The sequence below is a fragment of the Albidovulum sp. genome (assembly GCF_008933605.1).
GTDB lineage: Bacteria > Pseudomonadota > Alphaproteobacteria > Rhodobacterales > Rhodobacteraceae > Albidovulum.
In genome coordinates, this window is the sequence record NZ_WBUS01000008.1 from 1 (window position 1) to 49,657 (window position 49,657).

The 49,657-nt window shown below is 66.4% G+C and carries 48 protein-coding genes; 26 read left to right on the forward strand and 22 right to left on the reverse strand.

Annotated features, from left to right (window positions below):
• The first annotated feature begins 265 nt into the window (after positions 1-265).
• Positions 266-520: a helix-turn-helix domain-containing protein gene (locus F9K34_RS02070; RefSeq protein ID WP_291334904.1), complete on the forward strand. Its 255-nt coding sequence runs from the start codon at positions 266-268 to the stop codon at positions 518-520.
• 36 nt (positions 521-556) lie between these two features.
• Here F9K34_RS02070 and F9K34_RS02075 read toward each other — a convergent pair whose 3' ends face one another.
• Positions 557-1,225 (reverse strand): flavin reductase family protein, encoded by a 669-nt coding sequence (locus F9K34_RS02075; RefSeq protein ID WP_291334906.1) that lies wholly within the window; start codon positions 1,223-1,225, stop codon positions 557-559.
• Positions 1,226-1,243: 18 nt separating this feature from the next.
• Positions 1,244-1,942, reverse strand: a complete 699-nt coding sequence (locus F9K34_RS02080) for a GntR family transcriptional regulator (RefSeq protein WP_291334908.1) — start codon at positions 1,940-1,942, stop codon at positions 1,244-1,246.
• A gap of 294 nt (positions 1,943-2,236) precedes the next feature.
• Here F9K34_RS02080 and F9K34_RS02085 point away from each other — a divergent pair, with 294 nt between their 5' ends.
• From F9K34_RS02085 to F9K34_RS02115, 7 genes are all read left to right on the forward strand, one after another.
• Positions 2,237-3,808, forward strand: coding sequence for an ABC transporter substrate-binding protein (locus tag F9K34_RS02085; protein WP_291334910.1), 1,572 nt, complete (start codon positions 2,237-2,239; stop codon positions 3,806-3,808).
• A 61-nt stretch (positions 3,809-3,869) separates the two neighbouring features.
• Positions 3,870-4,841 (forward strand): ABC transporter permease, encoded by a 972-nt coding sequence (locus tag F9K34_RS02090; RefSeq protein ID WP_291334912.1) that lies wholly within the window; start codon positions 3,870-3,872, stop codon positions 4,839-4,841.
• Positions 4,838-5,794: an ABC transporter permease gene (locus F9K34_RS02095; RefSeq protein WP_291334914.1), complete on the forward strand. Its 957-nt coding sequence runs from the start codon at positions 4,838-4,840 to the stop codon at positions 5,792-5,794. The genes F9K34_RS02090 and F9K34_RS02095 overlap by 4 nt, the downstream gene beginning before the upstream one ends.
• A 14-nt stretch (positions 5,795-5,808) precedes the next feature.
• Positions 5,809-7,005: an amidohydrolase family protein gene (locus F9K34_RS02100; RefSeq protein WP_291334916.1), complete on the forward strand. Its 1,197-nt coding sequence runs from the start codon at positions 5,809-5,811 to the stop codon at positions 7,003-7,005.
• Positions 7,002-8,501: an amidohydrolase family protein gene (locus F9K34_RS02105; RefSeq protein ID WP_291334918.1), complete on the forward strand. Its 1,500-nt coding sequence runs from the start codon at positions 7,002-7,004 to the stop codon at positions 8,499-8,501. The genes F9K34_RS02100 and F9K34_RS02105 overlap by 4 nt, the downstream gene beginning before the upstream one ends.
• Positions 8,498-9,514: an ABC transporter ATP-binding protein gene (locus F9K34_RS02110; RefSeq protein ID WP_291334921.1), complete on the forward strand. Its 1,017-nt coding sequence runs from the start codon at positions 8,498-8,500 to the stop codon at positions 9,512-9,514. Before F9K34_RS02105 ends, F9K34_RS02110 begins: the two co-directional genes overlap by 4 nt.
• Positions 9,511-10,467: an ABC transporter ATP-binding protein gene (locus F9K34_RS02115; RefSeq protein WP_291334923.1), complete on the forward strand. Its 957-nt coding sequence runs from the start codon at positions 9,511-9,513 to the stop codon at positions 10,465-10,467. The genes F9K34_RS02110 and F9K34_RS02115 overlap by 4 nt, the downstream gene beginning before the upstream one ends.
• 191 nt (positions 10,468-10,658) lie before the next feature.
• On the opposite strand, the gene F9K34_RS02120 is transcribed toward F9K34_RS02115, so the two are convergent.
• Both F9K34_RS02120 and F9K34_RS02125 read right to left on the reverse strand, forming a co-directional pair.
• On the reverse strand, positions 10,659-11,564 hold the full coding sequence (locus F9K34_RS02120) for a DMT family transporter (RefSeq protein WP_291334925.1): 906 nt from the start codon (positions 11,562-11,564) through the stop codon (positions 10,659-10,661).
• Positions 11,564-12,694 carry an MFS transporter gene (locus F9K34_RS02125; protein WP_291334927.1) on the reverse strand — a complete coding sequence of 377 codons (1,131 nt, stop codon included), beginning with the start codon at positions 12,692-12,694 and terminating at the stop codon, positions 11,564-11,566. The genes F9K34_RS02120 and F9K34_RS02125 overlap by 1 nt, the downstream gene beginning before the upstream one ends.
• Positions 12,695-13,060: 366 nt before the next feature.
• Here F9K34_RS02125 and F9K34_RS02130 point away from each other — a divergent pair, with 366 nt between their 5' ends.
• The 11 genes from F9K34_RS02130 (at position 13,061) to F9K34_RS02180 (ending at position 25,554) form a co-directional block, all read left to right on the forward strand.
• On the forward strand, positions 13,061-14,035 hold the full coding sequence (locus F9K34_RS02130; protein WP_291334929.1) for an NAD(P)H-dependent flavin oxidoreductase: 975 nt from the start codon (positions 13,061-13,063) through the stop codon (positions 14,033-14,035).
• Between the two features lie 152 nt (positions 14,036-14,187).
• Entirely contained in the window at positions 14,188-15,222 is a 1,035-nt protein-coding gene (locus tag F9K34_RS02135) for an ABC transporter substrate-binding protein (RefSeq protein ID WP_291334931.1), read from the forward strand.
• A 140-nt stretch (positions 15,223-15,362) separates the two neighbouring features.
• Positions 15,363-16,463, forward strand: coding sequence for an ABC transporter ATP-binding protein (locus tag F9K34_RS02140; RefSeq protein ID WP_291334933.1), 1,101 nt, complete (start codon positions 15,363-15,365; stop codon positions 16,461-16,463).
• A gap of 2 nt (positions 16,464-16,465) precedes the next feature.
• Complete coding sequence (locus F9K34_RS02145; RefSeq protein ID WP_291334935.1) at positions 16,466-17,383, forward strand: ABC transporter permease; 918 nt, start codon at positions 16,466-16,468, stop codon at positions 17,381-17,383.
• Positions 17,384-17,393: 10 nt separating this feature from the next.
• The gene (locus F9K34_RS02150; protein WP_291334937.1) at positions 17,394-18,212 is read left to right on the forward strand and encodes an ABC transporter permease; all 819 of its coding nucleotides are present in this window, start codon (positions 17,394-17,396) and stop codon (positions 18,210-18,212) included.
• Positions 18,202-19,020 carry an enoyl-CoA hydratase-related protein gene (locus F9K34_RS02155; protein ID WP_291334939.1) on the forward strand — a complete coding sequence of 273 codons (819 nt, stop codon included), beginning with the start codon at positions 18,202-18,204 and terminating at the stop codon, positions 19,018-19,020. Before F9K34_RS02150 ends, F9K34_RS02155 begins: the two co-directional genes overlap by 11 nt.
• A 43-nt stretch (positions 19,021-19,063) precedes the next feature.
• Positions 19,064-19,852, forward strand: a complete 789-nt coding sequence (locus tag F9K34_RS02160) for an enoyl-CoA hydratase/isomerase family protein (protein WP_291334941.1) — start codon at positions 19,064-19,066, stop codon at positions 19,850-19,852.
• 11 nt (positions 19,853-19,863) lie between these two features.
• Positions 19,864-21,024, forward strand: a complete 1,161-nt coding sequence (locus F9K34_RS02165) for an acyl-CoA dehydrogenase family protein (protein WP_291334943.1) — start codon at positions 19,864-19,866, stop codon at positions 21,022-21,024.
• Positions 21,025-21,085: 61 nt separating this feature from the next.
• On the forward strand, positions 21,086-21,742 hold the full coding sequence (locus F9K34_RS02170) for a TetR/AcrR family transcriptional regulator (protein ID WP_291334945.1): 657 nt from the start codon (positions 21,086-21,088) through the stop codon (positions 21,740-21,742).
• Between the two features lie 75 nt (positions 21,743-21,817).
• The gene (locus F9K34_RS02175; RefSeq protein WP_291334947.1) at positions 21,818-23,944 is read left to right on the forward strand and encodes an acetate--CoA ligase family protein; all 2,127 of its coding nucleotides are present in this window, start codon (positions 21,818-21,820) and stop codon (positions 23,942-23,944) included.
• Between the two features lie 20 nt (positions 23,945-23,964).
• Complete coding sequence (locus F9K34_RS02180) at positions 23,965-25,554, forward strand: acetolactate synthase large subunit (RefSeq protein WP_291334948.1); 1,590 nt, start codon at positions 23,965-23,967, stop codon at positions 25,552-25,554.
• 233 nt (positions 25,555-25,787) lie between these two features.
• Here the strand turns inward: F9K34_RS02180 and F9K34_RS02185 are convergent, their stop codons facing one another.
• Both F9K34_RS02185 and F9K34_RS02190 read right to left on the reverse strand, forming a co-directional pair.
• Positions 25,788-27,059 (reverse strand): NAD(P)H-dependent flavin oxidoreductase, encoded by a 1,272-nt coding sequence (locus F9K34_RS02185; protein ID WP_366557764.1) that lies wholly within the window; start codon positions 27,057-27,059, stop codon positions 25,788-25,790.
• 41 nt (positions 27,060-27,100) lie between these two features.
• Positions 27,101-27,724 carry a TetR/AcrR family transcriptional regulator gene (locus tag F9K34_RS02190; protein ID WP_291334951.1) on the reverse strand — a complete coding sequence of 208 codons (624 nt, stop codon included), beginning with the start codon at positions 27,722-27,724 and terminating at the stop codon, positions 27,101-27,103.
• A 92-nt stretch (positions 27,725-27,816) separates the two neighbouring features.
• Between F9K34_RS02190 and F9K34_RS02195 the strand changes: the two genes are divergently transcribed.
• Positions 27,817-28,314, forward strand: coding sequence for a cupin domain-containing protein (locus tag F9K34_RS02195; RefSeq protein WP_291334953.1), 498 nt, complete (start codon positions 27,817-27,819; stop codon positions 28,312-28,314).
• Positions 28,315-28,873: 559 nt separating this feature from the next.
• A complete protein-coding gene (locus tag F9K34_RS02200; protein WP_436405702.1) occupies positions 28,874-29,275 on the forward strand; it encodes a DUF2177 family protein in 402 nt (133 codons plus the stop codon).
• Between the two features lie 3 nt (positions 29,276-29,278).
• Here the strand turns inward: F9K34_RS02200 and F9K34_RS02205 are convergent, their stop codons facing one another.
• Genes F9K34_RS02205 through F9K34_RS02215 form a run of 3 tightly spaced genes read right to left on the reverse strand, consistent with a single transcriptional unit; the run spans position 29,279 to position 31,197 of the window.
• Complete coding sequence (locus tag F9K34_RS02205; RefSeq protein ID WP_291334957.1) at positions 29,279-30,013, reverse strand: SDR family NAD(P)-dependent oxidoreductase; 735 nt, start codon at positions 30,011-30,013, stop codon at positions 29,279-29,281.
• Between the two features lie 3 nt (positions 30,014-30,016).
• A complete protein-coding gene (locus F9K34_RS02210; protein WP_291334959.1) occupies positions 30,017-30,649 on the reverse strand; it encodes a ChrR family anti-sigma-E factor in 633 nt (210 codons plus the stop codon).
• Positions 30,646-31,197, reverse strand: coding sequence for a sigma-70 family RNA polymerase sigma factor (locus F9K34_RS02215; RefSeq protein WP_291334961.1), 552 nt, complete (start codon positions 31,195-31,197; stop codon positions 30,646-30,648). Before F9K34_RS02215 ends, F9K34_RS02210 begins: the two co-directional genes overlap by 4 nt.
• Before the next feature lie 227 nt (positions 31,198-31,424).
• Between F9K34_RS02215 and F9K34_RS02220 the strand changes: the two genes are divergently transcribed.
• The 3 genes from F9K34_RS02220 to F9K34_RS02230 are packed head-to-tail and all read left to right on the forward strand — an operon-like array spanning position 31,425 to position 34,647.
• Positions 31,425-32,708, forward strand: a complete 1,284-nt coding sequence (locus F9K34_RS02220; protein ID WP_291334963.1) for an NAD(P)/FAD-dependent oxidoreductase — start codon at positions 31,425-31,427, stop codon at positions 32,706-32,708.
• Positions 32,705-33,484 carry a DUF1365 domain-containing protein gene (locus F9K34_RS02225; protein WP_291334965.1) on the forward strand — a complete coding sequence of 260 codons (780 nt, stop codon included), beginning with the start codon at positions 32,705-32,707 and terminating at the stop codon, positions 33,482-33,484. The genes F9K34_RS02220 and F9K34_RS02225 overlap by 4 nt, the downstream gene beginning before the upstream one ends.
• On the forward strand, positions 33,481-34,647 hold the full coding sequence (locus tag F9K34_RS02230; RefSeq protein WP_436405701.1) for a class I SAM-dependent methyltransferase: 1,167 nt from the start codon (positions 33,481-33,483) through the stop codon (positions 34,645-34,647). Before F9K34_RS02225 ends, F9K34_RS02230 begins: the two co-directional genes overlap by 4 nt.
• 150 nt (positions 34,648-34,797) lie before the next feature.
• On the opposite strand, the gene F9K34_RS02235 is transcribed toward F9K34_RS02230, so the two are convergent.
• Complete coding sequence (locus tag F9K34_RS02235; protein ID WP_291334969.1) at positions 34,798-35,238, reverse strand: MerR family transcriptional regulator; 441 nt, start codon at positions 35,236-35,238, stop codon at positions 34,798-34,800.
• An 86-nt stretch (positions 35,239-35,324) separates the two neighbouring features.
• Here F9K34_RS02235 and F9K34_RS02240 point away from each other — a divergent pair, with 86 nt between their 5' ends.
• Positions 35,325-37,565, forward strand: coding sequence for a heavy metal translocating P-type ATPase (locus F9K34_RS02240; protein ID WP_291334971.1), 2,241 nt, complete (start codon positions 35,325-35,327; stop codon positions 37,563-37,565).
• A gap of 39 nt (positions 37,566-37,604) precedes the next feature.
• Here the strand turns inward: F9K34_RS02240 and F9K34_RS02245 are convergent, their stop codons facing one another.
• Positions 37,605-37,961 (reverse strand): hypothetical protein, encoded by a 357-nt coding sequence (locus F9K34_RS02245; protein ID WP_291334973.1) that lies wholly within the window; start codon positions 37,959-37,961, stop codon positions 37,605-37,607.
• Here F9K34_RS02245 and F9K34_RS19035 point away from each other — a divergent pair.
• The gene (locus F9K34_RS19035) at positions 37,893-38,084 is read left to right on the forward strand and encodes a signal peptidase II (protein ID WP_366557765.1); all 192 of its coding nucleotides are present in this window, start codon (positions 37,893-37,895) and stop codon (positions 38,082-38,084) included. The genes F9K34_RS02245 and F9K34_RS19035 overlap by 69 nt on opposite strands.
• On the opposite strand, the gene F9K34_RS02250 is transcribed toward F9K34_RS19035, so the two are convergent.
• The 11 genes from F9K34_RS02250 to F9K34_RS02300 form a co-directional block, all read right to left on the reverse strand.
• The gene (locus F9K34_RS02250; protein WP_291334975.1) at positions 38,066-38,872 is read right to left on the reverse strand and encodes a hypothetical protein; all 807 of its coding nucleotides are present in this window, start codon (positions 38,870-38,872) and stop codon (positions 38,066-38,068) included. The genes F9K34_RS19035 and F9K34_RS02250 overlap by 19 nt on opposite strands.
• A complete protein-coding gene (locus tag F9K34_RS02255) occupies positions 38,869-39,222 on the reverse strand; it encodes a hypothetical protein (protein WP_291334977.1) in 354 nt (117 codons plus the stop codon). The genes F9K34_RS02250 and F9K34_RS02255 overlap by 4 nt, the downstream gene beginning before the upstream one ends.
• A gap of 81 nt (positions 39,223-39,303) precedes the next feature.
• Entirely contained in the window at positions 39,304-40,299 is a 996-nt protein-coding gene (locus tag F9K34_RS02260; protein ID WP_291334979.1) for a hypothetical protein, read from the reverse strand.
• Positions 40,296-42,380, reverse strand: coding sequence for a dynamin family protein (locus tag F9K34_RS02265; protein ID WP_291334981.1), 2,085 nt, complete (start codon positions 42,378-42,380; stop codon positions 40,296-40,298). The genes F9K34_RS02260 and F9K34_RS02265 overlap by 4 nt, the downstream gene beginning before the upstream one ends.
• Positions 42,381-42,391: 11 nt before the next feature.
• The gene (locus tag F9K34_RS02270) at positions 42,392-43,390 is read right to left on the reverse strand and encodes a hypothetical protein (protein WP_291334983.1); all 999 of its coding nucleotides are present in this window, start codon (positions 43,388-43,390) and stop codon (positions 42,392-42,394) included.
• Positions 43,391-43,622: 232 nt separating this feature from the next.
• Entirely contained in the window at positions 43,623-44,513 is an 891-nt protein-coding gene (locus F9K34_RS02275) for a PP2C family protein-serine/threonine phosphatase (RefSeq protein ID WP_291334985.1), read from the reverse strand.
• On the reverse strand, positions 44,497-45,351 hold the full coding sequence (locus F9K34_RS02280; RefSeq protein WP_291334987.1) for an FHA domain-containing protein: 855 nt from the start codon (positions 45,349-45,351) through the stop codon (positions 44,497-44,499). Before F9K34_RS02280 ends, F9K34_RS02275 begins: the two co-directional genes overlap by 17 nt.
• A gap of 14 nt (positions 45,352-45,365) precedes the next feature.
• Complete coding sequence (locus F9K34_RS02285) at positions 45,366-46,748, reverse strand: serine/threonine protein kinase (protein WP_291334988.1); 1,383 nt, start codon at positions 46,746-46,748, stop codon at positions 45,366-45,368.
• A 514-nt stretch (positions 46,749-47,262) separates the two neighbouring features.
• Positions 47,263-47,916 (reverse strand): iron-sulfur cluster repair di-iron protein, encoded by a 654-nt coding sequence (ric, locus tag F9K34_RS02290; RefSeq protein WP_291334989.1) that lies wholly within the window; start codon positions 47,914-47,916, stop codon positions 47,263-47,265.
• Positions 47,913-48,491 carry a UbiX family flavin prenyltransferase gene (locus F9K34_RS02295; protein WP_291334990.1) on the reverse strand — a complete coding sequence of 193 codons (579 nt, stop codon included), beginning with the start codon at positions 48,489-48,491 and terminating at the stop codon, positions 47,913-47,915. Before F9K34_RS02295 ends, ric begins: the two co-directional genes overlap by 4 nt.
• A partial coding sequence (locus tag F9K34_RS02300) for a UbiD family decarboxylase (RefSeq protein ID WP_291334992.1) occupies positions 48,488-49,657 on the reverse strand: 1,170 nt, incomplete at its 5' end. The genes F9K34_RS02300 and F9K34_RS02295, both read right to left, overlap by 4 nt.

Genomic DNA, 49,657 nt, shown 5'->3' on the forward strand with positions numbered 1-49,657 from the left:
TCCTCGTGGCGCGGGGCGAGCGGCCGGGCGCGGGCCTTGTTGCCACGGGCGCCGGAGCGGGGTGACGGGGCGCCGGCCCGCCCCCGCCATCTAGGTGATGTCCGGGCAGCCGACACGCCCTTGGCGACGCATGTGTCTTCGTCCTGCCGGCGCAGCCGGCAACCGGGGATCAGGACGTCAGGCCGGGTCTGCACCCCGACTGCGACAGGAGCCCGCGAGAAGCAATGCGGCCGTCAGGGCGGAGCCTGCCGCCAGGCTCCACCAGATGCCCAGGGCGGGGTTCCGGCCCGCGACCGGCTGCACACCCCTCGCTTACGTACCGCCGCTGAGGCCCGAGGAGGCAAAGCAGATGCCCGAGACGGCTGACCTGCCCATCGATCTCGTTGCCGAGAAAGTCGGATACCGGGAACCTGCCGCCTTGCGGCGCATCTTCAAGTGCGCGACGGGCATATCGCCGCTGCAACGCACAAGGGCGCGCGGGTTCGAGAGCATCGCGGCGATCCTCGCCCTCGCAAGATAGTGCCGTGCCGTTCCGGGTCGGAACGTCGATGAACGATCAGACCGCCGCCTTAGTGCGCGGTTCCCGCGCCTGCCAGTCGGACAGCGACATGGTCGGAAGATCGAAGGTCTGGTTCGAGCGGCAGTATCCGTGCCCCCCCATGCGGCCGAGCGCGTCGAGCGCATCGGGATCGACATGGAAGCGTTCGTTCACCAGTCCCGGCCGCGCGTGCATGGCGAGAACCTCGCCCAGAACGATCTCCCGCGACCTGCCGATGTTCAGCGTGACATAGCGGCGGCATTCGAACCGCACCGGCGCCTCGGCGATCTGCGGACAGGAGACGAATTCCCCCGGCAGCATCGTCAATCCCGCCATCTCGAACTCGTTGACCTCCGGGCCGAACGGCACGGCCGTCACGTTCATGGCGTGAAGATTGGAGTATCCGACGATATTCACCGTGAACTCCTCGGTGACGCGGATGTTGTGGCCGGTGTCCTTGAAGCGCATGTCGGAGTGATTTTCCACGCCGATGGCGAGGATTGCGGGGTCCGCCGACAGGCAGTTGAAGAAACTGTAGGGCGCGGCATTGGGCACGCCGTTCTCGTCCACGGTCGTGACCCAGGCGATCGGCCGCGGGACGACGGCGCCGATCAGCAACTTGTAGCGGTCGCGCGGCGCGAGCTGGGCGAATTCGAATCTCTGGCTGCGCGTATCGGTATCGGCCATCTGTGCCTCTTTGGAAAATCAGGTCTTGGCGACCTTGGGCCTGTAGCGTGACAGGATGTCGGCCACATTTTCGGACCGGTCGCTTTCCGGTTTAAGCAAGGCACGATCCTGCACCCCATGAAGGTGGTGGTGCATTCGGGCTATCGCCCGATCGGCATCGCCGTCGCTGATCGCGTCGATGATCTCGGCATGTTCCTGCACACCGCATTCGGCTGAATGCACCTGCGCAAACCGCGCCATGATGAGCGAGCAGCGAGAAACGATCTCGTTCACATAGGTGGCAAGGACGCGCGATCCGGTCAGTTCGGCGAGGAGGATGTGAAACTCGCCCGCGAGCCGGATCGACCTGGCGACGTCGTTGCCGAGCGCCTTCGACTCCTCGGCCAGGTGCGCCTTGAGCGTCTTGACCACGGGCCGGGGATCCAGGCGGCCGAGCCGCTGCATCACCTCGCGTTCGAGGCATTGGCGCATGTCGAAGATGTCGTAGGCCTCCTCGATTGTCGGCTCGGCCACGGAGGCGCCGCGATTGGGCTGGATTTCGACCAGGCCCTCGGCGTCGAGTCTCACCAGCGCATTGCGCACGATCGTCCGGCTGACGCCGAAGGCTTCGCCGATCGAGTCCTCGGGCAACTTCACGCCGGGCTTCAGGGCTTGCTCGATGATGGCCTGCCGCAGGGAGTCATATACCGGAAAGCTGCGGTTGGAGGATTTGTACATGATCCCAGCGGTTCCACTGTTCCTGTCTCGTGCCGGCGGAGATGCCGTTCGTGGTGCGCTCAACATAGCGACGTTCATCCGGAATGTATCGTATACATAAAGTGTATGCAATAGAGAACGTTTTTGTAGACAAGGTCGCCGTGCTGCCGTAGCGTCCTGAGAGGAGGGCATCGGCTGATTCTCGCGAGAGTGTCTCTGCGCAGGGCATATTTGCAGGGAGATTCGGAGGAACCGAAATGCCATGTGTGGATACGAAAACGCATATTAACGTATCCAATATACGGGAGGAAAGAGATGGAATCTGCACTTCGGAAACGCGCGTTGCTGGCTGGCGCACTGGCGGTAACGCTCGTCGGCACAGGGGCGGCGGCGGAAACCCTGCGCTGGGGCGCGCAGCGCGATATCGTGTCGCTGGACCCCTATTCCTACGGGGACAGCTACACGATCAGTTTCCTCAATCACGTCTATGAGGGCCTGGTCCGCTACAATCGCGACCTTTCGATCGAGCCCGCGCTGGCCGCCTCCTGGGAGGTCGTCTCGCCGACCGTCTGGCGGTTCAAGCTGCGCGAGGGCGTGACCTTCCACAACGGCAATGCCTTCACTGCGGAAGACGTCCTGGCGTCGCTGACCCGGGTGAGCGATCCCTCCTCGCCGCTCAAGGGCAACCTGCCCTCCTACAAGAGCGCGACCGTCATCGATGACCACACGATCGAGATCGAACTGGTCGGCGCCTATTCGCTGCTGCTCAACGACCTCACCAACATCCATATCTTCGACAAGGACTGGCTGGTCGAGAACAACGCCGAAAAGCCCACCGATGTCAGCGCCGGGGTGGAAGGCTACGCCACCTTCAATGCCAACGGCACCGGCCCGTTCAAGCTCGAATCCCGCACGCCCGAAGCGCAGACCATCCTGGTCGCGAACGAGAACTGGTGGGACAAGCCGCAACACAACCTGACCCGCATCGAATTCCAGCCGATCTCGTCGGCGGCGACCCGCGTCGCGGCGCTGCTGTCGGGCGAGGTGGATTTCGTCGACAGCGCCCCGGTGCAGGATATCGACCGGCTTCTGGCGGCGGAAAACGTCAAGGTGCTTGAGCGCACCGACCTGCGGACCGTCATGCTCGGCTTCAACCGGCGCGAAACGCTCGTTGCCGGCGGTCCGAACCCGATGAATGACCTGCGTGTCCGTCAAGCCATGCAGATGGCCGTCGACATGGACCTGATCCACGAAAAGGTGATGCGCGGCAGGTCGCGCAACGCCGGTGTGCTCGTGGCGCCGCCGATTCCGGGCTACTCGGCCGATCTCGACACCGTTGTTCCGGCCGACCCCGAGAAGGCAAAGGCGCTGCTGGCAGAGGCCGGCTACCCCGACGGGTTCGAGTTCGACTTTGTCTGTACGAACGAGAGCTATGTGAACGAAGAGCAGTTCTGCCAGGCGATCGCATCGATGTGGTCGCGCATCGGGCTGAAGCCGCGCCTGGATATCGGGCCGACCGCAAAGCAGACACCGAAGCGCTCGAACGGCCAGGCCGATATCTACACGATCGGCTGGGCAAACGAGCCGATGCTCGACTCCTATTCCATCCTCATCCAGATGCTGCACAGCAAGGGTGGAAATGCCGGCGTCTTCAACTGGGGCGGCTGGAGCTATCCGGAGATTGACCGGCTCACCGATGCGGCCGCCGTCGAGCTGGACCGCGAAAAGCGGCTGTCGATGCAGACCGAGGCGCTGAAGATCGCCAAGGACGAAATCGTGATGCTGCCGCTGCACCAGCAGCCCATGGCCTGGGCCGTCGGGGCCGGCTTCAAGGATTTCCCCCAGTTCCCGGACAACAAGCCGCGGCTCTGGTACGTCACGAAATAACCCTCCCTGAAGAACTGGGGCAGCGCCATCGCGCTGCCCGTCTTTCCATCCGGGGGCCCTGATGCTCGCATTTCTGATCAAACGCGCCGCAAACGCCATCTTCGTGATGCTGTCCGTCAGCTTCATCGCCTTCATGATCTTTCGCTTCGTCGGCGATCCGGTCGAACTGATGCTGAACGAACAGGCGACCCAGTCGCAGCGTGACGAACTGCGTTCCCGTCTTGGCCTTGACCAGTCATTCATCGCGCAGTTTGCGACCTTCGTCGGCAATGCGGCCAAGGGTGATTTCGGCATTTCGTTCCGCAATCAGCAGGATGTGATGGCGATGATCGCGGAGCGCTTCCCGGCGACGTTCGAACTTGTGCTCGTCGCCACGTTCATCTCCCTCGTGGTGGGCATCCCGATGGGCGTCATCACCGCAATACGAAGACAGACCTGGTACGCCGAGACGATGCAGTTCGTGTCGATCATCGGCATATCGCTGCCAAGCTTCGTCGTCGGCATCGGCCTGATCCTTGTCTTTTCGGTCCTCCTGGGCTGGTTCCCCGCCTTCGGGCGCGGTGAGACCGTGCAGATCGGCTGGTGGTCCACCGGGCTTCTCACCCATACGGGAAGGATGTCGATCATCCTACCGGCGCTGTCGCTGTCGCTCTTCCAGATCACCCTGGTGATGCGTCTCGTCCGGGCCGAAATGCTTGAGGTGCTGCGTTCCGACTTCATCAAGTTCGCGCGTGCCCGCGGCATTCCGGCCCGCGCGATCCATTTCCGTCACGCGCTGCGCAACTGCCTGATGCCGGTCGTCACCCTGACCGCGATGCAGATCGGCGGCCTCATCGCCTTCGCGCTCGTGACCGAGACGGTGTTCCAGTGGCCCGGCATGGGGCTCCTGTTCATCCAGGCCGTGACCTTCGTCGATGTGCCGATCATGGCGGCCTATCTCTGCATCGTGGCGCTGATCTTCGTGGTGCTGAACGCGATTGTCGATGTCACCTACGCGATCATCGATCCCCGCCTTCGTGGAGCCGACAAATGACCGATATCCATGCCAGCGTCACAGCCCGACGCGACAAGCCCAAGGGCCGTCTGGAGCGGCTGCGCGACAGCGACCTCTGGTGGAGTTTCAGCCGCTCCAGATCGGCTGTCGGCGCCGCCATCGCGCTCGGCCTGGTGATCCTGACCGCGCTCTTCGCGCCGCTGCTTTCGCCGCAGAACCCGTATGACCTCGCCGCGCTTGAACTGTGGAATGCCGAACTGCCTCCGGTCTGGATGGAGGGCGGGCAGATGCCCTACGTGCTCGGGACCGACGTGCAGGGCCGCGACATCCTCTCGGGCATCCTCTACGGCACGCGCGTTTCGGTCTTCATCGGCATCGCCTCGGTCCTCGTCTCACTGGGAGTCGGCGTCCTCGCCGGCCTCACCGCCGGATTCTTCGGCGGCTGGGTGGACAATGTCCTGATGCGCGTGGGCGACGTTCTGCTGTCGATTCCGATCATCCTCGTGGCGATCCTCGTCAGCTCGGTCGCGCAGGCTCTCCTGCCTCCTCACCTGCGCGAGGCCGGGATCTCGGTCGTTCTCGTCCTCGCGATCGCGATGTATTCGTGGGTGCAATATGCCCGCGTCGTCCGGGCCCAGACCATGGTGGAGCGCCGGAAGGAATACGTTCAGGCGTCACGCCTTGTCGGAACGCCCGCGCGGCGGCTGATGCTCAAGCACATCCTGCCCAACACGCTCACCCCGGTTTTCGTCACCGCGACGCTGAACTTCGGCCTCGCCATCCTGATCGAGGCAACGCTGTCGTTCCTCGGCGTCGGCATGCCGCCAAACCAGCCCTCGCTCGGAACGCTGATCCGGGTCGGCAACCAGTACCTCTTCTCAGGTTCGTGGTGGATCGTGCTCTTCCCCTCCATCCAGCTCTGCATCCTCGTCGTCGCGGTCAACATGTTGGGTGACTGGCTGCGCGACGCACTCAACCCGAAACTCCGCTGAGGACCGACGACCCGATGAGCAATCTCCTGATCAAGAACGCGCGTATCCTGGATGGCGATGCCGCCGACATCCTGATCCGAAACGGCGCGATCGCCAAGATCGCGCCCGGGATCGCCGCGCCGGATGTCGCGACGGAAGATGCGGGCGGGTCGATCGCCATTCCCGGCCTCGTCGACGCGCATACCCATCTCGACAAGTCGCTGCTGGGCTGGCCCTGGTACAAGAACGACGTCGGCGGGGCGAGCCTCACGGCGATGATCGAGAACGAGCGCAACATGAAGACGCGGCTCGGCCTCGATCCGCATGTGCAGTCGATGCGGCACGCCCTCAAGAGCGTGGCCTTCGGCGCGACGCTGATCCGCAGCCACGTCGACATCGACACCGAGGGCCGGCTCAGGGCGTTGGAGGGCGTTCTGGAGACGGCGGAACGGCTCGCCGACGTGGTCGAGATCGAGACGGTGGCCTTCCCCCAGTCCGGCCTGATGATCCGCGAGGGCACGGTCGAACTCATGGATCAGGCGCTGGCGATGGGGGCCGACCTCGTCGGCGGGCTCGATCCCTGCGGCGTCGACCGCGACCCCAAGGGGCATCTCGACGCGATCTTCGGCCTGGCCGAGAAGCACGGCAAGGGCATCGACATCCACCTGCACGAACGCGGCGAGCTGGGCATGTTCTCGATGGAGATGATCCTCGACCGGGCTGAGGCCCTTGGGATGAAGGGGCTGGTGACGATCTCGCACGCCTTCTGCCTCGGCATGCCGGATCATCTGAGGGTTGAGGCCATGCTTGCGCGGCTCGCGGCACTTGACGTGCGGATCATGACGACGGCACCGACGTCCTCGCCCGCGCCGATGGTCAAGCAGCTTGACGCGCATGGCATCAAGATCGGCGCCGGCAATGACGGGATCCAGGACACCTGGGGACCCTATGGCAACGGCGACATGCTGGAACGGGCGAAGTTCGTCGGCCTGCGCAACAACCTGCGGATGGACGTGGAGGTGAAGCGCGCCCTCGACATCTGCACGGGTGGCGGGGCCGAGGCGATGGCGAAACCCCGTCGTGCGCTTGAGGTCGGCGCGCCCGGCGATCTGGTGCTGGTCGACGGCGAGACGGTCGTGCAGGCGGTCGTCACCCACGCCCCGCGGCGGCTCGTCGTGAAGGGCGGCCACGTCACGGCCCGCGACGGCCGCACGCTGGTCGGGGCGCCTTGACCGCCTTCGCCGACATCCCCCTGGGCAGTCGCCCCAGGGGCCGGTGGGCGCTGACCGCCCAGTGGGTGATTGCCGACACGCCGGCCGGCCGGCGGCTGGTCCGGAACGGTGAGGTCGTGGTCGACGGCGATACGGTCCTCTACGTCGGCCCGGGATTCGAAGGCGAGGTCGCGGCGCGTCACGACCTCGGCGCCGCCCTGATCGCCCCTGGCTTCGTGGATCTGGATGCGCTGTCCGACCTCGATACGACGCTTCTTGCCCACGACAACTGGCCGGCCGCGAGGAAGGGCCGGGTGTGGCCCCGCTCTTACGTGGAGCGGGGGCCCTACGAAATGTATTCGCCCGAGGAGCTGGCGTTCCAGAAGCGCTTCGCCTTCGCGCAACTCCTGCTGAACGGCATCACCTCTGCCGCACCGATCGCCTCGCTCTTCTATCGCGAGTGGGGCGAGACCGTCGCGGAGTTCGATGCCGCCGCCGATGCGGCACAAGACCTCGGCCTGCGGGTCTGGCTCGGCCCGGCCTACCGCTCGGGTGGCATGGTGGTCGAACCTGACGGCCGCATGGTCGCCGATTTCGACGAGGCGCGCGGCTTGCGCGGCCTCGCCCAGGCGATCGCCTTTGCGCGGAAGTGGCAGGGGAACAGCCTGATCAGTCCGATGCTGGCGCCCGACCGTGTCGAGACCTGCACCGAGGCGCTTCTGGCCCGGACGATGGCCGCCGCCGGGGACCTCGGCTGCCCGGTCCGCCTGCACATGGCGCAGGGAATGATGGAACTGGACACCGTGCGGGCGCTGCACGGCAAGACCGCGCCGGAATGGCTCGACGACCTCGGCCTGCTGAATGATCGCCTGCTGGCGCCACATGCGACCGTAGCGACGGCCGAAGACCTGCGCCGCTACGCCGACAACGGCGTCACCGTCGTGCATTGCCCGCTGGTCAGCATCCGCCACGGCGGCGCGCTCCGGTCGTTCCGCAAGCTGCGGGACCGGGGCATCCGCGTGGCGATGGGCACGGATACCGCGCCCCCCGACATGGTGCTGAACCTGGCGGTGGGAATCATGATGTGCCGGATGGCCGAGGGCGACATTGCCGCCTGCACCTCGTCCGAGTACTTCGATGCCGCGACGATCTCCGGGGCGGCTGCGCTCGGGCGTTCCGACATCGGCGTGCTGCGCGCAGGCGGAAAGGCAGACATCGCGGTCTTCGACCTGGCGGACGCGGCGATGGCGCCGACAATCGACCCGGTGCAGACCCTGATCCTCGGCGCAAGCGGGCGTGTCACACGTGCCACGATTGTCGACGGACGCCTTTCGATGCGCGACGGAGAGGTCGCCGGGATCGACATGTCGGCGGCCCGCGCGCGTGCGCAGGTCCAATTCGACGGACTCCTCGCGAAATACCCGGAACGTACCGCGGGTCATCCCGATGTGGCCGATATCTTCCCGCCCACCTACCCCCTCTTCGACGTAACCCCCACGCGAAGGAGTCGCGAATGATGATGCAACCCGCACCCGCGCCCGCGGCGGTGGCCAAGCCGGCGGCGCCGGCGCTCGAAGTGTCGCGCCTTACCGTCGAGTTTCCGACCCGGCGCGGCGTGCTCACCGCCATAGACGATGTCTCGCTGCGGATCGAGCCGGGCGAAATCCTCGGCGTCGTCGGAGAATCCGGTGCCGGCAAGTCGATCACCGGCCTCGCGGTCCTCGGCCTCCTGGAAGCGCCCGGCCGCATCGCCGGCGGCGAGATCCGGGTGGGCGGACGGCGCATCGACACGCTGGGCGAGGTCGAGCTGACCAAGGTGCGCGGCCGCGAGATGGGTGCGATCTTCCAGGACCCGATGACCGCGCTCAATCCCCTCTTCACGATCGGCGCCCAGCTTGTCGAGACGATCCGTCTGCACAGCTGCCTGTCAAGGGAGGGCGCGCGGGAGCGGGCGTTGCAACTCCTGCGCGAGGTCGGCATTCCCGCCGCCTCCGAACGCCTCGATCAGTATCCGCACCAGTTTTCCGGCGGCATGCGGCAGCGCGTGGTGATCGCGCTCGCCCTTGCGGCCGAGCCGGGGCTGATCATCGCGGACGAGCCGACGACTGCGCTCGACGTGTCGATCCAGGCCCAGATCACCGCGCTTCTGCGCCGGCTTTGCGACACTCGCAACACCGGCATCATGCTGGTCACGCACGACATGGGCGTCATTGCCGAGACCGCCGACCGCGTCGCCGTCATGTATTCCGGCCGCGTGATCGAGACCGGCCGCGTCGAGGACGTGATTCACGACGCCCGCCACCCCTACACCAAGGGCCTGATGGCCGCGATCCCCAGCCTGCACGAGCGCGTCGACAGGCTGGCCCAGATCGACGGTGCCATGCCGCGCCTGAATGCGCGGCCCGATGGCTGCGCCTTCAATCCGCGCTGTCCGATGGCCGGTCCGCGCTGCCGCCGGGAGAAACCCGCGTTGACCCCGGCGGGCCGCAATGCGGCCGCCTGCTTCCTGCACCAGGGAGGAACCGAATGATCTCCGCCGAGCCGATCCTGTCCGTCACCCATGTCTCCAAGCAGTTCGATGTCTCCGCCCCCTGGCTGAACCGGGTGCTGGAGCGCAAGCCGAAGCTGTTCGTCAATGCGGTCAACGACATCAGCTTCTCCATCCCGCGGGGCAGTTGCCTCAGCATCGTCGGCGAATCCGGCTGCGGCAAGTCGACCGTCGCCCGCCTTGTGACCGGGCTCAATTCCGCCAGTTCGGGCGAGATCCGCTTCGGCCGGGGGAGTGGCGGCCGCCCGGTTCGGGTGCAGATGATCTTCCAGGACCCGCATTCAAGTCTCAACCCGCGCTGGCGTGTTGGTGACATCATTGCAGAACCGATCCGCGAGATGAAACTGCGCGCGACCGAGGCCGAGACGCATCAGCGGGTCGAGGAACTGCTGCATACCGTCGGCCTCGCGGCGGACGACATGCGCAAGTATGCGCACGAGTTTTCGGGCGGCCAGCGCCAGCGAATCTCCATTGCCCGGGCGCTTGCCTCGGAGCCGGAGCTTCTGGTCTGCGATGAACCGACCTCGGCGCTCGATGTCTCGGTGCAGGCGCAGATCCTGAACCTGATGCGGCGGCTCCAGGAGGAGTTCGGGCTGACCTACCTCTTCATCAGTCACGACCTGAGTGTGGTGCGCCACATGTCAGACACGATCGCGGTGATGTATCTCGGCCGCATCGTCGAGATGGCGCCGGCCGAGGCGCTGTTCCGCGCGCCGCAGCACCCCTACTCGCGCCTTCTCCTCGGCACGATCCCGGACATTCACGCACCGAGGCGCGACCGCGCGCTCCAAGCCGGAGAGCCGCCGAGCCCGCTGAACCCGCCGACCGGCTGCACCTTCCACCCCCGCTGTCCGATCGCGACCGAGCACTGCAAGCGGATCGTTCCGGACCTGCAGACGAGAGCCGGGGCTCAGGTCGCGTGTTTGAACCTCTAGACCGGAGTCGCGCGGCCCGGTCGCGGGGTCGCCGCAGAGACCGGACCTGGCCCGGTCGGCAGGGGTGCGCGCCACCCTGACGGCAGGCGGTTCGGCACGCGCCGTTCTGCGCCATGCTCCGCGCCGACCTGCACTGGCCTACCGATGCCGGCGAAGGCCGGTCACGTGATCAGGGCCGCACAACCGGCCCGTCACCTGGAGATCAGATAGAAGATGCTACTGCTTGCCACTATGGCAGCGCCTATCAGGGTCCAGGTGCCCGGTATGGCGCCCCAGACGATCCACGTGACGCCGGTGGACCACAGCAGACCGGTATAACCGAACGGAGCGAGATCGGACGCGGGCGCGGAGCGATAGGCAAGTGAACCCAGGCCGATCCCGAAGCTGGAGCAGAGGGCAGCGGCGGAAAACAGCAGCAGGTCGTTCAGGTTCAGCGCGGTCCAGTGCCCGGCGGTGAACGGGGCGATGTAGGCAGCCGCAAATGCTGCGCCGAAGATGCTCACCGTCCAGAGGTTGTCCTCGCCCGGAAGCCGCCGGGATGTCAGGGAGATCGCGGCATAGAGGAAGGCACAGGCGAGGATCAGCAAGGAGGCAGGCTGAAATGTCGACGCGCCGGGTTGGATGGCGATGACAACGCCCGCGAAGCTTACCAGGACGGCGGCCCAGGTCCGCCATCCGGGGCGCTCCTTGAACACGATGACCGAACCCAGCGTCACGAGGAACGGGGACGCAAAGACGATCACCGTCGCCTCGGCGACGCTCAGATATTCCAGGGCGCGGATGTACATATATGCGGCCAGCAACCCAAGCGCGCCGCGGAGAGCGTAGAGCCAGAAGGCGGACGACCAGCGAACCCGGTCGCGGCCGAGCACGATCGCCATGACCGCAAGCAGCGGCATTGCCAGAACGCTGCGCACGAAGATGATGATCGTGACGTCGTAGCTCTCGATCAGGAACTTGGTGACCGTGTCGTTCAGCGTGAAGCACAGCGAACTGAGGCAGATCATGATGATTGCGGTGATTGACCGGGACAGTCTCGGCGACGGCTGTCCGCCGGTTTCGGTCGCCGATGCGCGCGTGTGAGACGTTTCGGTCATCATTCCACCAGCGGCCAGGCGCCGGGACGGCCGACCCTCCGAAGGCGCCGAAAGACGACGCCAATGAGGAGCAGGTTGAGCAGGCTCGATGCAATTCCGTTCAGGAATGCAAGGAAATAGGAATGGCTATGGTCGTAAATCCATCCCGCCAGCCAGCCGCCGAAGGCCATCCCGAAGAGTGTCGCCATCGAGACCGCGCCACTTGCGGCGCCCGCGGCACGGACTGGCAGGTAGTCACGGACAAGGATTGGGTAAGCGGGGAGGATGCCCCCCTGCGCGAGCCCGAAGACGAGACTGACGAAGGCAAGGGAAGCCAGTCCGCCCGGGGGCGTGTGGAGCGCCAAGGCCAGCATCTGGAGCGCCGACGCCGCAAGCAGGACGCGCATTGCCCCGATCCCGTCGATCAGCATCCGGGAGGCGAGGCGTGACGCGATCCCGCCCGCGAGGATCATGGAAAGCAACGAGGTTCCCTCTGCCAGCGTGAAGCCGAGGTCGGTGCAAGGTGCCGCCAAGCGGACCTGCGACATCGCATTGGCAATGCAGCAGCCCAGGCCGGCCAAGCCCGGCATCCACGTGAGCCTGCGCGGCCTGAGTGCCAGATCCTGCGCCCGTGTCGCGGAAAGCCGGTCGGCCAGGTTAACGGCCTGCTCGGCTACGCCGCGCCGCAACAGGAACGCGATGGGCACGGCGACTGTTCCGGCGGCGGCGAGCACGAACTGGAGGAGGCGCCAGTCACCGAAGTGCTGGGTCGTCGGGATGGTGGTGCTCCATACCGCACCCGAAGGATACGTGGAGCCGGACACCATGGCCACCGCGGGCCCCCGGCGCCGCACGAACCAGTGCGATTTGTCGGCCGTCAGCGGACCAAGTGCCGCCGCCGTGCCGATGCCGATCGCCACTTGCGCGACAATCGGGATGCCGGGGCATGCGGCCGTTCCCGCAGCGATGTAGCCCAGGCTGTCGATGACGCTTGCCGCGATGAGGACCGGGGCGATGCCCGCCCGGTCGCCAAATCGCCTGAGCGGCGGGTTTCCGATCAGCAGATCCAGCATGGTCGCAACATAGGGATACGCAGGCTCCGTGCCTGTCAGGTCGAACTCGGCCTGGATCGCCGGCATCAGCGCCACCATGGTCCGGTTGCTGGAGTGCAAACGGTTCCGATCACCATCGCCCGGAAGAGCCGCATCCAGGCGGATGCGCCGTCGGGCTGCAAGGGCGCGGCCGAGGTCCGCGGGGTCAAGATGCCCTCCCGGCAATGCAACGCGACGTGATTTCACGGAGCAAGACGACGGTCCGGCGCCGCCGGTCCCCGACTGCAAGCGCGGCTTCCATAGGAATCCCTCTTCTGTCCGGTCTGACGCTACTGGCGAATTGGACGCACGTCCAGCATTTCCGCTTTGGCCAGAAAATTGATTGGACGTCCGGCCAAATTGTGATTGCGTTCGGTGCCCTCGTGGCTATCCTCGGGTTCGACGGACGATTCTTCGGGGGGTGGAATGCGGACTCGGGTGACGGAGCTTTTGGCTATCCGCTATCCGATCATCCAGGGCGGCATGCAGTGGGTCGGCCGCGCGGAGCTTGCCTCGGCCGTATCGAACGCCGGCGGACTGGGCATCCTCACCGCACTGACCCAGCCCGATCCGGAGGCGCTCCGCGGCGAAATCGCGCGATGCCGCGCCATGACGGACAGGCCATTCGGTGTGAACCTGACAATCCTTCCCACGACGAAACCGCCACCCTACGAGGAGTTCATGGATGCCGCGCTCGACAGCGGTGTAAGGGTGATCGAAACCGCGGGGCGCAGTCCGAAGGAATTCATCGCCAAGGCGAAAGCTGCTGGCGCGGTGATCGTGCACAAGTGTACCGCCGTGCGCCATGCCCTGTCGGCCGAGCGGGCAGGGGTCGACGCGATTTCCATAGATGGGTTCGAGGCTGCGGGCCATCCCGGCGAAGACGATGTCGGCGGCCTCGTGCTCTTCGCCGCTGCGGCACGGGCGGTGAAGATCCCATTGATCGCATCCGGCGGCATCGGCAGCGGCCGCGGCATGGCGGCGGCCATGATGCTCGGCGCCGAAGGCGTGAACATGGGCACGCGGTTCTGCGCGACCCGTGAGGCGCCGATCCACGACAACATCAAGCGCGCGCTCATCACGGCGACGGAACTCGACACGAACCTGATTTTCCGCACCCTTCGCAATACCGGCCGCGTGATGAAGAACAGCGTCTCCGACGATGTCGTGGCGATCGAGAACCGCCCGGGGGGCGCCACGTTCGAGGATATCAGGCCCTTGGTTGCGGGCGCACGCGGAAAGGCTGCGCTCGAAAGTGGAGATGTCGATGCGGGCCTCGTCTGGGCAAGTCAGGTGATGGGCCTCGTGGACGACATTCCCACCTGCGCCGAACTCCTGGAGCGCATGGTCGCGGAGTGCCGGGAGGCGATGCAGGCAGGCATGAGGGCATTCAACGCCTGATCACAGGCGAAACGGAAAGCCGCAAGGCGGCGCGGAGGGGGCGCCGCCCTGCGAGGCGGGACGAACCAGGCAGGGCCGGACGGGGCGTCCAGAAGGCATATCCGGCGGAACGTTACGGCAAGCGCGATTTGCCACAAAATGGGAGGAGAGAAATGAAGCTGCGTGCCATCTTTTCTTTGACGACCTGTGCCCTGGCCTTCCCGGCCATGGCGGAGGAAACCGTGAGCTATGCGTCCTACGGCGGCGCCTATCAGGAGGGGGTGCGCAAGGCCATCCTCGATTACCTGCCGGCCGATCACGGCATGACCGTGGTCGACTTTGTCCTGTCGGGCGGCATTCGTGACGTGCGCACGAAGGTCAAGGCCAATGCGAACGATCTGGACGTGGTCGAGCTCTATGGCGGTTATTGCGACACGGCTGCGAAGGAAGGCCTGCTGGAGCCGCTCGACTATTCGAAGATTCCGAACGCTGCCGGCATACCGGAGAACCTGCGCAACGAGTACTGGATCGGCTTCACCGCCTATTCGACGGTTCTGGCCTACAACACCAACGTCTACGGCGACAACCCGCCGCAGAACTGGGCGGATTTCTTCGATGTCGAGAAGTTTCCCGGCACCCGCGCCATCGGTGGCGGCTATCCATCGACGAACATGGAAATCGCCCTGATGGCCGACGGCGTGCCAAAGGATCAGGTCTATCCCATCGACATGGACCGTTCGATGAAGAAATGGGCCGAGTTCAAGCCCAATATAACGGTGAGCTGGTCGTCGGGCGCGCAGGCGACCCAACTAGCCACCGCCGAAGAGGTCGACATGCTCACGATCTGGGCGGCCCGGATCCAGGCAGCGATCAAGGAAGGCGCGCCCTACGCCTACACTCTGAACGACGCCGTCCTCGACGTCGAATGCCTCGTTGTGCCGAAGGGCTCGCCCAACCCGGAAGGAGCGATGCGGCTCGTCAACCATCTGCTCGATCCGAAATACCAGGCCAATCTTCCTGACTTTATCCCCTACGGCCCGATGAACCAGGACGCCTTCAAGCTTGGACTGATCTCTCCCGAGAAGGCAGCGAAGGTCGTCACCAGCACCGACAACCTCGCCATGCAACTGGTGACCGACATGGCCTATTGGGCCGAGCATGTGACCGACGCGCAGACCAAGTGGGATGCGGTGATGCTGCAGCAGTGACCGACTGCCGATCACAGGGATGCGCGACGTGATGTCGGGCATCCCGCCACGACCCTCCCCCTCTCGGTGACGCTCAGGCCGACCCTCCGGCCCGCACGCCGAAGCCCGCGAGCCAGATCGCGCAACAACGGACTGTTCCGATGACAGAACGAAAGACTTCAGCCCTGCCTGTCCAGGTGCAGATGCTCTCGAAGCACTTCGGTACTGTGCGCGCTGTCGAAGATGTCAGCTTTGATATCCGTGCGGGCGAGCTTCTGACTTTGCTCGGGCCGTCGGGGTCCGGAAAGACCACCCTTCTGATGATGATCGCGGGCTTCAGCCGGCCGACGCGGGGCTCGATCCGCATTGCCGACCAGGAGATCGTCCACCTGCCGCCGCACAAGCGCAACATCGGGATGGTCTTCCAGAATTATGCTCTGTTTCCCCACATGACCGTCGGGGAAAACGTGGCCTATCCGCTGCGTCTGCGGCGGTTCGGCCGCTCGGAGATCGAGGATCGCACCCGCAGGGCGCTCGACATGGTGCAGCTTGGCGGCTACGGGGCGCGCCGGATCAACGAGTTGTCCGGCGGGCAGAGGCAGCGGATCGCGCTCGCTCGCGCGATCGTCTTCGAGCCGCGGATCCTGTTGATGGACGAGCCGCTCTCGGCGCTCGACAAGCACCTGCGCGAAGCGATGCAGATCGAAATCCGCCAGCTGCACGACCGTCTTGGCATGACGACGATTTCCGTCACCCATGATCAGCGCGAGGCGCTGACGATGTCTGACCGGATCGCAGTGTTCTCAAGCGGCCGTCTGGCCCAGATCGGAGCGCCGGCGGAGCTCTACGAAAAGCCCGAAAGCCGCTTCATCGCCGAGTTCATAGGTGAATCGACGTTCCTCCCGCTCCGGCATACTCCGGCAGGCCCCGCCTATGGCGAGCAGGTCATCCACTTTGCGGATGAGGTGAAGCCGGCCGCGGGCGAAATGCTCTTGATGCTGCGGCCCGAACGCCTGCGCCTCGTCCCGGCTAACGGCACGGCCGGGGGCGGCAAGGATGCGAACGTCTTCACGGGGCAGGTGCAGACAATCGTCTTTCAGGGTGAGAGCCTGCTTTTCGAGGTGATGCTGGATGGCGGACACAAGGTCTCGGTCCGCATGGCGAACCGTTCCGAAAACCTGCGCCAGCTTCCGCAGGCGGGCGATCGCGTGGCCCTGAAACTCGAACGGGCCGACGCTCGTGTCGTGCGAGCGGAGGGTTGAGCATGGCCAACGTCAGCATCTTCCCCGCGCCAGGTCCGATCGGGCAGGCCGAATTCGAAGCGAACCGGCGCGCGCTGGAGCGTGACCGCCGCGCCGAGACCCGGATGCGGATCAACCTGACGCTGCCGGCGCTCCTCGTGGTCTTCGTGCTGATGGTCTGTCCGATCCTCTGGCTCCTGTCGCTTTCGGTGGTCGCGGGCGATGGCCGTCTGAGCCTGGAGAACTATGCGCTCTTTTTCTCCGAGCAGGTCTATGTCGAGATGTTCCTCAAGACCTTCATGATCGCCTTCGTCGTGACGGTCATCTGCGTGTTTCTCGGCTACCCCGTCGCCTATCTGCTGGCGATCCTGCCACCTGCCTGGTCGGGCGTCCTCATGCTCGCCGTGCTGGTCCCGTTCTGGACCTCGGGCCTCGTGCGGACGTTCTCGTGGCTCATCATCCTTCAACGCAACGGGATCGTGAATAAATCCCTGGTCTGGCTCGGCGTCATCGACAAGCCGATCTCGCTCGTCCACAACATGACGGGGACGGTGATCGGGATGGTGCACATCATGGTGCCGTTCCTGATTCTTCCGCTCTACGCCTCGATGAAGGCGATCGACGGCAACCTCATGCGTGCCGGTGCGAACCTCGGGTCGTCGCCCACTCATGCGTTCTTCCGGATATTCCTGCCGCTGTCGATGCCCGGCCTCGTCGCCGGAATGATCATGGTCTTCGTGATGTGCCTGGGCTTCTACATCACGCCGGCGATCCTCGGTGGCGGAAAGATCAAGATGATCGCGCAGCGTATCGAGGAATCGATCTCGCTCTATCCGACCTGGGGGCCGGCGGCGGCACTCGCGGTGCTGCTGCTTCTGATGACGGCGGTCTGCCTCTTCGTCAGCCTGAAGCTCGTTCGCTGGCTGGCGGCAGGCAGGTAGGGAGGGGCAGATGGAATCCTACGTGTCCCACCGCGACCGGCTCTGGCTCTACATCTTCGTCGGGCTCGTCATCTTCTATCTGGTGGTGCCGATGCTGATCGTCATTCCGGTGTCGTTCAGTTCCACCACGGCGATGACCTTCCCGCCTCGCGGCTGGTCGCTGCGTTGGTACGAGGCGTTCTTCGGCGAACAGAAATGGATCGGGTCACTCTGGGTATCGTTGCGCGTGGCTACGCTCACGATGATCGTGACGACTCTTGCAGGCGTTGCGGCATCCTACGCGCTCCATCAGTCCAGCTTCCGCCTTTCCGAAACGATCCGCGCCACGCTGATCTCGCCACTCGCGGTTCCGTCGATCCTCATCGGGGTGGGGATCTTCTTCGTCTATGCGAGGATCGGCGGGCTCTTGAACACGACCGCCGGTCTTGTCCTCGGCCATTCGGTCGTGGCCTTGCCGTTCGTCATGCTGACGATGAGCGCCGGGTTCAGTTCCTTCGACATGAGCCAGGAAATGGTCGCGCGCAGCCTCGGAGCCAACCGCTTCAAGGCTTTCGTGACGGTGACACTGCCGCAGGTAAAGTTCTCGGTGGCAACGTCGATGCTGCTGTCGTTCCTCGTCTCCTTTGACGAACTCATCATCTCGCTGATGGTCGCCTCGGGGCCGATGTCCACGCTTTCGCGCGTGACCTTCGCCACGTTGCGCGACGACGTCGACCCGACGTTGGCGGCAGTCTCGACGCTGATGCTCATCGTTACCTCGGTGCCACCGCTCCTGCTGCATCTCTATGCCAGCCGTGTCCGGGCGAGGAATGGTCGCAATGCTGGCTGAACTGAACCGCGATCTTGCCGGTCTCGTGGAGCTTCGCCGCGATGGCGCCACGCTGGAGATCCGCATGGTCAAGCCAAAGGTCAACGCCATCTGCCGGAGGCTCAGCCGAGCGCTGGAACGGTCTGCGCTCTTTCTCCAGAACGACCCCGGCCTGCGCGTGGGCATCCTCTCGAGCGGCAGCGAAAGGGCGTTCTCTGCGGGGCTCGATTTCAATGAATCGACGTCTGGCCCCGCGGAAACCGGCACCGGCGCCGAGACGGGCGGATTCGGCGGCATCACCACGCTCTGGGCGCTGAAGAAACCGCTGATCGCGGCGATCGGCGCCCCCGCGATTGGCGGCGGGCTGGAACTGGCGCTGGCCTGCGACGTCCTCGTGATGGCGGAGGAGACGTTCCTGCAATTGCCGGAACTGGAACGGGGTCTGCTGCCCGACGGTGGAGGGCTGCAACGCCTGCCGCGCCGCGTTCCCTACAATGTTGCCACCGCGATGATGTGGACGGGCGAGCCGATGACCGCGGCCGAGGCGCTGCGCTGGGGGCTGGTCTATCGCACGGCCCCGCGGGACCGTCTCATGGACCTTGCGCTCGAAACGGCCCGTCACATGGCGAAGGGCGCGCCCCTGGCGCTGCAGGCGCTGAAGGAGACGCTGCGCGTCGTCGACGGAATGCCCGACCGGGAGGCGATGGCGCTCAGGGCCGACACCGAGGGCGATCTGGACCAATACCGCCGGATGCTGGCCTCGGACGACATGATCGAGGGGCAGCGTGCCTTTCTCGAAAAGCGCGCGCCGCGCTGGAGCGGACGCTAGCGAACAGAGCTGCCGGTGGCGGGACAGGAAACGGGAGGACTGCATGTACAAATACCTAGAGCTGGAGCGTCACGGCGCCGTTGGCGTCATCGCCCTGAACCGCCCCGAAGTGCGCAATGCCTTGGGCATGGGCATGACCATCGAGTTGCGCCGCGCCCTGCGCGAGGCGGCCGCCGACGCGGCCATGCGTGCGCTGGTCATGACCGGACGCGGCGGCGCCTTTTCCGCAGGGGCGGACGTCAAGGAATGGGCGGGCAAGGGGCAGGGCGACAATCCCTGGCCCGACATGAACTGGGTGGAGGAATCGCTGAAGCTCGTCCAGCAGGTGCATGACATGCCGAAGCCGACCATCGCCATGATCGACGGCGCGGCTGTGGGCGCGGGGCTCGACATGGCGCTCGCCTGCGACTTCCGCTACGCCTCGGACAAGGCGAAATTCATCTGCTCCTACACGAACGTCGGATACAATCCCGACTGCGGCGGCACCTGGCTGATGCCGCGGGTCATGGGGCTCGAGGCGGCAAAGCGCTTCGCCTTCACCGGTGACCTCTGGCTTGCCGAAGAGGCATTGGCCAACCGGCTGGTGAGCCACGTTTCCCCGCGCGAGCGCCTTTGGGAGGACACGCTGGCCTTCGCGCAGAAGCTGGCTTCCGGGCCGACTGTCGCCATCGCCCAGGCCAAGCGGCTTCTCAACAGCGCCCACGGCCGCAGCCTGTCCGACCAGCAACTCGAGGAACTTGCGGCGGGTAAGATCTGCGCTGTCACCAAGGATCATGCCGAAGGTCTCGCCGCCGCAAACGAACGGCGGGCGCCCCGCTTCGTCGGCGCCTGAAGGAGAAGACGATGGATTTCGCACTCAGTTTCGAACAGCAGGCTCTTGTCGATTCGCTCGAGGAGTTCTGCAAGCGCGAGCTTTACCCCCACGAGGCGCTGGTCGAGGAATTGCGCCGCGTTCCCGACGAGATCCGCCAGGAGATTCACCGCAAGTCGGTCGCGGCGGGGTTCGACAACATGTACCTCCCCGAAGAATGGGGCGGCGCCGGGCTCGACAAGCAGACCAAGATGCAGGTGGAGCGGGTGATGGGCAAGCCGCACTCGCCCTTGGGCATGTGCATGCACCGCGGCGTTACCGGCATCCTCTTCAAGTGCCGCGACGAGCAGATCGAGGAATACCTTGAGCCCTGCATCCGCGGCGAGCGCAAGGACGCTTTCGCGCTGACCGAGCCGGGCGCCGGGTCGGATGCCCGGGCGATCACGACCCGCGCGGTGCGCGACGGCGACGACTGGGTGATCAACGGAGTGAAGCAGTTCATCTCGGCCGCCGACATCGCCGACTTCATCATCCTTATCGCCGTGACAGGCGTCGACCAGACCGACCGCGGGCCGAGGAAGCGCTTCACCGCGTTTCTCCTGGACAAGGACACGCCCGGCGTCCGGGTGGAGCCGATGAAGTCCATCGTCACCCGCGGCTACAACCCGAACATGATCTACCTCGACAACGTCCGCGTTCCCGACCGCAAGATCCTCGGCGAGGAGGGCAGGGGCTTCGACACCGCGAACGAATGGCTTTACGATGGCCGCGTGGCGCTGGCCGCCCATTGCGTCGGCCGTGCCGAACGCATCTTCGAGATGACCAAGGAATGGGCTGGCACGCGCCGCGCCTTCGGCAAGACCATCGGCGAATTCCAGGGCGTCGGCTTCAAGATCGCCAACATGGCGGTGGACATCAAGCTCGGCGACCTGATGGTGAAGGAAGCCGCCTGGAAGATGGACAACGACCTGATGAACCGGACCGAAGCCTCGATGGCCAACTATTACTGTTCGGAAATGGTCTTCCGCGTGGCCGACGAGGCCGTGCAGATCTTCGGCGGCATGGGGCTGATGGAGGATTTCCCGATCCAGCGGTTCTGGCGCGATGCCAGGATCGAGCGGATCTGGGAAGGCACGTCGGAAATCCATCAGGACCTGATTGCGAAAGATCTGCTGCGCCCTTACCGGCAGTGAAGGGCCGGCGGCGGGCGGCCGGTGGCCGAGTGAAAGGAAGAGCATGAGGCGCGCCACGAAAATGCGGGAGACGAGCGAGGCCCGGCGGTCAGAACTGATCGTCGCGACCCTCAAGTCCCTGCGCAAGCACGGCTACATCAACTCGACGATCAACACGATCAGCGAGGAGAGCGGCCTGTCACGGGGGCTCATCAGCCACTACTTCGCCAACAAGGACGATCTCCTGATCGTGGCGCACAAGTACTACCTACAGAACGTCGACGACTTCTTCCGCCACGTCGTCTGGTCGACCAAGAGCGGGCACTTCGGCAAGCTGTTCTATTCGGTCAGCGTGCCCTTTCTGCGCGACACCGGGTTCGAGCAGATGCTGGTCCACTACTTCAGCGCCGCCTGGATGCTGCCAGAGGTGCTGAGGATGCACCGCGACCTCTGGGGCCGCTACCGCACCAATATCCAGCACCGCATTTCCGCGGCCGCGCGCGAACGCGGGCTGGTGATGGACACGCGGCTGGCGGCGATCACGCTGACCCAGCTCGTCGACGGGCTCTGGCTCGGCTGGGTGATGGAGGAAAGCTACACGCAGGAGGATTGCCGCATGATCCTGCGCAAGTGGCTCTGCGAACAGTTCCACGAGGATCCGGAGATGTATCCCCTGACGCCGGATATCGACCTGACGCATTTCGAGACCGCCGCGCCCCTTCCCCATATCGACGACTGACCCCGGACGATGCCGGAGCAGGTTGACCTGACGGCGCCCTTGCGCGTCGACCTTTCCAGAGGACCCCGAGCGATCATGACGACCAATTGCCCCGACCTGTCCCATTCGCGGCTTCGTCCGGCCGTGCGGCGCAACCTTCAGCGCCTCCTCGCGCCGCGGCGAATGGCCTTCATCGGCGGCGCGCAGGCCGAGCGGACGCTGGCAACCCTGCGTCAACAGGCCTTCGAGGGCACCGTCGATGTCGTCCACCCGCGCCGTGACAAGATGGAGGGCTATCCGTGTGTGCAGAGGATTGCCGATCTGCCGGCGCCGCCCGACGCGGTTTTCCTCGCCGTCAACGCCGACGCCACGATCGACGCGCTGAACGAGTTGCGCGAGATGGGGGCAGGCGGCGCGGTCTGCTACGCCTCAGGCTTCTCGGAAATCGGCGCGGCAGGGGCGGAGCGCAACCGTGCCTTCATCGCCGCTTCGGGCGACATGGCCGTGGTCGGGCCGAACTGCTACGGGCTTGTCAACTACGTCAACCACGGCAGCATCTGGCCCGCTCCGTACCCGCGACTGTCCGGCACCCGCGGCGCGGCCGTGATCTCTCAAAGCGGCAATGTCACCAGCCATTTCGTTTCCAACGACCGCTCGGTCCCGTTCTCCTATCTGGTCAGTGCCGGCAACCAGGCGGTGCTCGGCTTCGAGGACTACATCGAGTTCCTGATCGACGATCCGAACGTCACCTGTATCGGGCTCTTCATGGAGGGCATCCGCGACGTTCCCGCGTTCGCGCAGGCCTGCCTGCGCGCGCGCGAAAAAGGGGTTCCGGTGATCGCCTGCCGTTCCGGCCGGTCGGACCTCGGCGCGGCCATGGCGGCCAGCCACACGAGCTCGCTCGCCGGGCAGAACGAATACTACGACGCACTCTTCGACCGGCTCGGCGTGATCGACACCGAAACCGTGCCGCAGTTCCTCGAGATGCTGAAGCTCGCCTCGCTGGCCGCTCCGGTGACGGGGCCGAGGATAGCCATATTCTCCAGTTCCGGCGGTGACAACGGACTGGCGGCGGACTACTGCTCCTTCGCGGGGCTGGACCTGCCGCAACCGGGCAAGGCGGTGGTGGACGTGATCAAGCCGATGTTGCCATCCTATGGCCACGTCTCGAACCCACTCGATTTCACTGCGGGTTACTGGGGGAACGAGAAGCTCCTGACGCCGATGTTCACGGCAATGCTCGCGGACGATGTCGACGCGGGGTTGCTGGTGATCGAGTACCCGCCCGCCAGCAGGGATGCGTCCGCGCAGGAAGCGATGGACCGGGCGCTGGCTTCGGCGGGCACAACCAGCAGGAAGCCCGTGTTCCACGCCTCGGTGAACTCGGGTGGGATAACACCCGAGGCCAGCCAGGCGATGATCGCGCAGGGGATAGTTCCGCTTCAGGGCCTGCACGACGCGGCCCAGGTCATTGCGAAATGGGTCCGTAATGGCGCACGCTCGCAGGGCGGGGGAAACACCGTCCCGCCCTATGCGGTCGCGCCTCTTGTCGATGCGCCCCGCAGCGTAAACGAGGCCGAGTCGAAGCGCCGACTGGCCGCCCACGGGCTTCCCGTGCCGGCCGGCCGGGTGCTGACGCTGGAGGGCCTCCGCGCACTGCCGGAAACGCTCGACGGACCGATGGCGCTCAAGGTCTTGCATGACGACCTGCCTCACAAGACCGATGTCGGCGGCGTGGCGCTTGGATTGAAGACACGGGCAGATGCCCTGGCCGCCGCCCAACGGATGAAGGACGCTCTAGCGCGCCACAAACCAGGACTGGTGCTGGAAACCTTCCTGATGGAGCCGATGCAGACCGCGTCGCTCGCCGAGTTGATCGTGGGGGTGAAGCGCGATCCCCTGTTCGGCCTCGTTCTCGTCATCGGCGCGGGCGGCATTTTCGTGGAACTCCTGAAGGACGCGCGGACGCTGCTGCTGCCCGCGACGCGGGATGAGGTGGAGGCGGCGATCAGGAGCCTGCAGACATTCCCGCTCCTCGACGGCTTCCGGGGGCGCCCGAAGGCGCGCCTTGGCGCGGTCGTCGACGCGATCATGGCGGTGGCCGACTACGCGGGGGCGCACATCGACACGCTTAGCGAGCTCGACGTCAACCCGTTGATGGTCACAGAAACCGGTGCGATCGCTGTCGACGCCCTGATCGTCGAAGCGCCGCGGGCGAACTAGCACGAAACGGGGGATGAAGGATGTCCGAACCGGAACCGCTTGCTGCCGAGACCGGAGCCGAGGCCCTGGTGCGCACCCTGATCGGTGCCGGAGTGGACACCTGCTTTGCCAACCCCGGCACGAGCGAGATGCATTTCGTTGCTGCACTCGACCGCATTCCGGGCATCCGCTGCGTGCTCGGGCTGCAGGAAAACGTCGTGACCGGCATGGCGGACGGTTACTTTCGGGTCACGCGGCGACCGGCCGCGACGCTCCTCCATTGCGGGCCCGGCTATGCGAACGGCATCGCGAACCTGCATAATGCCCGCCGCGCGGGCAGCGGCATTCTCAACATCGTCGGCGACCATGCGATTCCCCATGTGGCCCACGACAGCCCGTTGACGGCGGACGTAGACGCGCTCGTCGGCGCGACCTCGGACTGGCACGCCTTCGGAACCGACCCGTCGCGGATCGGCAGCGATGCAGCGCGCGGCCTGGCGGCGGCCGGCTCCGGCAACGGCCGTATCGCCAGCCTGGTGCTGCCGGCCGATGTGTCCTGGGGCAGGGGCGGCGCGGCGGCCCTTCCCGTCGCCCCAGACGCACCCCGTCCGCCCGACCCACTTGCCATCGGGAGGGCCGCGCAGGCGCTCCGGTCGGGCCACCGGGCGATGATCCTTCTCGGCACCGCGGCAGTCACCGAGAATCTCCACCCGCTGCTTGCGGGGCTTGCCCGCGCGACGGGCGCGGAGCTGATTGGCAGTCCGATGATCTCCTTCCTGCCGCGCGGAAGGGGCAGGCTTGCCCTTCCCACCGTGGCCTATCCCGTGGATGACGCGATCCGGCAACTTGCGCCTTTCGACATCGTGATCCTCGTCGGCTGCCAACCACCAGTGGGGTTCTTCCTCTATCCGGGCCGCCCGAGCCTGATGCATCGGGCCGACGCAGAGGTGATCACGCTTTCACGCGGCGACCAGGACGCTGCCGCCGCCCTGCGCGCGCTGGCCGAAGAACTCGGCGCCGCCCCTGCCGCTATCCCTGAGCTTGCCGGCGACGTCCCGTCGGTCTCCGGGTCGATTACCCCGGAAGGTTTCGCCGCCACGGTCGCGCGTCTCCTTCCCGAGAACGCGATTGTTGTTAACGAGGCGCTGACCCTCGGCAGCGGATTCGGAGCCGTGATGCCACGGGCCGCGCCTGTCGACTGGCTCACCGTGACCGGCGGTGCGATCGGCGGCGGTATACCGCTTGCCACCGGCGCGGCCGTCGGAGCGCGATCCATGGGCCGTCCCGACCGGCGCGTCGTGACGCTCCAGGCCGACGGTTCGGCGGCCTACACGGTCCAGGCGCTCTGGACGCAGGCGCGTGAACGTCTGCCGGTGACGACGCTGCTTCTCAACAACCGTGCCTATGCCATCCTGTTGGGTGAGTACACCAGGGTCGGTGCCCAGCCGGGCCAGACGGCACGCGACATGATGAGCCTCGATCGCCCGCCGATCGACTGGGTCGCGCTCGCACAAGGATTCGGCGTGGAGGCCGAGCCGGCCACAACAATCGAGGATCTGGAATCCGCGCTGACAAAGTCGTTGGCACGTGACGGCCCGACCCTCATCGATGTGCGTTTTGCGCAAGGATGAGCCTCCGATGGTGTGATCAACACGATTGGGGACCCTCGCAAGCCAGCTTGGGAATCCGCCCCCCTCGTCAAGCGGTGACGGCATCAGCGCCGGTTACGCTGAGTGCTGTTTCACTTGCCCGAACGACGACTTCGCGCCGGAACGGAAGCGCCGTCCACGGGGCCTCGGCGGGCGGAAAGGACACCCCGGGGGGACACGCCGCCCCGGGACAGCGCAACAGGCCGACATGCCAGTCAGCGCCTCGATAGATAGCCCATGACCTCCCGTGCCTCTTTCACAAGTCGTGCGACGAGGTCGCCGGCGGCCATTTCCTTTGAGAGTGCAGCAGCCTGCCCGTAAAGGAAGAAAGAGGCTTCGCTGTCGCCCGCAGCATTACGGATCGGACCGCTGAGCGCGTACATCTGTGGAAAAGGCGGAAGAGCCTCTCGGGCGCGTTCCATCTCTTCCGCGTAGCGTGACCGCATCGCCCGTGCCGACCGGCCGGAAAACGCATCGGTCACCATTGTGTCGCGGTCCGTGGCCTGCCGCAGTCTCTCCCGCCGCGCGGGCTCGGTTGCGGCCTCCGGGCAACTCAGGAACGCCGTGCCCATCTGGACTCCGGATGCGCCAAGGGCCATCGCGGCGGCGATGCCACGTCCGTCACCGATGCCGCCGGCGGCAATGACGGGAACGGACACGGCATCGACGATTTGCGGAACCAGCGCCATCGTTCCGACGCCGTCCCCCGGAGCCGTCGGCTTGTGCGAGCCTCGATGCCCCCCTGCTTCCCATCCCTGTGCGATGACTGCATCCATTCCCGCCGCTTCGAGCACGCGCGCTTCCGCAACGCTGGTGGCTGAGCTGACAAGCACGATGCCGGCGGCCTTCATCGCTTCCACATGGCTGGCCTCGGGGTGTCCGAAGTGAAAGCTCACGACCCTCGGCCTCACGGACAGGACGACTTCCAGCCGTTCTTCGTCAAAACCGCGCCCCGGCGGAGGGAGTTCAGACGGCGGGTCGCCCAGTCCCAGGTCATCGTACCAGGGCTGCAAACGTTTCCTTGCTGCCTCCAGTACCCGGGGATCGGTCTTCTCTTGTTGAATGATAAAGAAGTTCAGATTGAAGGAGCGGTTCGTCCGTGCGCGAATGGCGGCGGCCTCTGCCCTGATGGTGGTCGCGGGCTTCTCTCCGCATCCAAGTGATCCCAGGCCGCCGGCATTCGAGACCGCACCGGCGAGTTCGGGCGTGCAACTGCCCATCATCGGCGCTTGAATGATTGGGTGCTCAACCCTGAAAAGGTCGCAGAGTCTTTGGTCCGGCCACATGGCTGATCCAATTCCCCGATCCGGCAAGATGAGCGTAGCATTTGAATGCCGCGCTGTCTGCCTGGTCCGAATGGCGGACGCGGCCATCGGTCCGGTTCGATCCCGGTCGCGGCAGGCTGGCTGGGCGGACGGGATCGAAATCGGACGGTCTCCGCCGTCCTCATGCGGCCCTTCGGCCGTTTGATTGCGCAAGCCATTCATCAAGGCGGGTCAAGGGGTGCGGGCGTGCGCCCTGCGTCCTTTCAGGCGCTCGCTGGCGATTCACCGTCACTGGGCGCCGCGCGCACGACGGCCGCCTCGATCATGGCGACGAGGATTTCCCGCCGTTTCAGACGGCAGAGGCCCGTTGCCGACAGCGCGCGCCAGACGGCGAAGTCGGCGATTGCCGACGCGACTCTGACGCGATCCGACTCCCGCTCCTCTCGCAAGGCCTCGGCGACGAAAGCGCCGACGCCCTTGCCGACCTCGGCGAGGAACCGGGAGAGCGAGGCAACCCGGTCCTGATCCCTGACCGCACTCCAGAGCGGGGCCTCGGCCCGCTCGTAAAAGGCATCGAGTTCCTCAACGAGCCGCGTCAGCCGCTCGGTGCCTGGGCCGAGCCCTGCGAAGACCTCGGCTCCGCCGTCCGGGGTCGGCGGGTCTATGGCGTTCCAGAAGTGCTCCCCGCAGGCCTCGACGAGCGCATCCATCGTGGGGAAGTGGCGGTAGACGGTGGCCGCCCCCACGCCCGCCCGCGCCGCCACGTCCGGATACGAGGTCGTGGCAACACCCTTCTCGACATGAAGCTCGGTCGTCGCGCGCACGATCCGCGCGCGCGTTTCGTCCTGCGCTTCGGCGCGGCGCGACTTCCGGTACGTTCGGGTCATGTGATCTCCATATTGACGACATTATAATTTCGTGAAAAAGTATTACCATCAAGTTAGGCGATCGGGTCCTTGGTGTAAAGACGGAGACTGACATGACCATCCAAGAGACGATCCCGGCGAAGTCGGCTTCAACGCTTGCCTACGCGCCGGTTGCACAGCCGAGGCGCTTCCTGTCGTTTACGGCACGAATCCTCGGGAACGGCACGGACACCGGCGGTCTTCATGCCGTCGAACTGCACCTGCCCTCGGGCGAAAGCTCGCCCTGGCACGTTCACCACAAGGAGGACGAGTGGTTCCACGTTATCGAAGGTGAACTCGAGGTGATCGTGGGAGCCACCCGGATCAGGCTCGGCACGGGCGGCTTCGCGTTTGGCCCGCGCGACGTTCCGCATGGCTTCCGCGTCACGAGCCCCACGCCCGCCCGCGTGGTGCTGCTCACCGTGGGTGGCCGTTTCTCGGATTTCATCACCGAGAACAGCGTGCCGGCCGCGAATGGCGGCGCACTCGACGACGCCAAGCCCGACATGGCGAAACTCGCCGCCTCGGCGGCGCGCTACGGGCAGGAGGTCTTCGGACCTTTGCCGGATTGATTGCGATACCGGACCGAGCGGTGGCGACACTGGCCGCCACCACCCCGGCGGAGCGGGCAGGAGCACGATGGCGCATCGCGGTTCACTGGGGGCACGGTTCCGGTCGTCTTGCCGGACGGAGTGGGCCCGATTTCAGACCTTCTTCAGGCGCGCGAGCGAACCGGCCCATGCGGAAATGCGGTTTGACAATCCTCGGTCGCTTTCGCGGCCCAAGTGATCCGGGGCGGGAATGCCGGCGTATCAATTGGACGTTCGGGCAGTAATGCCGGGGCCGAGACGGACTGATGGTGCTGCGGACCGGCCCGGGCGCGCGGAGAGATGATTGCAGATCGGAATTGAGTTCCGGAACCGAGAGCGAGAGAGACGATGCTGGATCGACCCCTTGCGGCTACCGCCGCTTCGGCGGACGCGACTGCCGGACTGCCGGTTTCCGCCCGCATCCGTGCGCGGGCAACAGATGCGGGGATCCGCGGAGCCCTTCTGGACAACGCCGAACCTTGGCGCGACTGCCTCGGCGCGCGATGCCGCCCACGTGACTGACTGCGAAAGGCGCACAATGCTGCAAGCAACATTCCTCTATCTCGTCACGGCCGGGGTCTTCCTCAGCCTCGATTTCATCGGCATCCGGCATCTGATCAGGCCGGTGTTCGAGCGCCATGTCGGCGATCTCCTGGCCGAGCCCTTGCGGCTCGGGCCTGCGGCGCTCTTTTATCTGGCCTATGTCGCGGGCCTCTTGTGGATGGTGTCCTGGCCCGCGCTCAAGGCCGGCGATCCGGTGCAGGCGCTGATCGGCGGCATGGTCCTGGGCTTTCTCTGCTACGGCACCTACGAAATGACGAACTATGCCACCCTTGCCGCCTGGTCGTTGGAACAGGTTATCTTCGATGTCATCTGGGGTACCCTCCTGACCGGGTTCGCCGCCTGGGTTGGGGTGGCGGTACTGGCCGGGAAGATTGCGTGAGGTTCAGGCAAGGCGCCGGGTCAGGCGCAGCGATAGGGCATAGGGCAACAGTCGGAGGAGTTTCATCGCCAAGGTGAAGCGGCGCGGGAAGTGGATCTCGAACCCGCGCCGCCCCATGCCGCTGAGGACGGCGTCTGCTGCCTCTGCCGGTGTGATGATTGCCGGCATGGCGAAGCGGTTCTTCGCCGTAAGGCGGGTCTGCACGAAGCCAGGGCAGACCAGCCGCACGGCGACGCGCGGCGCCAGTTCGACCGCCAGGCTTTCGGCCAGATTGTTCACCGCCGCCTTGGTTGCCGAGTAGGGCTGTCCGCCCGGCAGGCCGAGCCAGCCCGCCACCGATCCGAACAGCACCAGCTGCCCGCCATCGCGCAGAAGCGGCGGGCAGAGGCGCGCGACCTCGAGCATGCCGAGGATGTTGACCCGCACCATCGCCTCGGCCCGTGCGGGGTCGAGATCGGCCACCCGCCCGGGATCATAGAGCGCCGCCGTGCAGACCACCGCGTCGAGCGGACCTTCGGTCGCGAGCCGCGCCACCACCGCGGCGAGTGTGTCGGGATCTGCGAGGTCGAGCGGCTCGGGCCGTGCGTCGGGGCATTCGGCGGCTAGGGCTGCCAGCGCATCAGCATCGCGGGCGGAGAGAACGAGCCGGGCCCCGCGCTCGGATAGCGCGCGGGCGAGCGCCGCACCGATCCCCGCGCTGGCGCCGATGATCCAGATGCGACTGCCGGCGAACTCCACCGGTCAGATCCGGAAGATCGGCTGCAACAGCCGCGGCACCAGCGCGTTGAACCGTAGCGGCGCGTCGGTCGCCGCCAGACAGATGCAGGGTGCGCCGGGTCCGGCGACCGGTTGGTGGTCGATCGCATCATGGGCTGTCTCGACATCGCCCCGGTGGAAGGCGCCCTCGCTGTCAGAGAAGCTGCCCTGGAGCACCAGCGTCAGTTCCAGCCCGCGATGGCCGTGTTCGGGCACCGCCTTGCCCGGCGGGATGTAGAGCAGCCGCAGCGAGCCTTCGCGGTCCGCCGACAGGATCTGCTGGCGAATGCCGCCGCCCAGCATCCGCCAGCGCGGCGGCCTTCCGCCAAGCTCCGCCATCACCGGGGCGGGAAACACGCCAGAACCACGGATCGGCGGCGGAGGGGGCGGCGCGTCGAGCGCGGCCATGATCCGGTCGCGCGCGTCGGGGCGCAGGGCTGCCCCTTCGGCGCGGCTCAGAAGTGCGCCGCCGATCATGTCGCCGGCCTCCTGCCGGGCGCGGCATTCGTCGCACAACGACAGATGCGCTGCCACGACCACGCCGAAGGCATGGGGCAGGGTCCCGGCGCGATAGGTGTCGAGGATGTCTTCGGGGATGTGGTGGCTGATCTCGGTCATGGTGCAATCTTCCTCAGCTCGTGCCTGAGGCGGTCAAGGCCGAGGCGGATGCGGGACTTGATCGTGCCAAGCGGCAGGCCGGTCATCTCGCTGATGCGGCTGTGGGGGATATCGTCGAAATAGGCGGCGCGCAGCGCATCGGCCTGTTCGGGTGCAAGGCGCGAAAGCGCTGCGCCCAGCTGCGCCGCCTCCTGCTGGAGCGCGAGTATCTGCGCCGCGTCGGGTTCAAGGCTTTCGATCTCGGGCATTTCTTCGGGCTGGGCGAGCGGGCGGCGGCGGGCCATGTCGATGCGCCTGTTCCGGGCAATGCCATAGATCCAAGCTGCGGCGTCGGCCCGATGCGGGTCGAACTGCGCGGCCTTGTGCCAGACCGCCAGCATCACATCCTGAACCACATCCTCGGCGGAGCCGTCGCGAAGGCCGCCGCGCAGCAGCATAGCCTTGAGCCGTGGTGCGAAATGGTCGAACAGCCGGCCGAAGGCCGCACGGTCGCGGGCGTCGCGCACGGCAATCAGGTCGCGGGCCAGATCGGAAAGCTCGTTCTTCACCGGCTGATCCGCCCCCTGCGGCTTGCGCGCACCGCACCCATAGGCCGGAGCGGCCGACGGTATCGGGACTTTATGGGGCCATCGTCCGGCAGGCGCAATCGCAGTGTTCATACAGGGCTTACGATGCAAACCGCGTGGCGGATCACCGAGGGCGCAAATATTCTTCGCGCGAGTGATCCGCAGACTGCGCCCCCGCGTAGCAGACACATTGCAGGAATGGTGATCCGATGCCCTTCGACGTTTCCAAAGGCGCCCCTCAGCGCATCGCCATCGTGGGCGGCGGCATTTCCGGCCTTGCCGCGGCGTGGATCTTGTCGCGCCATCACCGGGTAACGCTTTACGAGGGCGCGTCGAGACTCGGCGGCCATGCCCGCACGGTCATTGCCGGCATGAACGGCGATCAGCCGGTCGATACCGGCTTCATCGTCTTCAATCACGTGAACTATCCGCATCTCACGGCGATGTTTCGCGACCTCGACGTGCCGATCGCCAAGAGCGACATGAGCTATGGTGTTTCGCTCGACGGAGGGCGCGTGGAATATGCGCTGCGGACGGCCAATTCGCTCTTTGGCCAGCGGCGGAACATCGTCGACCCGCGCTTTCACCTCATGATCCGCGACATCCTTCGCTTCAATTCCGGCGCCGAGGCTGCGCTCGCGGCCGCACCGGACCTGACGGTTGCCGGGTTGATGGAGACGATGCGGCTGGGGATGCGCTTCCGCGAGCATTACCTTTACCCTTTCTGCGGCGCGATCTGGTCGACGCCGCATCACGACATCGGGGCCTTTCCAGCCCGGGCTCTCTTGCGCTTCATGCGCAACCACGGGCTAATGTCGAGGACGCAGCATCATCAGTGGTGGACCGTGCAGGGTGGCTCGCTCGCCTATGTCGAGCGCCTGGCAACGGCGCTTCTGCGGGCTGGGGTCGATCTGCGGCCGGGCACGCCGGTCCGGTCGATCGCGCGCACGGGCGGCACCGCCACGCTGCGCGCGGAGGGGTCCGAGGCCGAGGTGTACGACCACGTCATCCTTGCCACCCATGCAGACCAGGCGCTGGCGCTCTTGTGCGATGCCGATGCCGGGGAACGCGCGGCACTGTCGTCGATCCGCTTTCGTCCCAACCATGCCATCCTGCACGCCGATCAGAGCGTCATGCCCCGCCGCCGCATCTGCTGGAGTTCCTGGGTCAGCCGCAGCGATGCGAGGACCGCGGGCGTGAGCGTGAGCTACTGGATGAACCGGCTCCAGAACATCCCCGAGGACGATCCGCTGTTCGTCACTCTGAACGCCGGCGATGGCATCGACCCGCGGCTGATATACGACGAGGTGACATTCCGCCATCCGGTGTTCGATCACGCGGCACTGGATGCGCAGGCGCGGATCGCGGCGATGCAGGGCAACCGCAATACCTGGTTTGCCGGCGCCTGGTTGCGGAACGGTTTCCACGAGGACGGTTTTGCCAGCGCCATGCGCATCGCGCGGCGCCTCATGCCGACCGAGGTGTTGCAATGACGCTGGCCTCACGGCTGGCGTCGGGCGAAGTGCTGGCAATGCGGGCACGCATCACCCATGCCCGCCGCGGGCCTCTGCGCCACGCCTTTCGCACCCATGCCGATCACGTGCTGCTGGCGCCCGAAAGCGTCCGCCCGCCGCCACTGATGGGGCACAACCGTTTCAATCTGATAGCCCTGCACGACGCCGACCACGGGGGCCCGCGCGGCGCGGGTGCAGGCGCCCCCTGGGCCTGGTCGCAGTTCGCCGCCGCAGGCATCGAGCGCCGGCCGGGGCGGGTCGTCGCCCTGCTGACGCAGCCGCGGTTCCTCGGCTACTGGTTCAACCCGGTCAGCTTCTGGCTGATGATCGAAGGCGATGCGCTCATCGCCGTGATCGCCGAGGTGAACAACACCTTCGGCCAGCGCCACAGCTATCTGCTCGCCTCCCCGGATCTGGCGCCGATCACCGCCGACACAAGGCTCGGCGCACGCAAGGTCTTTCACGTCTCGCCGTTTCAGGAAGTGGCGGGCCAGTATCGCTTCTCCTTTGCCCTGCATCCCGACCGCCTCGCCATCCGCGTCGGCCAGACCCACGGCACGGGCGGCATCGACACCAGCATGAGCGGGCCGCTGGTGCGCCTGACGACCCGCATGGTTCTCTCGGCCGCCCTCAGCCGCCCCGGCGGCGCGCTGCGGGTGATCGCGCAGATTTACTGGCATGCCCTGCAACTGAAGCTGAAGGGCGCCGCCTACCGCCGCGTGCCTGACCCGCCAAATGAGGAAATCAGCCTTTGAGCCCTGTGACAAACGCCCTCCGGAAGCGCTTCCTTGCCTCTCTCGATGGAATCGGCGAGGGGCGGCTGACCCTGATCACCCCCGAAGGCACACGCCACCGCTTCGGTCACGCGGGCACCGAGGCCGAATTGCATATCCGCGACTGGAGCCTGCTGCCGCGGCTTGCCTCGCGTGGCGATGTTGGGCTGGGGGAAGGCTGGATCGCGGGCGAATGGCAGAGCCAGACGCTGGAAGGCGTGCTGACGCTGGCGCTGCGCAACCTCGGCAACCTCGCGGGCTGGGGCGAACCCGGGCGCCTTCAGGCATGGCGGATGCGATTTGTGGACCGGCTGATGCGCATGAACAGCCGGCGCGGATCGGAGCGCAACATCCGCGCCCATTACGATGTCGGAAACGAGTTCTACCAGCTCTGGCTCGACCCCGGCCTGACCTATTCCTCGGCGCTGTTCGGGCCCGGCGACGATCTGGAGCGTGCGCAGGCGCGCAAGAACCACCGCATCCTGTCGCGGCTCGCACGGGGTGAAAGCCTTCTGGAAATCGGCTGCGGCTGGGGCGGTTTCGCCGAAGCTGCGGCAGACCGTGGCCACCGTGTGACGGCAATCACCGTCTCGCCATCGCAGAAGGGATACGCCGATGCCCGCCTCGATGGCCGCGCCGACATACGGCTGCAGGACTACCGCCAGGTCACCGGCCGGTTCGACAACATCGTGTCGATCGAGATGATCGAGGCGGTTGGGGAGCGCTACTGGCCTGCCTATTTCGCCACGCTGAAGGCGCGACTGGCCCCGGGCGGGCGAGCAGTTTTGCAGGCGATCACCGTGCCCGATGCCGAATTCTCGATCTACCGCCGCCGGTCGGATTTCATCCGCCAGCATGTGTTTCCGGGCGGCATGCTGCCCTGCGACGCTGCCATAGCGCATGAGGCAGGCAAGGCAGGGTTGCGGGTGTTGAACAGTCACGCCTTCGGTCAGGATTACGCCCGCACCTGCCGGATCTGGTCCGAACGGATGCAGGCGGAACGCCCGCGAATTGCGCGGCTCGGGTACGGTGACGACTTTCTTCGGTGCTGGCAGTTCTATCTCGAAGGCTGCGCCGCTGCCTTTGCCACCGGGCGATGCGATGTCGTCCAGGTGGAACTGGGCCGGGCAGTGGAGGCGGACTGAAAGGCCGGACACTTCATGCAGTGTGCGGCGCAGGCCGTCACGAAAAGTCCGCCCGAGCATGCTGCATCATTGCCTTTCTCAGGAGTTCAAACACCCTGAGACTGCCTCTGACGCGAAGGCGAGATCGCTGCGCCGATCAGGCAGGTGCGGTCATGGCGCCGCCTCGCTCTCGGCATGGCGGTGGTCGGTTGAGCAGAGGGAATGGTCGCCCAGAACCTCGATGACGCGGCAGTCGGCTATCGTGCCATGCGCGCACTGGACCAGCATGCGCTGGAGTTCGACCTTGAGCGCCGTCAGCCGTGCGATGCGGCTTTCGATCTCGGCCAGTTGGGTGCGTGCGATGGCATCGGCGGCGGCGCAGGGCTGGTCAGGATCGTCCGACAGGCTGAGCAGGTCGCGGATGGCGCCGAGCGAGAAGCCGAGGTCGCGGGCATGCCGGATGAAGGCCAGCCGTTCCAGCGCCCTGCGGCCATAAAGCCGCTGGTTGCCCGCGCTGCGTTCCGCCTCGGGCAGAAGGCCGATCTGCTCGTAATAGCGGATCGTCGGGACCTTCACGCCCGCCTGCGTGCCGAGTTTTCCGATTGTCAGCATCGGATATCCCTTGAAGCTATGGTCGCTAGAGAGATTAGGTTTTCGAATCGATGAAGACAACAGGCCCTCGGGGCCGGGACGAAACGATGCGTGAAGCGACGGATGAGATCGCCTGCGACTGGACCGTGTCCGGCATGGACTGCGGATCCTGCGCGACCAAGATCAAGGATGCGGTGGCACGCCTGCCGGGGGTGAGCGGTGTCGAGGTCGCCATCATGTCGGAACGCCTGCGTCTGACGCTGGACGAGGCGCAGACCGGCCGGGAGAGGATAGAAAGCACCGTGCGCGCGCTCGGCTACGGGATCGCGCCGCGCACCGCATCGGCGAAGAGGGACTTCGTCTTGCCCGGCACGGATCCGGTGAAGGCGAGCGGCGACGGTCACGCACACGCTCCGCAGGACGATTCCGGTCACGGCAGCCCCGGCCATGTGCACGACGACCCCGCCGACCGCGGCAAGCGCTGGCATCAGACGGCCAAGGGGCGGCTGGTGATCTTCACCGGCCTGCTTCTGGGCGCGGCATGGATCGTCGGGTCCCTGGTGCCAGAGGCCGGTCGCTGGACCTTCGTCGCCGCCTGTCTGATCGGGGTCGCCCCGGTGGCGCGGCGCGCGCTTGCCGCCTTGAGGGTGGGGCAGCCCTTCACCATCGAAAGCCTGATGACCATTGCCGCCATCGGCGCGCTCTTCATCGACGCGGCGGAGGAAGCTGCGCTGGTCGTCTTCCTCTTCGCCGTGGGCGAGGTGCTGGAGGGCGTGGCGGCGGGCAAGGCGCGCGACGGCATCCGCGCGCTCGCGAACCTCGTGCCCAAGACCGCGCTCGTCGAGGCCGACGGTACGGCGCGCGAGGTGCCGGCGGCGAGCCTTGGCATCGGTCAGATCGTCCTCGTCCGTCCGGGCGACCGCGTCCCGGCGGATGGCGAGATCGTCGAGGGTACATCGGGCGTCGACGAAAGCCCGGTCACCGGCGAAAGCGTGCCGAAGACGCGGGGCGTGGGCGATGCCGTCATTGCCGGGGCGATCAACACCGAGGCCGCGCTGCGCGTGCGCGTCACCAAGGGGGCCGAGGACAACACCATCGCCCGGATCATCCGGCTGGTGGAGGAGGCCGAGGAGGCGCGCGCTCCGACCGAACGCTTCATCGACCGCTTCAGCCGCTGGTACATGCCCGCCATCGTCGCCGTCGCGGCGCTGGTGATGCTGGTGCCGCCCATGGGCTTCGGCCAGCCGTGGGAGACCTGGGTCTATCGCGGCCTTGCGCTCCTGCTGATCGGCTGTCCCTGCGCGCTGGTGATCTCGGTCCCGGCGTCGATCGCCTCGGCCCTCTCGACGGGCGCGCGGCGGGGGCTTCTGATGAAGGGCGGGGCGGTGGTCGAGGCTGCGGCCAGGGTGAACTGGATCGCCTTCGACAAGACCGGCACGTTGACCCTCGGCCGCCCGCAGGTGACGGATGTCGTCCCCTTCGGCACCACGGCCGAGGCCGGCCTGCTGGCCGTGGCGGCTGGTGTGGAAGCCGGGTCGAGCCATCCGCTCGCGCTGGCCATCCTGGCGAAGGCCAAGGCGGCGGGGATCGCGCCCTTGCCGGCCACCGACGCGAAGGCGCTGATGGGCAAGGGCGTGGTCGCGACCGTGGGCGGTGCGCCCGCCTGGGTTGCCTCGCCCCGGACGGCAATGGACCTGGGTGGAATTGACGGGTCCGGCCTGCGCCGGGCGACGGCATTCGAGGAGGAGGGAAAGACGGCCGTCGCGGTATTCCGCGACAAGACCCCGCTTGGACTGATCGCGATGCGGGACGAGCCGAGGGGGGATGCGCAGGAGGCGGTGCGGCAACTCAAGGCCATGGGCCTGACCCCCGTGATCCTGACCGGCGACAATCCCCGGACGGCGGCGGCGATTGCCGGGTCCCTCGGCCTGGCATTCGAGGCTGACATGCTGCCCGAGGACAAGCTCGCCTTCATCCGCAGGAACGGTGCGCAGGGGGACGTGATGATGATCGGCGACGGCATCAACGACGCCCCGGCGCTGAAGCAGGCGAGCGTCGGTGTCGCCATGGGCTCGGGCACCGATGTGGCGCTGGAAACCGCCGACGCGGCGATCCTGCGCGACCGGGTGACGGACATTCCAGCCAAGATCCGCCTTGCCCGTGCCGCCATGGCCAACATCCGCCAGAACGTGGCAATGGCGCTCGGGCTCAAGACCGTGTTTCTTGTGACTTCGGTGGTCGGGCTGACGGGCCTCTGGATCGCGATCCTCGCCGACACCGGGGCAACGGTGCTCGTCACGCTGAACGCGCTGCGCCTGCTGCGGTTCAACCCGGAGCGGGAGGCGTGAGACATGATCTCGGGGTTCGGCTGGGCCGCGCTGGCCCTTCTATTCGGGTATCTGGCGCTGTTCTTCTGTGGCAGCGCCCTCGCGGCGTAGGCGGCAGGTCGGCCAATCTGGCTCTTCGCGCCCGCCCGGGGGCGCGACCGGCTTGCCGCCGCATGCTTCCGCGCGGCCTTTGTCCTCGCCTTCTTCGGGTCGCTTCTCTGGCCGGCCCTGCCGGGCCTGCACAAGGTCGATCCGCTCTGGACCGAAGGTTCTGCCGTGGTTCCCGGCCTGATCGGGGTCTTCGTCGCCGGTCTCGGCGCGATGTTTGCCTTCGCCGCCCAGATGTCGATGGGAACGTCCTGGCGGGGTGGCGTGGCGGGCGGCGCGGCAGGCAACGCCGTCGACCGCGCGCGGCATGGCGCCGTCACCGATTTCGTCGACCTCTACAGGGGCGATCGACGACGTTGCGATGCGGGATCGGGCATGGTCATGATCGGACCCTGTCCAGCGTCATCCCCGCCTCAAGCCGGATTGCCCTGACAGGTCCTCCGCCAGAGATCGACGGTAGCCTCCACGTCGCAGTGCTTGATAGCTGCGACCAGGAGGTTGCCGCGCCGACCTGCAACCAGGAGGTGTCGACCGGACCTCTCGGGCAAGGCGAAGACCAGAAGCCCATTCGTCTCGAGCGTTCCAAGCAGCGGAAAGCCGGGCGACAGCAATTCCTTGAGCGAACTCTCGACCCAGTCGACGACAAACGCCGCTTCGTCGCCCTCGCCGAGGACCAGCGACGAGTCCGCGCCCTGGATCAAAACCACGGCCTGCAACAAAGGTCGGAGTCCCTCAAGGAGCGCCTCGTGCCCCGTGCCCTCGCCCCTCCCGGGACTTGCCTCGCCGGGCAGGCCCGCCGCCTCGGAGATGGCGGTCGGATCGACGCCGCCCCGCACCGGACCGCCCCCTTCGCCGAGCGGTTCCGCCGTCATGGCGAACCCGGCGCCTCTCTCGCAGAGCCCACGGAAGAGGACGGAAACCGCGCGAACGTCGTCGAAGGCCAATTCATCGCGGTCGAACAGCGCCATCTGCTCAGCCGTCAGCCCGGGTGGTGGCGGGGTCAGCAGCCGCACCAGCCGGCGGCCTGACGCCTCGCAGGCGAGCCGCGACCCATCGTCGAACTCGAAGCTCAGGCGCCGGCCAAGAACCGCGACATCGACCTGTTCGAGGATGCGGGCAAGGCCCTCCGACCAGGAGGCATATCGAACCGGCCCCGGTCGCGCCATACCGTCCCGCGCCGAACGCCGAAGCATCGCCTTCAATCGCTCGAAGTCGTTCATTCGGCGGGATCCTCACCGGCAAGGGCTGCGCGGGCCGTGTCGATCAGCGTCCCGACGGCGACCTCGGCTGCGCAGATGCAGCACAGGGCTTCGTTCGGCTCTGCAAGGTTCCTGAAGAACATGCGACTTCCCGTCGGCGACAGGAACAGCACGTGTTCGACCGGCCCCTCCCGTTTCGGGCCTGAAGCGAGCAGGTCGGCGGCACAGGCGCAAAGCGCGTCGAGGTATTCCTGCGGGAAATGCAGGGCGCCGTCCGAACTGAGAACGGTCCGCGACTCAAGGTCCACATAGACCGCGAGCTCGCAGTCGGTGAGCTTGCGGCGAAAGGCGTTGAGCGCACTTGGGGTCATCGGCTGGCCGCTTCGATCTTCGGTATGGAGAACGCGATCTTGCGCCAACCCGGCCGGCGCGACAACCCAAAGCGGGCGCTGCTAGATCAACGACGCGGAGGCAGGAAGTCGCGGACGTCGGCTCGGCCCCTGCTCCTCCGGGCGCAACACGACGCGCCGCGGGACGATCCTGCCGACCGGCGCTTGCCCGCCTGTCGCCGGTGGCGCGGCTTCGTCCGGCCGGGTCTCGGCGGTGACCGGCCATTCTTGTGCAGCCTCATCCGGTGCGGGGCGGAGTCGCACGGGAGTCGTCGCCTCGATGTGTGCGTCAACGTCATCGGCTTCCGCTGGCGCCAAGGCAAAGATGTCGGACGCGTCGGCCTGCGGTTCGTCGGCAAGCGTCTCTTCGAGGTCGATGATGATCTTCTCCAGCCCGACCAGGACCGCCTCAAGGCCCGATGATCGCCAGGCGTCGGGATCGCCGTCGGCGTCCTGGGCCTCGATGAGAGAAACCGGAATGACCTCGCGGAACATCGGCCCCGCTTCACGTTGCACCCGACCCAGCACGCGCCGCCGGTCGTCCCCCGACAGGACCTTGTCGATGCGGGTGACCAGAAGCAGGCTGCGCGGGAAGAGGCGCTCCGGCGCGTCTTCCCACAACGCCGCCTCGGACTGGCGCCAGGCCTGTGTTGCGGGCGTGCACCAGATTACCGCGTCGGCCAGCGGCAACATGCGTTGCCAGATGTCTTCGGTGATGTGCGGATCCGAACTGCCCGGCATGTCGATGAGGTCGCAGGCTTCGAGAATGTCTGCCTGCACGAATTTCCGGATGGCGCGAGTGCTGCGGACCGAGACCGTGTCAGCCCCCGCGGAGTCGAGCGGCTCTTCCGACCCGTCCATCGCGATACGGATCGCGGGCGCGTCGCCCAGCGAATACCAGATCGGCGGCATCTGCGTTGCCGTCACCTGCACGGGCGAAAACGTCTCGTTCAGCAGCAGGTTCGCCAGCGTGCTCTTGCCAGCGCTGAATTCGCCCATCAGGACGACCCGGGGTTTCCGCGGCACCACCGGAGTTTCCGACTTCAGTTCGGCCGTCATTCCGCAGCCCTCCATTCGCTTCGTGGTTTCAGTTCGGACAGGAACACGACAGTCTCGCTCAGCGCATCCCGCCGACCCGTGGCGACGGCTTCGGCGCGTTCCCGAAGTGTGTCGACCCCGATCTCGGTCTGGTTCGCGAGATCGAGCAGGTGCGCCCGTTGGGCGTCGATGAAGTCCTTGAGGACTTGCCGTGCGGATTGGGCATAGACCTCCGCGTGATCGGCGCGAAGCGAGACGAGGAACGGTTCGATCTCGGCGTCGATCAGCGCCGAGTATTCCTCGGCGTAACTCTGGTAGCTTCGGCGGCGGCGCCACCAGTTCGTCCACCAGTTTCCCTTCACGTCGAGCGCGATCGTGCTGCCGAGGATGACCGGCGGAGGCGGGTTCTGCACCACCGGCGCCTCGATCGTTGCGGCGTCTTCGCTAAGCTGGAACGCTCCGACATAGAGTGTCCGGATATCGGCGGCGGCGGCCGCGAAGATCTTCTCGCTCGTGTTCATCGCCTTAGCGGTGAAGACCCGGTAGGCCGAACTCAAGAGCAGCCGCAGACCCGCCGGATCGTAGGTCCAGATCTCGTGATCGCCAAAGTCTTCGAGGTGGCGGATCAGCGAGGCCGTGGCGCGGCCGAGGAAGGATCGCCGCGCGCCCGTGAGCCGGCCGTCGAGCCCCGAGATCAGCTTCTCCATCTCGGCGTCGAGAAGATCGAGGCTGCGCCGCGCGATGGCGTCGACTTCGCGGCCGATATCGGCGGGTGCCACGGGCGTGACCGCGTCGCCTTCCATCCGCTTCGACATGACCTGCCGCGAGGCCTCGATGCTGGTCGCGATGTTCCGCGCCGAGCGGACGATGCGTTCCTCAAACTCGGCACCTTCGCCGGAGTCGATCCGGGAGGAGATCGCCTCGCAGAGCGCCGGAATGCCGGATATCTTCCAGATCGTCTCGTGCACCGTTCCGGGCACCTCGCCGGAGCGCAACTTGTGCTCGGCCCATTCGAGCAACGCCTTCGAACTCGCCTTTCCAAGATCCCTGTAGACCTGGGACAGAGCGTGAACCGCCCAGAACGCGCTGCCGAAAATGATCTCGGCATCGGTCGGACCGTTCAGGGCCTTGAGGGTGGCAACGATGCTCGTGCGGATTTCTTCGGTCTCGCGGACGGGATCGTTCAGTTCGTCGATCCGGTTGACAAAGATGATGACCTCGCGCGACCGGATGTTGGAGATCAGGCGGATCAGTGCCATGTCGACAGTTGACAGGGTCTGATGCGCCGAAAGCACCACGACGCAGAGCCGGCTCTCGCGGATGGCGTTGACGGTGATCTGCTCGCGGATCATGAACGTGTCGTTCACGCCGGGCGTGTCGCGGATGCAGAGCCGGTGCGGCAGGTCCGGCTGCCCGAGATAGAGATCGGCCGACTTCGTGATGTCGGCGAACCGCCCCTGCTTCTGGTCGGCGGAGGTGTTGCCGCCGAGATCGTCGCCGAGGCAGACATATCGCTGCACCAGTTCCTGATCGACGTAGCCGTATTCGTGCTCCTGCCCCATCAGCAACTCGAACTTCTTGCCAAGCCGCTGGCGCGACTTCTCGCGCATTTCCTCAAGCTGGCGCCGCACCTTTTCGAGTTCCTTGTGCGCGCCCGCGCGGGCTGCAAGCTCGCCGACGCGCCCCCCGCGGTTGAGCAGGCGGTCCCATTCATCCTCGTCGAAGAAGCGGAACTTCGCCTTCCCCGAGCCGCTGCGTGTCGCGGGATCGAGGTGAAGCGACGTCACCACCGAGGTCCAGGGGTTGATGTCGGCGGGCAGGAGGCCCGGCCAGCCCGCCAACGCATTCACCAGGGTGGTCTTGCCCGCCTTCACCTGGCCGATCATCGTCACCGATGGCTCAAAGCTGCGGATCTGGCGCTTGAGCTTTCGTGTGGCTGCCTGCGCTGTGTCCCCGCCGGCATCGGCGATCGCGTCCACCGCGGTTTCGAGCTTGCGGATGCGCTCGGCGAACGCCTGCAACCCGGAAAACGCCGATCGGATCAGGTCGCCCTCGGCCGACGTGGCGTCGTCCTGCCCTGTGTTTCTTGGTTCGGCGTTCATCGTCGATCTCCTTAGTTCAGGGGCGTTGCCGGCCGGACCAGACGTGCCTCGAATGCGGAACGAAGTTGGAGCAGCAATGCGGCGGCATCGGCTGCCTGCGCGGGACCGCCCTCGATCTGCAGCAGCGTCGCCATGTCGGCGGCATCGTCGACGAGCCCCCGGAGCGCCCTGGCCGCGCCCTCGTCCTCCGGCCAATCCGCCGCACGGTCTCGAAGGCCGTCGGTCACCTGACAGCAACGCTCCAGGACTTCGTCGGCCCAGTCGGCGGAGTCCGCGTCGTGCCATTCCATCGCCTCGAAGAGGTCGCGCGCGTTGCGCTTGAGAAAGATGAGCGGCTCGGACAGGAGATCGACCATGCAGGCCATTTCCGCGCTCTCCGGCCGATCGGCCTGCCCCGGGGTCGGGTGAACGGGCGTTTCGGCCGATGGTTCCGGTTGCGGTTCCGGCTTGGGCGCGGCGATCTCCTGACCACACCGATGAAGGAGAAGCCGCGCCGCATCGAGGTCTTCGGCAAGCCCCTCGTCGATGTCGGCGGCGAGTTGCCCGAGCAGCCGTTGCGCCCCCGCCTGCAAGTCGCTGGCGGCGCTCCCCTGCGCGGCATGGGCGAGCGGCAGGACAATCGCGCGCTCGAAATCCGGCGGCATCCGATCGCGCAGGCCGCCCATCGCGGGTTGAGGACCGAAGACAAGCAGATAGGCGTGGTTTTTCAACTCAAGTGCGGCCGAACTCCAGATCCGGGCCTCAAGAGGCGCGAAGTCCCGTGTGCACCAGAGGGCGAAATCCATACGGCCTGCGGCCCAGCGGAGTGCCGCCGACTGCTCCGCCGCGTCCTCGCCGGCTGAGAGATAGAGGAACGTCATGCGCCGCAACGGCTCAAGCGGGGCTCCGATCTTCAGGAAGACCGCACCGCGCTCAAGCAGGTCGCCCATCGGCATTCCATCCGCGGCGAGTGTGCTCGCGTCCGCCAGCGTTGCCCGCGTGTGCGCGCGCTCTGCGAAGCCGATTTCCATGGTGGGCCAGGCCGTCCGTGCCGGCAGGACTTCGGTCCCGATGAGGGCGGTCAGCAGGTGCTTGCGCTGTTCGGCCTCGAACCCGATCAGCCCGACGCGGATCGGTCGGCGCAGTCGTTCGACGAGACGCTCGCAGCTTTGGGCAATTCGCGGGGGGATCGCGGCGGAGGCGAGTACGGCCTCGAGGTCTTCCAGAGTCTTCCGGGTGCTGGGCGCAAGCGATGCCACGGGGTCAGCTCCTTGTCCTCAGGTGCCGCGTCGATGAGAACGCGCCGCTCCACGCCCGCAGCATCGTCGACGGCGACAGCCACCCCGCCGGACGCACTTCGGCCGTCGGGTTGGAGACCTTCAGGACGACCACCGAGATATTGTCCTGTTCCGGATCGCCAAGCGCCGCGACCTCTGCGATCAAGGCGTTGGCGATCGAGGCGCTGCGCACGCCGGCCGCACGCGACAGAACCAGCTCTATCCTTTCGTCCGGAAGGAACTGGAGCCCGTCGCTGGCGACCAGCACCAGATCGCCGTCTTGCAGCGCAAACGGTTCATCCGGGCAATCGATCACGCTGATTTCATCGCCGGTCAGAGCGGAGGTCAGGCAATTTCTCTGCGGGTGGTTGCGGCCGATTTCCGGGTCGATCAGGCCCTTCCTGACCATCAGGTCGATCTGCGGCGCCATCGAATGATCGTCGTTGAGGCGTGACAGCCTGCCGTCACGATAGAGATAGAGCGGCGAGTCCCCGACCGATATCCAGTAGAGACGGCCCGCCAGAATCACGGCCACGATCACCGTGCCGCCCATGCCGGCAGTTTCGGGTGCCGCCTTGATCCGCGCGCGGATGCGGTGGTTGGCGACATTCGCGGCACTGCGCAGCAACTTCGGTATGTTCGTCTCGGACAAATCCGGATCCGCAATCCGCAGGGTGAGGTCGGCGAAGATCTCGGCGACGATGATCCGGCTCGCCACGTCGCCCGCGGCATGCCCGCCCATGCCGTCGGACAGCACCGCGAAGCCGATCTCGGCACCCTGTGCAAACGAGGTCGCGAGCGCGTCCTCCTGGCGCGACCGTGCGCCACGGTCGAGCGCGGAGGCTGCGTCGATCTCGATCTCAGCTTTCGGGGCCATCGGTGTCCTGCCTGTCTTCCGTCGAGCCCCAGGTGAAATCCGGACCACAGAGGGCGACGAAACGAAGCGTCGTCTTGCCGATCCGGATCAGGTCGGCATCAGCGAGTTCCTCGGTGGCCAGAACGGGACTGCCGTTCCTGCGAACGATGTTCGACTTGCCGCCGTGGCCGACGAAGAACCTGTTCTGCTCGTCGTCGTAGGCGATCGAGGCATGGTTCTCGCGCGAGATGCTGGTGTCGCCGAAATCCAGGCAGACCGTCTGGTCGGCACCTCGGCCGATGGTCGAGACGCCTGCACCGATCGTGAACGACGTGCCCCGTCCGGGGCCGTCGACAATCACGAGCCAGCCGGCGGGAAACCGCCCCTTCGTTGCCGGCGCCGCCCGTTCCGCGGCGAACACGTCGTCTTTCACCCCGCCCGCGTGGAATCCGATGATCCGGGTCTTCACCCGCGCCGCGGCTATGGCTGCGGGGCCCTTGGTCAGGTCTTGATCCGACCCGGTGCGAACTCGCGCAATCTGCGCTGCTTCCGAAGGCTCGTCAGCGGCGGCGCGCCGTGTCTGCCCTTGTGTCGGCAGCGCGGCGCCGTCGTCGCGGTCGGCTTCTTCTATGTCCCATATCTGCTTCTTCGGGGGGGGATCGGCTGTCGCGCCGACCGGGCCGTATCTCTCCACTTGCGGCAGAGCGGCAGGTGTTTCAGGCACTGGTTCCACGGCGCCTTCGAGTTCCTGGAGTCTCTCGCGCACGGCATCGAGATCGAAAAAGTCTGAAACCTGCTCCGATCCATCGGCGTCGCTTCGGGGCGCGGACGAAGGCAGCGGCCGCTTGCGTACAATCACGTCTCTCAGATATCTCACCTGCTCACCTCTTTCAGCTTCGGGCCGAGGGTGGCCCCGAAAACGCGGAAGATGTACGAACCGGCGAAGAACCGGCCGAGCACGGTCTCTTGCCGTTCGGGAACTTCGGCCTCGTCGGTTTCAAGGTCGTCGGCGGGCTCATCCAGCGGAACGACATTCCACATCGCGGAAACGGGAATCTCCGTGACGGTTTCTGGATCCGGCTCGGCCAGATCAGGTGCGGCTTCGTCGGGCGGCGCACCGGCGCTGACGCGGCCCGCAGCCGAGTAAGCGCTCCGGGTTGCCACGGTCTGAGCAGGTGGCGGGGCAGGGGATTCCGGCAGCGGCGCGGACGGCTCGGCAGGCGACTCGATCGGCGACTGGCGCTGCGAATCCTGGACGAGCTGAGCAATGCGCCTCTCCATTTCGAGGTCGTTCCGGGCCTCTTCCAGCAGCCGCAGCTGGCGCCGCTCGGTATCGATCAGGTCGCGCCATTCCGCTGCATTCTGGAGCCTCTCGGACGGGAATATGCTGAGGCAGCGGTTGATGGCGTCGAGGAAATAGTTGTCGTAACCCCTGATCTTCACGGGGGTCAGCGGGTCCAGCGGGTCCTTCAGGTTCTTCGCCACAGCCGCCAGCCGCATCTGGCTGCTGGGCGGCGCGTGTCCCGACACCAGATGGTAGAACGTCGCGGCTAGCGCATAGAGATCGCTGGAAAACGCCTGCTCGCTCCCTGCGAGGTAGAGTTCCTGGGGCGAATAGCCGTCCTTGACGGTCAGAACCTTCGAGAGAACCCGACTCACCCGCGTCGCGCTTTCCCGCGCCGCGCCGAAATCGATGAGGACCGGCGAATTGTCGGCTTCAAGGAGGATGTTGTCGGGGGAAATGTCGCGGTGAAGGATGTCGTGGTCGTGCATGTAGGCAACGGCATCGAGCACCTTGATCAGCAGTTGTTTGATCTCTTTGGGGTCGAGCCGGCCCGGTTCCGTCTCGATCACCTGGAGCAGGTCGCGTCCGTCAACGAAGTCTAGCGCCATGTAGGCGGTGTCGTTGTCCTTGAAGATCTGGTGAACGCCAACGATGTAGGGATGCTGCAGTTCCGATAGGGCGCGGGCTTCCTTTTCGAACAGGTCGAGAATCTTGCTGAATTCCGGCGCACTGCTTTTGGAGCGGAGCCGTACCGTCCTGCGCGTGCGGCAGCATATCGCTCCGGGAAAGCACTCCTTGATGACGATCTTGCGGCCAAGGCTGTCGCGCGCGAGGTATGTGATCCCGAACCCGCCGGAATTCAGATAGGATTCGATCGTGTATTGCCCCCCGCACAATACCGTCCCGGGTGACAATTCGTCCCCGAAGGAATCGAGTTGACCGACAACCCCTATGTTCGCCGACTCGTCCAATTCTGTTCCCTGGGTGAATGGTGACAGAAATGCACAGCCCGAAGGCCGTCAACTATCCGACACAGTCGTGAGAAAATGCGCCCGAAAGATGGCAACAAACTGGTGGATGTTGGCCACGCAGGAACAAGATCGATATAAGTCTGCCGATTGATGCCTCTTGCAGCGCGCCGCTTTTGCCGGATGCGCACAATCTTGAGCGGGATTGAGCACCACGAGCGAGACCGCGAACAAGCTTTCGCCTGGTGCCGTGCCCCTCGACGCAATCCGGCTGAGGCTCCATGGGGCTCGGTTCCGAAAATCCCCTGAGGGACACATCTTGTGAATCCAGCGCGGCAATTGGGCGGCGGCGTTACCCCCGGGATTGCCCGCCGGAGTGATCACCGGGCGGCCAGGCAGCCGTTGCCGCAGGGCGCGGGCTGAGCGGCGGGCCGCCTCCCTGGCACCCCGCCGAACCTCTCCGCGCCTCGGCCTGCGCGCCCCGCCCCGGTTCAGGGCACGGCGCGCCTGACCGCGGTCACTCGAACCGCGGGAACAGCACGTCGTTTTCCAGGTGGATGTGGCGGACCACGTCTTCCGACAGCTTGGCCAGCCCGGCATAGAGTGCGGTCCAGGACCGGCACGCCCCCTCGGGCAGGTGCAGGCCGTAAGTCGCATGCTCGATCCCGCGCAGAAGGTCGGTCGTCGTGTCATGCTCGTGCCGCATCGCCCCGATCGGATGCGTGATCATCGGGTGGCCGCCGTTCTTCATCATCGGGAACAGCACCTGTTCCTCCTTGGCCATGTGGCTCGCAAGGTCGTCGCGCAGCGCGATCAGCGCCTCGGTGATGCCAAGAGGGGCCTCGTCATGGTCGCCGTGCACGGTTTCCACCTTCTGCGCCAGCGGGATCAGCCAGTCGAACTCGGCCCGGTGCACCTCGTGGTAGCGGGTGAGGATGTGGTCGATCAGGGCGCCCGTCTCCTCGGGCGCATCAGTGGCGGCGCCGTCGATAAGGGCCTGCAGCTCTCCGGTCAGGTCGGCGACCGGCATGTGGGCCGCATTCGCCGCCTCGACAAGCGAGGACTTGCCGCCGCAGCAGAAGCTGATGCCATGGCGACGGAAGACCTCGGCGGCACCGGGCAGGCGGTCGGCGATGTCGCCGACGCAGGCGTCGGGAGAGAGGGTAATCATGGCAGGGTTCCTTCGTTTGGGTTCCAGGCGCGCGCGCCGGGAGGGGCGATATGCAGAAGATCCACCGCGCGGGCAGCGATCTGGGCGGTGATCTGCGCCGTCGTCTCGGGGCGCAGGTAGAAGGCGGGAACCGGCGGCAGGACGATGGCGCCCATCTCGGTCGCAAGGGTCATGTTGCGCAGATGGGCGAGCGTCAGCGGCGCCTCGCGCGCCAGAAGCACCAACGGGCGGCGTTCCTTGAGCTGGACGCTGGCCGCGCGGGTCAGCAGATTGTCGTCCAGGCCCTGCGCGATCGCGGCCAGGCTGCGCATCGAACAGGGCGCGACGATCATGCCGGCGACAGGATACGACCCCGAGGCGATGGCGGCGCCCAGGTCGATCACCGGGTGCAGCCGGTGGACCAGCGAAACCAGCTCATCCCGCGCATCGGGGCCGATCTCCAGCGCCAGGGTGCGTTCGGCCATGGGCGATAGGACCAGATCGACCACGGCCCCCGAGCGGCGCAGCGCCCGCGCGCAATCCAGCGCCAGCGCCGCGCCGGAGGCGCCCGAGACGCCCAGCACGACCCGGCTCATTGCAGCACCCCGCGCAGCAATTCGGCCGCCCGCGCCTCATGGGCTGGGTCGAGCGCCATCACCCGGCCCCAGTCGCGCGTGGTCTCGGCCCCGATCTTGGTGGTGGCGTCGATGCCCAGCTTGCCGGCAAGCCCCTCGCGCGGGGAGGCGAAGTCGAGGTAGTCCATCGGCGTGCCGTCTATCGTCATGAGGTCACGCGCCGGGTCCATCCGGGTGGAAATGGCCCAGAGCACATCGTCCCAGTTGCGCGCGTCGATGTCGTCGTCCACTACGACGATCAGCTTGGTATAGCTGAACTGCGGCAGCATCCCCCAAAGCGCCATCATCACCCGCCGCGCCTGGCCGGGATAGCGCTTGGCGATCCTCACCACGGCCATGCGGTAGGAACAGGCGGCCGGCGGCAGCCAGAGGTCCTGCACCTCGGGGATCTGGGCGCGGACGACAGGCAGCGCGAGGTCGTTGAACACCTCCCCGATGACCGAGGGCTCGTCCGGCGGCCGCCCGGTGACGGTGGACAGGTAGAGCGGGTCGCGGCGGCAGGTGATGCGGCTCACGCGCACGACGGGGAAGGGCTCCGCCGCGTTGTAGTAGCCGGTGTGGTCGCCAAAGGGGCCTTCGGGTGCCGTCTCGCCGGGATGGACCCAGCCCTCCACGACGATCTCGGCGTGGGCGGGCACCATCAGCGGCACCGTCCGCGCCGCGGCGATCTCGGCCCGGGCGCCGCGCAGGACCCCCGAAAAGGTCAGTTCCGACACGCTTTCCGGCAGCGGCAGGGCGGCGGACAAGAGGAACGCCGGGTCGCAGCCAAGCGCCACGGCGACCGGCATCGGCTCTCCCGCCCGTTCCCAGCCGCGGTGATGCGCCGCGCCGCCGCGATGCGCCAGCCAGCGCAGGATCAGCCGGTCGGGCCCGATCACCTGCGCGCGGTAGATGCCGAGATTGTAGCGCCCGACCTGACCGGCCTCCGATCCGTGCGGGCGGGTAATGACCACCGGCCAGGTGATCAGCGGCCCGGCGTCGCCCGGCCAGGGCGTCTGCACCGGCAGGTCGGCGAGGTCGGGCAGGATCGCTTCCTGCGCCGGCGGGCGCGACAGCACCTTGGCGCGGGCCGACAGCGCCGCCTTGAGCATCGGCCAGCGCGACAGGGCATCGCGCAGGCCGTCGGG

Bases quoted from the DNA above. Each gene is read 5' to 3' on its own strand.
- F9K34_RS02070 (WP_291334904.1), top strand. From the start codon at position 266: ATGCCCAGGGCGGGGTTCCGGCCCGCGACCGGCTGCACACCCCTCGCT.
- F9K34_RS02075 (WP_291334906.1), bottom strand. From the start codon at position 1,225: ATGGCCGATACCGATACGCGCAGCCAGAGATTCGAATTCGCCCAGCTC.
- F9K34_RS02080 (WP_291334908.1), bottom strand. From the start codon at position 1,942: ATGTACAAATCCTCCAACCGCAGCTTTCCGGTATATGACTCCCTGCGG.
- F9K34_RS02085 (WP_291334910.1), top strand. From the start codon at position 2,237: ATGGAATCTGCACTTCGGAAACGCGCGTTGCTGGCTGGCGCACTGGCG.
- F9K34_RS02090 (WP_291334912.1), top strand. From the start codon at position 3,870: ATGCTCGCATTTCTGATCAAACGCGCCGCAAACGCCATCTTCGTGATG.
- F9K34_RS02095 (WP_291334914.1), top strand. From the start codon at position 4,838: ATGACCGATATCCATGCCAGCGTCACAGCCCGACGCGACAAGCCCAAG.
- F9K34_RS02100 (WP_291334916.1), top strand. From the start codon at position 5,809: ATGAGCAATCTCCTGATCAAGAACGCGCGTATCCTGGATGGCGATGCC.
- F9K34_RS02110 (WP_291334921.1), top strand. From the start codon at position 8,498: ATGATGATGCAACCCGCACCCGCGCCCGCGGCGGTGGCCAAGCCGGCG.
- F9K34_RS02115 (WP_291334923.1), top strand. From the start codon at position 9,511: ATGATCTCCGCCGAGCCGATCCTGTCCGTCACCCATGTCTCCAAGCAG.
- F9K34_RS02120 (WP_291334925.1), bottom strand. From the start codon at position 11,564: ATGACCGAAACGTCTCACACGCGCGCATCGGCGACCGAAACCGGCGGA.
- F9K34_RS02125 (WP_291334927.1), bottom strand. From the start codon at position 12,694: ATGGTGGCGCTGATGCCGGCGATCCAGGCCGAGTTCGACCTGACAGGC.
- F9K34_RS02130 (WP_291334929.1), top strand. From the start codon at position 13,061: ATGCGGACTCGGGTGACGGAGCTTTTGGCTATCCGCTATCCGATCATC.
- F9K34_RS02135 (WP_291334931.1), top strand. From the start codon at position 14,188: ATGAAGCTGCGTGCCATCTTTTCTTTGACGACCTGTGCCCTGGCCTTC.
- F9K34_RS02140 (WP_291334933.1), top strand. From the start codon at position 15,363: ATGACAGAACGAAAGACTTCAGCCCTGCCTGTCCAGGTGCAGATGCTC.
- F9K34_RS02145 (WP_291334935.1), top strand. From the start codon at position 16,466: ATGGCCAACGTCAGCATCTTCCCCGCGCCAGGTCCGATCGGGCAGGCC.
- F9K34_RS02150 (WP_291334937.1), top strand. From the start codon at position 17,394: ATGGAATCCTACGTGTCCCACCGCGACCGGCTCTGGCTCTACATCTTC.
- F9K34_RS02155 (WP_291334939.1), top strand. From the start codon at position 18,202: ATGCTGGCTGAACTGAACCGCGATCTTGCCGGTCTCGTGGAGCTTCGC.
- F9K34_RS02160 (WP_291334941.1), top strand. From the start codon at position 19,064: ATGTACAAATACCTAGAGCTGGAGCGTCACGGCGCCGTTGGCGTCATC.
- F9K34_RS02165 (WP_291334943.1), top strand. From the start codon at position 19,864: ATGGATTTCGCACTCAGTTTCGAACAGCAGGCTCTTGTCGATTCGCTC.
- F9K34_RS02170 (WP_291334945.1), top strand. From the start codon at position 21,086: ATGCGGGAGACGAGCGAGGCCCGGCGGTCAGAACTGATCGTCGCGACC.
- F9K34_RS02175 (WP_291334947.1), top strand. From the start codon at position 21,818: ATGACGACCAATTGCCCCGACCTGTCCCATTCGCGGCTTCGTCCGGCC.
- F9K34_RS02180 (WP_291334948.1), top strand. From the start codon at position 23,965: ATGTCCGAACCGGAACCGCTTGCTGCCGAGACCGGAGCCGAGGCCCTG.
- F9K34_RS02185 (WP_366557764.1), bottom strand. From the start codon at position 27,059: ATGAATGGCTTGCGCAATCAAACGGCCGAAGGGCCGCATGAGGACGGC.
- F9K34_RS02190 (WP_291334951.1), bottom strand. From the start codon at position 27,724: ATGACCCGAACGTACCGGAAGTCGCGCCGCGCCGAAGCGCAGGACGAA.
- F9K34_RS02195 (WP_291334953.1), top strand. From the start codon at position 27,817: ATGACCATCCAAGAGACGATCCCGGCGAAGTCGGCTTCAACGCTTGCC.
- F9K34_RS02210 (WP_291334959.1), bottom strand. From the start codon at position 30,649: ATGACCGAGATCAGCCACCACATCCCCGAAGACATCCTCGACACCTAT.
- F9K34_RS02220 (WP_291334963.1), top strand. From the start codon at position 31,425: ATGCCCTTCGACGTTTCCAAAGGCGCCCCTCAGCGCATCGCCATCGTG.
- F9K34_RS02225 (WP_291334965.1), top strand. From the start codon at position 32,705: ATGACGCTGGCCTCACGGCTGGCGTCGGGCGAAGTGCTGGCAATGCGG.
- F9K34_RS02235 (WP_291334969.1), bottom strand. From the start codon at position 35,238: ATGCTGACAATCGGAAAACTCGGCACGCAGGCGGGCGTGAAGGTCCCG.
- F9K34_RS02240 (WP_291334971.1), top strand. From the start codon at position 35,325: ATGCGTGAAGCGACGGATGAGATCGCCTGCGACTGGACCGTGTCCGGC.
- F9K34_RS19035 (WP_366557765.1), top strand. From the start codon at position 37,893: ATGGGAACGTCCTGGCGGGGTGGCGTGGCGGGCGGCGCGGCAGGCAAC.
- F9K34_RS02245 (WP_291334973.1), bottom strand. From the start codon at position 37,961: ATGCCGCGCGCGGTCGACGGCGTTGCCTGCCGCGCCGCCCGCCACGCC.
- F9K34_RS02250 (WP_291334975.1), bottom strand. From the start codon at position 38,872: ATGAACGACTTCGAGCGATTGAAGGCGATGCTTCGGCGTTCGGCGCGG.
- F9K34_RS02255 (WP_291334977.1), bottom strand. From the start codon at position 39,222: ATGACCCCAAGTGCGCTCAACGCCTTTCGCCGCAAGCTCACCGACTGC.
- F9K34_RS02260 (WP_291334979.1), bottom strand. From the start codon at position 40,299: ATGACGGCCGAACTGAAGTCGGAAACTCCGGTGGTGCCGCGGAAACCC.
- F9K34_RS02265 (WP_291334981.1), bottom strand. From the start codon at position 42,380: ATGAACGCCGAACCAAGAAACACAGGGCAGGACGACGCCACGTCGGCC.
- F9K34_RS02270 (WP_291334983.1), bottom strand. From the start codon at position 43,390: ATGGAAATCGGCTTCGCAGAGCGCGCGCACACGCGGGCAACGCTGGCG.
- F9K34_RS02275 (WP_291334985.1), bottom strand. From the start codon at position 44,513: ATGGCCCCGAAAGCTGAGATCGAGATCGACGCAGCCTCCGCGCTCGAC.
- ric (WP_291334989.1), bottom strand. From the start codon at position 47,916: ATGATTACCCTCTCTCCCGACGCCTGCGTCGGCGACATCGCCGACCGC.
- F9K34_RS02295 (WP_291334990.1), bottom strand. From the start codon at position 48,491: ATGAGCCGGGTCGTGCTGGGCGTCTCGGGCGCCTCCGGCGCGGCGCTG.